Origin of the sequence: Roseomonas sp. CCTCC AB2023176 (genome assembly GCF_042259275.1) — a bacterium.
Classification (GTDB): Bacteria; Pseudomonadota; Alphaproteobacteria; order Acetobacterales; family Acetobacteraceae; genus Roseomonas.
In genome coordinates this window covers 2,905,800-2,963,470 of the sequence record NZ_CP170086.1, presented here as the reverse complement: position 1 = coordinate 2,963,470, position 57,671 = coordinate 2,905,800, and the positions used below count along the sequence as shown (strand labels likewise).

Here is a 57,671-nt window from a genome sequence, read left to right as displayed (position 1 = left end):
GATCGCCTCCCGCGGCCTGACCCGCTACGCCGCCGGCGACCGCGCCCGCCTCGTCCGCCGGGGCCCCGGCGGGTCCGAAGTCATCCCGGTCCGCCTCTCCGCGCTGCTGAAGGACGGGGACATCGCGCAGGACGTCCGGATGCGTCCCGGCGACACGATCGTCATCCCGCAAAGCTGGTTCTGAGGTCCCGCCACGGTGTCCATCCTGCCTGATATCAGGCGCTACGCCGCGGTGGCCTGGCGTCACCGCTGGAAGGCGCTGCTCGTCGCCTGGATCGTCTGCCTCCTCGGCTGGGGGGCGGTGCACATGATCCCCAATTCCTACCGCTCGACCGCACGGATCTACGCGGATGCCGACGTCATCCTCGGGCAGGCGCTGCGCGGCATCGCCGTGGACGGCGCCACGGCGTCGCAGGTCGAGGTGCTACAGCGCACGCTGTTGAGCCGGCCGAACCTGGAGCGCGTCGTCGCGCGCACGGACCTCGACCTTCGCGTCTACGACGAGACTTCGCGGGACGGGCTGATCCAGTCGCTCGCCCGGCAGATCAGGATCACGCCGCAGACCCGGAACCTGTTCCAGATCGAGTACTCCGACCCTGATCCACGGGTCGCGCAGGCGGTCGTGCAGACCCTGCTGAACCTCTTCATCGAGCGGGCGACCGGCAACGACCGCCAGCAGATGGAGAACGCGCGGAACTTCATCGGCCAGCAGATCGCGGCCTACGAGGTGCAGCTGCGCGAGGCGGAGCAGCGCCGGGCCGACTTCCGTACTCGCTATATCGATCTGCTGCCGAACGAGAACGGCGGGGCGTCGCGGCTCGAGGCTGCGCGACAGCGGCTCGCGCAACAGCGCGGCGAGCTGCAGGACGCGCGGACGCGCCGAGCCTTGCTCGCGGAGCAGACGGAGCAGACGCCTGCGACGCTCGCGAACGACGCGGGCGCTTCGGGTGCCCCCACCGGGCGGGTCGCGGACCTGGAACGCCAGTTGCGCGAGGCGCAGGGCCGGTTCACCGAGCGCCATCCCGAGGTCCAGGCCCTGCGGCAGGCGCTGGCCGCGGCCCGTACGGGCGGCGATGGCGGTGGGCGCGCGCGCCCGGCCAGCGTGCCGAACCCGCTACGGGAGCAGCTTCGCCTCCGTGTCCTCGACGTGGATGGGGAAATCGCCTCGCTCGAGCGGCAGGTGCGCGACGAAGGCGCCCAGGTGGAGAGGCTCGAGAACCTCGCGCGCAGCGCGCCGCAGCTCCAGGCGCAGCTGCAGAACCTCGACCGCGACTACAACGTGATCCGGCGCCAGTACGAGGAACTGCTGGGCCGTCGTGAATCGCTCCAGGTCGCAGGCGCGGCGCGCGTCGGCGCCGACCAGGTCCGCCTTGAAGTTGTCGAGCCGCCGACGGTGCCGAGCTCGCCGACCAGCCCGAACCGCCTTCTCTTCGATGCTGGCGTCCTCGTCCTCGGTCTCGGCGCGGGGGCCGCGATTGCGGCGCTCGGTGCACTCCTCGACCGCGGGTTCCACTCGACGCGGGACCTCCGCAACCTCGGCCTGCCGGTGCTCGGGGCCATCACGAACCTGCGGCCGCGGCGGCGGACGGGGCCCGCGCTGGCCTTCGGCGTCGCGACGTTGCTGCTCGTCGCAGCCTTCGGCGCGGTCGTCGCGGGCGGGCCGGTGCTGACCCAGAAGATCCCCGAACTCGTCGGAAGGATGCGCGCGTGACTGCGAACCCGAAGGCCCGCTCCCACCTCGTCGAGCGCGCGGCCGAGGCGATGAGCCGGTCGGCCGGCCTCGTCCTCGACGACACCGTCCTGCCGCCGCCGTCCGCCCTGCCGGCGGCTACGGCGACCACCACCGTGATCGATCACACCCCGGCCCCCGCACCGGCGACGGCGCTGGACGGGGTGGCCGCGGTTCCCCCGGCCATCGCGCGGGAGGCGGCCCGCGATCCCATCACGGACGAGACCCTCGTCCGCGCCGGCCTCGTCGCCACCGGCCGGAACCGGGGTGTCGGAGGAGGTGACCCTCATCGCCAACCAGGTCCTCGCCTCGGCGCGGGGGCCGGCGGAGCGACCGGGGCACGATCCCCGCCTGATCCTCGTCACCAGTGCCCGCCCGGGCGAGGGGAAGAGCTTCACGGCCCTGAACCTCGCCGCCGGTCTTGCCCTCGGTGCGGGCCGGTCGGTCCTCCTCGTGGATGCCGACGGGAAGCGCGGCTGCCTCAGCGACCTGCTCGGCCTTTCGACCATGCCAGGCCTCCGGGACCTCGCGACCGACCCCTCCCGTCGCGCACAGCCCCTTGCGCTGCCGACGGCGCATGCGCGCCTCTCCTTCCTCGCCTACGGCACGCTGGCCGAGGGCCGGACCGTTCCCAGCCAGTCCCTCGCCGTCGCGGTGAGGGGCCTGGGCACGGCGTTTCCGCAACACCTGATCATCATCGATTCGCCACCCTGTCTTTCGGCCAGCGAGGCCTCCATACTGGCCAACGTCGTCGGGCAGGTCCTGATGGTGGTGCAGGCGGAGCAGACCCAGCGCGGTGAGGTCGAGGCTGCCCTGGACCTCGTCCAGGTCTGCCCGAACCTGCAACTCGTGCTGAACGGAACCACCATGTCTCCCAAGGACACGTTCGGCGCTTACGACTACGGAAGCTGATGGCCCGACGCCCCGATCCCCGCCCGCACGGTCCTGCCAGGGGGACGTGCCGGCGGGCCGTGCCGCTGGCACTCGCGATCCTCGCCACCCCGGGACCGGTGCTTGCCCAGGGGGTGGATGACACGGGCGGCGCACCCGTCCCGACCGCGACGGGTTCCGGCCTGCCGCAGGGGATCGTCCCCGGCGGGACCGTCGGCTCGCGCGACCCCTTCGGCCAGGCCCCGGTCCGGACGAGCACCTTCTTCGACCTGCCCTTCGACGCGCCGGTAGCACCCGCGGCCGATACCCAGCCGCGCCGCGCCTATGAGTTCTTCCCGAGCATCGGCGGCCAGATCTACGCGACCGACAACGTCTTCCCCGGCAGCCGCAACAGCCGCGCCGACATCGTGACGAGCATCCAGCCGGAGATCCGGGCCACCGCCGACACGCTCCGGTTGCAGGGCTCCCTCTCCTACGCGCCGAGCCTGCGCTTCTACGCCTCCGGCCAGGACGAGACGCGCGTGGATCATCGCCTGAACACCAATGCCATCGTGAGCGTGATCCCCGGCTCGCTGTTCCTGGACCTGCGCGGCAATGCCCGCGTTGTGCCCGTCAATGGCGGCTTCGCCGAGACGGACTCGACCAACATCCGCCGGAACGACCGCTCGCAGACGGTGTCTTTCGCCGCCTCGCCCTACTACCTCCAGCGCTTCGGGTCGGTCGCCAACGCAATCGTCGGCTATACCTACCAGTATTCGCGCCAGGGCGGCGCTTCGGGGACGCTCGACCCGGACAATGCCACCGTCACGAACTCCACGGCCTTCTTCCGCCCGCAGGACTTCTCATCCCACACCGGCTTCGCCGCGGTCCGCACGGGCGAGGCCTTCGGCCGCGTCGCGCTGGAGGCCCGCGTCTCCGGCACGGAATACGAAGGCACCGGCGTGCTCGACGGCGCCCACCGCGCGATCGGCGTGGTGGAGGGGCGCTACGCCTTCTCCCGCGGCATCATCGGCATCGCCGAGGTCGGCTACGAGGATCAGGAATACGGCGGGACCAACCCGCTCTCGATCTCCGAGCCGGTCTGGGGTGCGGGGGTGCGGCTGGAACCCAATGCGGACTCCTCCATCACCGTCCGGGTACGCCGACGCGACGGCTTCACCGCGCCCCAGGCGGAGTTTCGCTGGGCCTTCGGCGCGAACCTACTGCTGACAGGGACTTACGCGGACCGCCTCGGCACCGTCGGGCAACGCGACGCCGACCTGCTGGCGACCACCGCCGTGGATGCCGACGGCCAGCCCTACGACGTGCGGACCGGCGGTCCCTCCCGCGCCTTCGCCAGCGAATCCCTCCTCGCGCTCCAGAGCGGCCTGTTCCGCAACAGGATCGGGAACGCCACCCTCGCCTATTTCCTGCCGCGCGATACCCTCTCGCTCAGCTTCGGCTACCAGGAACGGATCCCCGTCTCCGCCGTCACGGGCACGACGATCTTCCGGCAGGAGAGCACGTCGATCGCGTTGGGATGGAGCCGCAGCCTTTCGGAGGCGACGAGCCTGCTCTCCTCGATCAGCTACGGACGGATCAATACGGGGGCGCCGCGCTCGCTCACGGGCACCGGATCCCTCAACTCCCTCATCACGTCGCAGAGCAGCAACGCCTACACGTTCCGCGTGACCCTGGCGCACCGCTTCAACCAGAATCTGGCTGGCTCGGTGCAGTACCTCATCACCAACCGGCAGACCGAGTTCTCCGACGTGTTCTCCCGGCGCGGCACGAGCGATTCCGTGCAGAACGCGGTGATCGTGAGCGTCCGCCAAGCGCTCTGACGCTCCGCTCTGACGATCCATTGATCGACCGGAGGGCGAAAAGCGCGGGGCAGGTTATCGGGCAGGCGACGCAGAGCGATTAAATTGGACGCCGAACGTTTCGCGTTCCGCTGCGTTATGGCGGAGCAGACGAGGGCCCTGCACCGATGTACGTGGATTTCTACGGCTTCCGGGAACATCCGTTCCTGATGACTCCCGATGCCCGGCTTTTCTACCCGAGCAGCGGGCACGCGCACGCCTACGCGCACCTGACCTACGGCCTCGCCCAACGCGAGGGCTTCATCGTCATCACCGGCGAGGTCGGGGCGGGCAAGACGACCCTGATCGAGAAGCTCTGCGCGCAGCTCGATCCGGCGACCTACGCCGTCGCGCGGATCGCGACGACGCAGGTGGGCGGCGACGACCTGCTGCGCCTCGTCGCCCACGCCTTCGGCGTGCCGTCGGAGGGCACGAAGGCGGCGCTGCTGCAAGGCATCGGGGCCACGCTGCGCTCCTCCGACGTCGGTGGGCGCCGCCACCTGCTGATCGTGGACGAGGCGCAGGCCCTGCCGCTGCCGGCGATGGAGGAGCTGCGCATGCTCTCCAACATCACCGATGGCGGACGGGCGCTGCTGCAGACGATCCTCATGGGTCAGCCGCAGCTCCGGCGCATCATTGCCTCCCCGGACCTCGATCAGCTGCGGCAGCGCGTCCTCGCCTCCTACCACCTCGGCGGCCTCAGCGCCGAGGAGACGCATGCCTACATCGAGCACCGCATGCGCACCGTGGGTTGGGAGGGCCGCCCGACCTGGGAGGACGGGACCTTCGACGTCATCCACCGTCATTCCGGCGGCATCCCGCGCCGCATCAACCGCCTCTGCTCCCGCGTGCTGCTGAGCGGAGCGCTGGAACAGTCGGACGTCCTGACCCTTCCGATGGTCCAGGCGACCGCGCAGGAGCTGGAGGAGGACCTGTCCAGCGGGGCGGATTCCGCGCCCCCCGCGCCACGCGGCGAAGGCTGGGACGGGCGCTACGGGTCGGGCGGGGGTTCCTCTCCCTACGTGGAGCAGGTGGTACGCGACCTCGCCGCCCGCCTCGACGCGTTGGAGCGCGAGACAGCGCGGCGGGAGCGGGTCTTCAACCGGCTGATGGACCTCTTCTCGGAACGCGCGGGACGCCTCTGATGGAGGCGCGGTCAGCGGCGGCACGACACGCGATGAGCGTGGACGTGGAGGACTGGTTCCAGGTGCAAGCGTTCGCACGGACCATCCGGCGCGACGACTGGGAAGGGCTGGAGCGCCGCGTGGAGGCGAACACCGACCGCATCCTCGAGCGCTTCGCCGCGCGGGGCGTGCGCGCCACCTTCTTCACCCTGGGCTGGGTCGCGGACCGGCATCCCGCGCTAGTGCGGCGCATCGTCGCCGGCGGGCACGAACTGGCGTCGCACGGCTACGGACACCAGCTCGTGCACGAGATCGGCGAGGCCGCCTTCCGCGCGGATATCCGGCGCGCAAAGCGGTCTCTGGAAGACGCGGGCGGGGTGGAGGTGCGCGGCTACCGCGCGCCGACCTTTTCCATCAACCCGCGCACGCCCTGGGCCTATGCCGCGTTGGCGGAGGAAGGCCACGCCTATTCCTCCTCGGTCTTTCCCGTGAAGCACGACCTCTACGGGGCGCCGGATGCTCCACGGACGCCGCACCGTCCGCGTCCCGACGGGGTGGTGGAAATCCCGATGACGACCGCGCGCGTGCCCGGCGTGTCGCGCAACCTGCCCTGCGCCGGTGGCGGCTGGTTCCGCTTGCTGCCCTACGCCGTGTTCCGCGCGGGTCTGCGCCGCGCGTCCTCCGAAGGCCTGCGTGGCGTCTTCTACTTCCACCCGTGGGAGGTGGATCCGGGCCAGCCGCGCGTCGCGGAGGCCGGGCGGTTGTCCCGCTTCCGCCACTACACCGGCCTCGCCTCCATGGAGACGAGGCTGGAGCGGCTGCTGCACCACTTCGCCTGGGGACGCATGGATGAGGTCTTCGCCGCCGATATCGGGGCTGCGCGATGAGCGTTCGGATCCACGCCCTCGACGACTCGCGCGCAGTCGCCTGGGATGGCTTCGTGCGCGCCACGCATGACGCGACCTTCTTCCACCTCGCCCCCTGGGCGCGGGTCATCCGCGAAGCCTTTGGCCACCCGACCTATTACGCGATGGCGGAACAGGACGGCGCCGTCGTCGGCGTCCTGCCGCTCGCGCGCATGCGGACCGTGCTCTTCGGCGACAGCCTCTCCTCGACGCCCTACTGCGTCTATGGCGGGCCTGTCGCGGCGACGCCGGAGGCCGCCTCGGCCCTGGAATCCCATGCGCTCGACCTGCAGAAGAAGCTCGGCTCCCCCGTGCTGGAATACCGCCGCCGCGATGCGGTGGATGAGGGGTGGACGGGTCGCCCGCCGCTCTACTTCACTTTCCGCAAGCCCATCCGCATCACCGGCGACGACGCCAAAGACCAGGCCGCGAACATCCCGCGCAAGCAGCGGGCGGAGGTGCGCAAGGGCATCAAGGCCGGGCTGACCTCGGTCTCCGACTCCGATACGGACCGCCTGCACCGCGTCTATGCCGAAAGCGTGCGCAACCTCGGGTCCCCCGTCTTCCCGCGCCGCTACTTCCGCCTGCTCGCCAAGGCCTTCCCGGGCGAGCACGACGTCACGACCGTCCTGCACGAGGACAAGCCCGTCGCCGCCGTCCTGAACTTCCATTTCCGCGAAGAGGTACTGCCCTATTATGGCGGCGGCACGAAGGACGCGCGCGCCCTCTCAGCCAATGACTTCATGTACTGGGAGGTCATGCGCCGCGCCGGGGCCGAGCGCGGCGCGACGCTGTTCGACTTCGGCCGCAGCAAGGCCGACACCGGCGCGTTCTCCTACAAGAAGAACTGGGGGTTCGAACCGCAGGAGCTGCGCTACTGCTACCGCCTCGCACCCGGCGCACGGATCCCGGAGAACAATCCGAACAACCCGAAGTACCGGTATTTCATCCAGGCCTGGAAGCGACTGCCTCTGCCCGTCGCCAATATCCTGGGCCCGCCGTTGGTGCGGGGCCTCGGATGAACCGGCGGCTGCTCTTCCTCGCCCACCGCATCCCGTATCCGCCGGAGAAGGGCGAGAAGATCCGGTCCTGGCATATGCTCTCGCACCTCGCGCGGGACTGGGAGGTCGAGCTCGGCTGCCTCGTGGACGATCCGGCGGACCTGGACCACCTTCCCTTCCTCCGCACGGTCTGCGCGCGGGTGGAGGCGCCCTTCGTCGGGTCGAAGCGGTCCTCCGCCCTCCGTGCCCTGCTGCGCGCGCGTCCCGGTGCGCCCCTCTCCCTCGGCTGGTTCCACGATACGGGCCTCGCGACCTGGGTGGATGAGGGTCTGGCCGCGCGTCGCTACGGCGCCGCGCTGGCCTATTCCTCCGCCGTCGCGCCCTACGTCATGGGTGATGCCGCCCGCTCCATCCGGCGGCGCGTGCTCGACCTCGTTGACGTGGATTCCGAGAAATGGCGCGCTTATGCCGCCGATGCCCGCCTGCCCATGCGCTACGTCTGGGCGCGGGAAGCCACGACCCTGCTCGCCTTCGAACGCCGTGCCGCCATGGAGTTCGACCGCGCCATATTCGTCTCGGAGGAGGAAGCGCGCTGCTTCGCGCGCCTCGCGCCGGAATGCGCCGATCGCCTGGACCACGTGGACAACGGCGTGGACCTGTCGCGCTTCGCCGCCGCTTCGCGCGGGGAAAGCCCCTTCGGCAATGCCCCCGCCATCGTCTTCACCGGCACGATGGACTACCGCCCGAACGTGGAGGCCGTGACTTGGTTCGCGGACGCCGTCCTGCCGCGCCTGCGGGACCGCGATCCCGCGCCGGATTTCTGGATCGTCGGCCAGAACCCTTCCGCCGCCGTGCGCGCGCTGGCCGATCGGCCGGGCGTCCACGTCACGGGTCCGGTTCCCGACGTGCGCCCCTACATCGGTCATGCCGCGGTCGCGGTCGCGCCGCTGCTGATCGCACGGGGTATCCAGAACAAGGTGCTGGAAGCCATGGCCATGGCACGCCCCGTCGTCGCGACGCCCCAGGCCTACGAGGGCGTCCGCGCGAGCGCCGGCCGCGACCTGCTGGTCGCAGACGGTGCGGAGGAAACGGCCGCGCGCGTGGCCGAGGTCCTGGACGGCCGCCATCCCGGCCTCGGCGACCGCGCCCGCGCCGCCGTCATGTCCGGCCATGACTGGGGCGCGACGCTGCGCCGCCTCGACGCGATCCTGGAGGGGACGGGATGAGCACGACCCACGCGCCCCCTGCCCTCGCCGACAACACCGAGGCGCGCGAGGGCTGGCGCATCGCGCTGCCAATCCTCCTGCTCGGCATGGCCGCGCTCGGCTGGCTGTTCCGCACGGAAGTCGCAGCGGCCGTCCGCACCTGGGAAGCCTCCACCGCCTACAACCACTGCTGGCTCGTCCTGCCGGTCGCCGCCTGGCTCGCATGGCAGCGGCGCGACCGCTTCGCCGTGCTGCGGCCGCAACCGCAACCCCTCGTCGCCCTGCTCGGCCTCGCCCCCGCACTCGCCTGGTTCGCGGCGGAACGCATGGGGATCATGGAGGGTCAGCAATTCGCGGCCCTCGGCCTGCTCTACGTCCTGCTGCTTGCCGTCCTGGGCTGGCGCGTCTGCCGCGCCATGGCGGTACCGCTCGCCTACCTCGTCTTCCTCGTCCCCTTCGGCGCCTTCACCGTGCCTCTCCTGCAATCCATCACGGCCCGTCTCGTGGATTTCGGACTGAACTTCACGGGCATCTCCCACTACGTGGACGAGCTCATCATCGAAGTTCCCGCAGGCGTCTTCTACGTCGCCGAGGCCTGCGCGGGTTTGCGCTTCGTCATCGCGGCGCTCGCCTTCGGCGCGCTCTACGCGGCCGTCATGTTCCGCTCGCCCTGGCGCCGCGCGGCGGTGATGGTCATCGCCGTCGTCGTGCCGATCCTCGCGAACGGCATCCGTGCGCTCGGCCTCGTCGTCATCGGCCAGTACCAGGGCTCCGCGGCTGCGATCGAGGCTGACCACGTCACCTATGGCTGGGTGTTCTTCTCCATCGTGCTGCTGCTGATGATCCTGGCCGGTCTTCCCTTCCGCCAGGACGGCGCGCCGCCCCGCGTCACGCGACCCACCCCGCCCGGGCCGTCGCCGCGGCCGGTAGCCGTCGCGACCGCCGCGGCCCTTGCCATCTCGCTCGCCGCGGTGGGACCGGCGGCGGCCCGCGCCCTCGACCGCGCTGGGGCGGCCCCGCCGCAGCGCTCGCCCTTGGCGCTCCCGGACATCCCGGGATGCGCATCGCGTCCGGACGGCACGCTCGACTGCGGCGGGGTCACCGTCTCCGCCGCTATCCTTGCCTTCCACCCGTCCACGAACTGGCGCGCCGTGGTCGCGGCCCGGCGTGAGGCCGCGGGCGGGGAGGAGGACGAGGACGTCACCTTCTCCGTGTCGATGCTGGGTGGCGCGTGGCGCGGCCGCGTGGCGCATGCCCGCCGCGGTACGCCCGCTTCGGCCTGGGGCGTCGCCACCTGGCTCGATGGTCACCCGGCCGGGGACGGCCTCCGCACGCGGGCAAGGCAGGCGCTGCGACCCTTCCAGGACTCGCCAGGGCGGCCGGTGCTCGCGGTGATCGAGGTGCGCCCAAGGGATCAGGCGGACGCCACGCGGGACGGAAGCGTGCTCCGCAACGTGCTGGAACGGCACGGGCCGGCTCTCGCGGCCGCCGCCGCCGCGGCGTCAGGGGGACGCGGCGGGTCCTGACCGGCCGCGACCACGCGCGCGGCCGACGCGCACGCTGGGGGCCCGCCGCGCGCTCGCAAGCGCGAGCCGTCAGTTCCAGACGAAGTCGGCCGCCGAAAGCTGGGCGAGGCTAATCCCATCCAGGACGACCCGCATATCCGCCGTCCCGTTGCCGTCGGTATCCACGAGGAGTTGGTGCGCCGCTTCCACGTAGCGCGCCTCGGAGCTGCCCTGGCCCGTGAACTCCGCCGCACCACGGAACGCGAAGTCGCCGTGAATCAGGCCCTGGAAGACCAGCAGGTCCGCCCTGCCGTCGAAGTCGGTGATCCGGTCCGGCGCCTCGGCCGTCGAATCCGACACCGCCGTGAACACGAAACGGTCGCCGCGCGCACCGCCGGACATGACGTCGGCGCCAGCGCCGCCGAGGAGCGTGTTCGCGCCGGCACCCCCGATCAGGACGTCGCGACCCGCCCCGCCCTCCACGCGGGTGGCGGCATTGCCCGTCACGACAATCCGGTCGTCCGCAGCCCCGCCGATCACCGTCTCGGTGTTCACGACGGCGATGCTGTTGTCACCGTCCGAGGAGAGCACCAGCCGGTCGGCGCCGCCGCGCAGGTCGAAATGCCCGTGGGTCACCGCCGTGCCGAGGGTGACCTCGTCGGCGCCGCTGCTGCCGACGACGCTCTCGGTGTTGAGGAGGGTGAGCTTGTTGGCGCCGGTGGCCGAGAGGTAGAGCGTGTCTCGCCCGTCGCCGAGGTCGACGGTCCCGCCCGAGAGGGGCGTGCCGAGGATCACCGTGTCCTGCGCGGCGCCCCCGATCACGGTCTCGACGTTCCAGGCCCGGACCAGGTTCATCCCGCCGGACGACAGGACGAGCGTGTCGTGGCCGCCGCCGAGGTCCACGACGGCCCGGACCGTCGGCATGCTGAGCGTGACCGCATCGTCTGCGCTCCCGCCGACGATCCTCTCGACGTTCTGCACGGTGACCGTGTTAGGCCCGGAGGACGAGAGGACCAGCCGGTCCGACCCGCCCGCCAGGTCCACGACACCCCCCGTCAAGGGGGCGGCGACGGTCACCGTATCGGTCCCCGCGCCGCCCGTGATCGCCTCGACGTTGGAGACCGTCACCTTGTTCGCGCCGGTTGCGGATAGCGCGAGGCTGTCCGTGCCGCCCAGGAGGTCCACCGTGTACATCCTCACCGGCTTCGACAGGGTGACGGCGTCATCCCCGGCCGTACCGGTCGCGCTCGTGCCCGTGACGGTGGCGGTGGCGCCGGTTGTCGCGGGCGTCGGACCTGCACTGGGGGCTGTCGCCGCGGCAGGGATCGGGGCGGTGAGTGCGTCGGGAATTGTCGTCTGAGCGGGGGCGGCGCTCGGGGCTGCCGTGATGGTCAGCCCGGTGACGGCCAGCGTGATGCCCGAGCCGAGGAACTTCACGCGCTCGATGTTGAGCAGCGTATCCGTCACGCCGCCCGCGGTGGCCCTGAAGTTCGCCGTCGAGCCCGAGAACACGTAGTCCGCCTGCTTGCCTTCGAGGAGCGCGAGGTCGCTTCCGGCGCCGCCGTCGAGAAGGTCGGCGCCGGCACCGCCGTGCAGCGTGTCGTCGTTGGGTCCGCCCGTGAGCGTGTCGTCCCCGCCCCAGCCCTCGAGGCGCGCGGCCGGGCCCGTCGCGGCGACGCGGTCCGCAGCGGACCCGCCGACGACGAGCTCGACGCTGAAGGTCGTCACGTCGTTCGGGCCGTTCGAGGACAGGACGAGCTTGTCCATGGCGGCGCCGAGGTTGACGGAGCCGCCGGTCAGGGCCGCGCTGAGGGTGATCGTGTCGCCGCTGCCGCCCCCCATGATCGTCTCGGTGTTGAGCACGGTCAGCGTGTTCGGTCCGGCGGACGAGAGCACCAGGCGGTCGTTCCCCCCCAGCAGGTTCACCGTCCCGCCGCTGACCGGCTTCGACAGGGCCACGCTGTCATCCGACCCCGTCGCGGTGATGTCGGAAACGGAGGCGAACGTGGCGGCGGCCGTCGTCGGCGTGCCCGGCGCGTGCCCCGAGGAAGGCGCCGGGTTGGCAACCGCGGTGCCCCAGGCCAGCTTGGCGTAGCTGTCGGCGATGGTGATGGCCTGCTGCGGCTCCCCGCCATAGCCGAGCATGGAGGTGAAGGGCGGGTGGTCCGCGAGCACCGCCTCGTAGGCCTGCTTCGCCGCCGCCGACCCCGTCAGGTTGTAGAGGGAAGCGAGCGTCTGCAGGGCCAGCTTGCCATAGTCGCCCTGGCTTTGCGCCCAGCCCGTGCCGTTGGACCAGCCGGCCTTCACGGTGGCCGCGCCGATCTCCGCCCAGGTCTTGTACACCTCGCCCGTCGCCGCGTTGCCCGTGACGATGTGGTACGCGGCGCCGTCATGCATGGCGAAGCCCTTGTCGGCCGCCTGGAAACGGCCGACGAGGAAGTTCTCCATCCACGTCACCACAGTCAGGGCATCGGCATTGCCGCGCTCCGCCGCCGCGATCGCCGTCGAGGCGAAGTAGTCCTGCTGCCACGGAGCGACGGACTGCGTGCCGTTGATGCTGATCGGCAGCCAGCCATGGGCCTCGCCCTGCATCGCCGTCCAGGCCGGCAGCTGCGCGACAAGCCATTTCCAGTTCGCCTCGGACGCCGACTGCAGCAGGGACTTCTCGGCCGAGCCGTCCGGCGCCGCCCAGGCCGCCTGGTCGATCTCGCGCAGCGACCACGCGGCGGCACGGACCTGAACCTGGTTCACGACGACGTCGTTGTTCGACGTCCGCATCGCCGGCCAGGCGTTCATCACGTTCCAGGCGGCCTGGGCCGTCAGGTTGTCCGCGATCCAGCGCTCGCCGGTCAGGATGTAGGGAACGAAGGAAAGGTTCGGCTGGTGTGCGGAATCCGGCGTCCAGCCCGTATCCGTCGGCACCTGCTGCGTCAGGCCGGTGGATCTGGACACGCCGGCCTTCCCCGTCCCGCCGCGCCCGTCGGTCCAGAGTTTCGGATAGTCGTCGCTGCTCAGCCAGGTGTCGTTCTTCGCGTCCCACATGTTCCAGGGGACGGACCCCGCGGCTTCCGCCTGCCCCATGGCCCGCGCCGCGGCGACGGCGTTCCCGGTGATGAGCCACGCGCTGTTGGCGGCCGTGGTCGCGCCGATATCCTCGCGCGCGCCGGTACCGGGCATGTACTTCGCCACGCCGTTCGAGGAGAGCGGCTCGCCCCAGCCCGGTGCGTTCAGCGCCGTCGCCCAGCTGCTCAGCAGCTCGGGCTTGAGGGCGATCCCCTGATCGTAGTCGAGGATGGCGCCGCTGCGCTCAATGTAGGAGACATCGTGCCGGATGTTGAGCCAGCCCGCGTCCTGCGCGCCAAGGCCCTGGGTGCCGTCCGCCCCGGTCCCGAACTCCCGGTGCCAGTTCTGGTATTGCGCCTGGTTGACCGTTTCGGACAGCACGGTCCGGCCATCGAGCGTGGCGGTGGCCGTGTAGCTCACGCGCCCGCCCGAAGTCCCCATGGCGCCGTCGTTGTTGAACAGCGCGTCGATCGACAGATGGCCGTCGTTGAACGCCGTCACGTCGAAGACCAGCCGCATGGAGCCGCCGACCGGCACATCCACGCGCGCCTGCGTGGCCAGCGGCCCCTGCTGCCAAAAGCTCGCGGAGCCGTCGGCCAGCGCGGCCTTCAACGCGCCGAGAACGTCCACCGAAACGGTGCGTCCGTCCGCGAAGGTAAGGTTCACCGCGGCTGAATGGCCGCCGAGCGCCGAAGCCAGATCCAGCGCCGGGGCGGTCGCCCCTCCGGCTGCGCGCGAAAGGACGACATCCGCAGAGGCTCCGGCCGCGAGCTCCGGCCGCGCGACGGTCAGGACCGCCATCTTCACGGAGCCGTCCGCGTAGGTGGTCTTTACGTCCACCTGAACCGGGACCAGGGCTCCATCTACATGGGCGACGAGGGAGGTCCCTGCCGGCAGGTCACCCGCACCGAACACCTGTCCCATCGTCGTGATGCCGGCCGCGAGCAGCCCCGCACCGGCGTTCTGCATCGCAAAGCCGACGATATCGGCCGGCCCGGTCAGCCCGGGTGAAGCATACGCTTGGCTGGCCATGAGGAACGCGATCCCTTGCCGCACGAAGAGCCCGCCCGCCAACGGACGCCGGCCCGCCGCCCGAGGGCGACTTATCACTCAATTGTGAGCGATTGGGTGTGCGTAAGGTTACGTTTTGCGCGTGGCAAGAACTTTCGACGGAGCGAGACGTCGCTTTTCCTAACCGAATGTCCCGTCTTGAGAGGTTTTAATCGATTCTCATGAACATGCGCATAAATGCCGAGATAGATCTTCTCGGAACGATTTCGAACCAATGCAGGTAATCCAGCCCTGCAGCAAGCGACTTCTTGTATCGCTGATCGCCGGCCAAGAAATCATACACCTCCAATCCAGAAACGATCCCATCACGAATGGCCGCCTCATGGCATGTGAGGCCGGGCTTTGCCGGGCCGTCCTCCCAGTCACGCAGGAAGCCACTCTGGTACGACAGCAGCCGTCGCCCTTGTCGAAAGTTGTAGAGGTAGCCGATGACCTGATCGCCCGCCGCATGCCGCTGCAGGTCGAGCTGGCCGGCGCAACCGGCGCGGATGACGAGATTTTCGTGGAAGCGACGCAGAAAGCCCGTCGCGAAGGCTCCCTCCCGCCCCCGCCGGCGCCAGGTCACGCCGTGCAGTTCGATCAGCGCCCGCAGGAACCGCAGCGCTTCCCCCTCCGTCGCCGGCCGCGTCAGGCTGACCGGCCCGTACCGGCCCTCGTAGAACCGGCGGGAGCGGCGGATCTGCGCACGCGTGTTCGCCGAACGGGTCTCCAGCCAGTCGCCACCCCGGCTTCGTAGGCCCGCAAGGTCTACGAAGGGGGCGGCGCGCACCTGATGACGCCATGCCACGCCGCCCGTGGCGCGCAGCAGATCCGACCGGACGCCGCTGAGCACCAGCCGCGCCGCGCCGCGGACGCGCCAAGCCGCGCTCAGCAACGCGGCTTCCACATCCGCCCGGCCACGCACAACCAGCGGACCGTTGTGCTCGACGAAGGGCGCGTCGAGTGCGGGATCGCCGCTCTCACCGAGCCACAGACGGCCGCGCCGCCGGTTGAGGAGGGCGAGCCCGACCGTCACCCCGCCATCCGAGGCCCGGATCAGGACGGGATCGGGGAAGCGCTCCTCGGCCAGGCAACCCACCCAGGTCCAGGTCTGGAAGAAGGACGGCTCGGCCCGCCGTTCAAGTTCCTGCCATTCCCGCCCCAACTGCACGAAGGACGCCACCGCGCTGATATCCGTTTCGACCGCCAAGAGTTATGTCCCCCGCCGACGGGAGCTTAGCGGAATGGACGGGAGTTTGTTGCAGGGTGGAACCGACGTCGCCGTCGGCGAGCCGTCCCGTCCGCGTCGCGTCCTGCACGTGCTGAAGTACTACCGGCCCGCCTTCTCGGGGGAGGGCGTCTTCCTCGAGCGATCCTCTGCCGTCATGCAGGAACTCGCCCCGACGGTGACGCACGAGTTGCTCGTGACCCATACGCCACGACCAGCTGACCTGGCGGAAGGTGCGGCCTGCTCCTCCCTCGTTCGCGTCTCATATCTGGCGCCTGACGACCCCGGCACACTCATCCGTCACGTTCGTCTCGTCGCGTGGTTCGTGCGCAACCTCTGGCGCTTCGATACGATTCACGTGCGAACACATGCGGACTGGTATTTTTTGACGTATCTCCTTTCGCACTTCGCGCGTCGCCGGCTGGTCCTCTCGGCGACGCTGGACGACAGCCTGCAGGTGCTGACGCAGCGCTACCGGCCCGCCCTGCGACGCATCGCGGCGCGCGGCTTCGCGCTGTTCGACGCCTTCGTCTCGATCTCCCCCAAGCTCGATGCGGAAACGCGCGAGGCAGGAGCCGATCCGGCCCGCTGTCACCTCATCCCCTGCGGCGTGACGGTCCCCCCGACCCCGCCGGGCCAGCGCGAGGAGGTTCGCGCCCGCCTCGGTATCGGCACCGACGACCCGGTCCTGCTCTTCGTCGGCGGGCTCTGCGAGCGGAAGGACCCGCTCTTCCTGGTCCGGGCCCTGCCGCGGCTGCGTCGGCGGCACCCTGCCATGCGCCTCATCCTCGTCGGCCCGCCGCTGGAGGAGGACCACGTCGCCGCGATCCGCCGCACGATCGCGGAGGAACGCCTGGAGACGGCCGTGCTGATGGTGGGGGAGCAGCGCGACCCGCACCCCTTCTTCGCCGCGGCCGACATCCTCGTCTTCGCCTCGAAGCTCGAAGGCTTCGGAACGGTGGTGCCGGAGGGCATGGCGCATGGCCGTCCCGTGGTCGTGCGCAGGCTGCGGGGGGTCAACGACAGCTTCGTGCTGCAGGGGGAAACGGGGTTCCTGTTCGACGACGAGGACGGGCTGGTGGATGGCGTGGACCGTCTCGCGGCCGACCCAGCGCTGCACGCGCGGATGGGCGCCGCGGGCCGTGCGCTTGCGGACCGCGAGTTCGCGATGCGACGCATCGCCGCGCGCTACCTCCGTGTCTACGGAGCCGACGTGCCTGCACCCGAGCCCGGCCCGGGCCGCGAAACCCGGCTGGGCTGCGATGCGTCCGTCCATGACGGTCGCTTCCACGCGCCGGTCGCCCCGCCCGACGGTCCCCCTCTCCTCATCACCATGGTCGACGCCGAGGAAGCCTTCGACTGGTCGCAGCCTTTCTCGCGCCAAACGACCGACGTCTCATCGATGCGCAGCCAGCACCTCGCACACCGCATCTACGAACGCTACGGCGCCGTACCCGTCTACCTGACCGACTATCCCGTCGCGACACAGGACGCGGGACGTGCGCCGCTGCGCGAGTTGGTCGCCGGCGGCCACGCGGAAATCGGCGCGCAGATGCATCCCTGGGTCACGCCGCCCTACCTGGAGACGGTGAACGACCACAACTCCTACGCGGGCAACCTGCCGACGACGCTGGAACTGGAGAAGGCGCGCCGCCTGACGGACGCGCTGGAAGAAGCCTTCGGCGAGCGCCCGCGCATCTACCGCTCCGGCCGCTTCGGCGCGGGGCTGCGCACGGCCGACATCCTGAAGCACCTGGGCTACGAAGCGGACAGCAGCGTCGTCCCCTACTGGCCGCCCGAAGGCAGCGAGGCGCTGCGGCACAACGTCGCGCGCTGCGCGCGCCCGCACTGGATCGACCGGGAGAGGACCCTCCTCGAGATTCCCGTCTCAGCGGGCCTCGTCGGTGCGCTCGCGGGCACGCGGGTGGCGGCGGTCGCGCCGCGCCTGTTCGGGCGTCCTGCCTCCGGCATCGGCCTGCCTGCGATCGCCGCGCGGCTGGCGCTCCTCGAACGCATCCGCCTTTCCCCGGAGGGCATGACGCTGGACGAGGCCAAGCGCCTGACGCGTCAACTGCTGCGCGAGGGGCAGCGGGTCTTCGTCCTCACCTACCACTCGCCGTCGCTGGAGCCGGGCAACACGCCTTATGTCCGCACCGTCGCGGAACGCGATGCGCTGCTGCGCTGGCTCGACGCGTATTTCGCCTTCTTCCACGAAGAGGTCGGCGGCCGCTGCGCGTCCTGGCGCGAGGTGCGGCGCGCCGCCCGGGGCGCGGCCGCCGCCTGACGGCCCGTGTCGCTCCAGGGCATTCTCACGGCGGTCCTGTTGCCGCCGCTCTCGCTGGCACTGCTCGCCCTCCTCGCGCTGGCGGCGGGCGGGCGCGGGCGCGGCGTCGCGATCGCGTCGCTCCTCCTCCTTCTGTTCCTCGCGACCCCGCTGGCCGGAGGGCTGTTGCGGGCTCCGCTGGAGGATGCAGGCGTCGCGCGCCCCTTCCCGCCCGGGGCACCCGCCGCGATCATCGTGCTCGGCGGCGACGTCGCGCGCACGCGGGACGGCACCGCGGTCGGCGCGCTGACGCTGGAACGCCTCCGCGCCGGCGCAGCGCTGCACCGACGCACCGGCCTGCCGCTGCTTGTCAGCGGCGGCCCCCTCTCGCCCGGCGACGTGCCGCTGGCGCAGCTCATGGCGACGACCCTGACGGAGGAGTTCGGCGTGCCCGTCCGCTGGATCGAGCCGCAATCCGCCGACACGCGGGAGAACGCGATCCTCTCCGTTGCCATGCTGCGGGCCGACGGCATCAGCAACGCCTACGCCGTAACCCATGCCTGGCACCTCGCGCGGTCGCGCGAGGCCTTCGCACGCGCCGGGTTCCCCGTGCATCCCGCGCCGGTCCCCCTGGCCGCCCCGCCTGACGCACGCTCCGCCCAATGGATTCCCCGCGCCGACCACCTCGGCACCACCTGGTACGTCGTCCGGGAATGGGTGGGGCGCGCCGTCTATGCGATCCGCGATGGAATCTGATCCCCGCCGTCCCGGCCCCGCGGAGTTGACCGGCGGTGACGTGGACGGCCCGGCCACGGTCTGCGACGCGGGACCCGTCGGATCAGACGGAAGCCGCCGAGGTACCGTGCCCCACACCGCGCTTCGGGACAGTGAATTCCACGACCTTTCGGGCGGTCATCTGCCCTCCTGGTGCGATGCCTGGCTCGCACGGGAGGAAGACGACCTGCAAGCCAGCCGCGGGTGGTACGAGACGACCCTGTCCCACGCGGTGCCACCCGGAGCCAAGCCCGTGCTTCTGCACCTCGGCGCCGCGCTGCTGCCGATGTGGCGCGACAGCGGCAGGCTGCGTGGCATGACGACACCCTACACGCTCCTCTGGCGACCCCTCCCCGCCCACGACGCAGACGCGACGGCGCTTCGCGACGCGGGCCGCCGGCTCGCGCGCCGCGGCCCGCCGGTCGTGCTGGATGCGCTGGACCCGCATTCGCCCGGCCTCCCGGACCTCCTGTCCGGCGTGCGCGCGGGCGGGACGGCGGTGCTGGCGCACGACCATTTCGGTAACTGGCACGAGACGCTGCCCCACGACGCGACGTGGGAATCCTACCTCGCTTCCCGTCCTTCCGCCCTGCGGCATACGGTCGCGCGAAAGATGGCACGGGCGCTGCGCGAGGCACGCCACGTCATCGCCGAAGCACCAGGGCCCGCGCTCGATCAGGCGATCGCGGACTACGTCACCGTACGCGCCGCGAGCTGGAAGCCCGAAGAACCCGCGCCCGATTTCGACCCTGCCCTTGCCCTCCGCCTCGCACCGCTCGGCCTGCTGCGGCTCGGCGTGCTGCGCGGCGCGGACGGCTTGCCGCTCGCCGCGCAGATCTGGGTACTCGACCGCGGCCGGCGGCGCGCGACCGTCCTGAAGCTGTCGCATGTCGAGGCCGCGCGCGCCGCGTCGCCGGGCACGGTCCTGACGGCGTTGATGGTTCGGCACCTGCTGAAGGAGGACGGGGTGCGCGAACTGGATTTCGGGCGCGGCGACGACGCATACAAGCGCATGTGGGTCGCGCATCGCCGCCAGCGCATCGGCGTCACGCTCGCGCACCCCGCGCACCCCGCGGGCGTCGCCGCCATCCTCCGCCACCTGGCCGGACGCGGGCGGCGCGCGCTGCGCGGCATCATCGCGGGGCGGGAGGAAGCGGGCACGTGAGGATCCTCTATTCCCACCGGATCGCTTCGCGCGATGGCCAGGCCGTCCACCTCGAAGCCCTCGTCGCCGCCTTGCGCGGGATGGGGCATGAGGTCCGCGTCGTCGGTCCACCCTCCTTCGAGGCCGCGGAACTCGGCGGGGAGAACCGCCTCGTCTCCCTCGTCCGTTCCCGCCTCCCGGGCGCCGCGGCGGAACTCGCGGAGATGGCCTATTCACTCCCCTCCTACCGCCGTCTCGCGCGCGCCGCGGCGGAGTTCCGCCCCGACGTGATCTACGAACGCTACAACCTGTTCTACGTCTCCGGCGCAGTGCTCGCACGCCGCCTGCGGCTGCCCTTCCTCGTCGAGGTCAACGCCCCGCTCGCCGAGGAACGCTTGCGTTTTGGTGGCTTGCGCCTGCAGCGCCTAGCGCGCGCGACGGAAGCCCATGTCTGGCGGACCGCCGATCGCGTCCTGCCCGTCACGGATGTGCTCGCGGGCCACGTCTCCGCCGCTGGCGTGCAGCGGGACCGGATCACGGTCATCCCGAACGGCATCCATCTCGAGGACTTCCCCGATACGGATACGGGCCCGCCGGGCGACGAGGTCGTGCTCGGCTTCGTCGGCTTCGTGCGGGATTGGCACGGGCTGGACCGCGTCGTCCGCGCCATAGCGACTGCGCCGCCCCTTCCGCGCCTCTCGCTCGTCGTCGCGGGCGAAGGCCCAGCGCGTCCGGGCCTGGAGCGGCTTGCGGCCGAACTCGGCGTCGCCGACCGGGTCCGCTTCACGGGCCTTGTCGGCCGCGACGCCATCCCCGGCGTCGTCGCGGGCTTCGACGTCGCGCTGCAACCGGCCGTCGTGGCCTACGCCTCCCCCTTGAAGGCCTTCGAGTACATGGCCGCAGCCCGGGCGATCGTGGCACCGGACCAGCCGAACATCCGGGAGATCCTGGAGCATGGCCGCACCGCCCTGCTCTTCGACCCTGCCGCCCCCGGGGCGATGTGGGATGCGATCTCGCGCCTCGTGACGGACGCGCCGCTTCGCGCGACGCTCGGCGCGGCGGCGCGCGCGGAGGTGATCTGCCGCGACCTGACCTGGGAAGGCAACGCGCGGCGCGTCACCGCCATCTTCGAGGAAGAACTCGCGCGCCGGAGCGCCTGACGCCAACCTGGGTGACCGTCGCCTGCATCGCCAGCTCTCGAAGTGCGCCGGAAGAACTGTCTCGCCGCGGCCGACCAACTCGCCGAAGGCGACGCGGCCGCCGCGCATCGGCCCGAAACGACGGAGGGGGCCCGAAGGCCCCCTCCTCTGATCCCCGCCGGAAGGCGGAAGCGATCAGGCGTCGATCTTCGCCTTGCGACGACGCGCCAGGCCCAGGCCAAGCAGGCCCGCGCCGAACAGCGCGAGCGACGCCGGCTCGGGCACCGCACCCGGGACCGCCGCCGAGGCGCCGGAGAAGGAGAAGGTGCCGACCGTGTTCTGCCCGTCCGTCTGGCCCGTGAAGGAGAACGTGGCCGACGTGTCGTCGAAGCCGTCCCGCTTCAGCGTGCCCGAGCCGGAGAGCGCGATGAAGGAGATCGTCTGACCGCCCGACGGCAGGTCGAACTTGTTGAAGGTCAGGTTCGCCAGGTCGAAGGACAGGCCGGCGACGGTGAAGAAGTCGGTGACCGGGCCGGTGAACGGATCGAAGATCACGTCCTGGATCGTGCCGACATTGCCCGTCGAGACGCCGAGGTTGTTGGGGCCCGGCGAGGACTGGGTGACGAGGAACGCACCGGTGCCCGGGAAGGTCCCGCCCGAGCCGTCACAGCCCTGGCCGCCCGTGTTGCCGCAGAAGTCGACCGCGGTGGCCGAGCCGAACGGAACGTTCGCGCCGGTGCTGTCCGCGGCGCGGAACTGGCCGATGAAGTCGAAGGAGCCGGTCAGCGGAACGGCCATCGCCGACAGGCTGGTGCCCGCCGCGAGCGCGGTCCCGAGAAGCAGGGTCTTGAGGCTGCGCATGGTGATCTCCTGGTGCCGAGCGACCGGGTCAGGCCGCTCTTCCACCCTGATCAGCAAGGTGCATGCCAGCCATTTTCATGCTTCTTTTCAATATCTTAGTTCGTTCCGGCCATGCCGCGTGTAAACTCAGCCGACGCGACGTTCCCCCCCGCTTCCGGGTGGACCAAAGCCGGCACCGAGAGGGCCCGCACGACCCGCCGCGCGCCGCGCACGAAGACGCCGGACCGATATCGCCAGGTTCCGATGAAGTGCAGCAGCGCCGCGCTGTCATGGTCGACGCCGGGATAGAAGCAGCAGTAGGCCGGCCAGGGCAGGACCAAGCCACCCCGCGAATTGGCGACGAGGTAGTTGGAGGCGACCTGCTCGGTCCCCCATTCCGTCCAGCGCTGGCCCATTCGCTCCGCCATCGCGCCGGAGAAGGCTTCCGCCGCCGCCCGGGATGACCCGCCCCGCGCGAAGCCGGCGAAGCCGGCCGATCCCCGGATGTAGCGACGGCCCATGTCCGCCGGCAGGCCCGGCAGCAGTCGCTCGGCACGGACCTGTGTCAGCCCTTCATGCATCGTCGCGGCGCGGGCCCCCGCTTCGTCCAGGCTCACGACAGCCGTGCCCGCCTCCGAGCCGAGCGTGAAGGCGGTATTGGACTCGATCGCCGCCACGACCTCCGGCACCGGCGCGACCGTCAGGACGTCGCTGTCCATCTGTATCACGTAGCCGTCGCGGCTGAGATCGAGGATGTGCAGCAGCCTTTCCCAGCAGTTCCCCCGCGGGCAGATGCCGGTGTTAACCGAGAGCAGCGGCATGATCTCGATCCCCGGCACGTGGTGCCGCAGCGCCGCGTGATCCGCGGGCGTGAGGGAACCGTCATCCATCACCGTCACCCCGCCCCCGGGCAGGAACCGGTAGAAGGACTTGATTGCGACGAGATACATCCGCAGGTCCTGTGACGACAGCATTGTCACGACGCGAAGCGGTGCAGCCCGTAGCCGCACCGGCGGAGTCGAGAGGACTCCCCGCACGGCCGCATCGAAGACCACGCGATGGAGCGTGCGCCTCAGGCGGTAGAGCATCGAATTCCCTATGTGGTGGCGGCGCGCGGCAGCAGCGCGCGACCGATGAAGCGGGGCATCCGGTGCAGCAGCGCGCTCTCCGCGCCGTCCGGCCGCCCGCGCAGGAGCCAGAGCCCGAGGAGCACGCCCGAATAGGCCGCCGCGCCGAGGCCGACCTTCGCCGCCGCGACGGCGGCCAACGGCAGCCCCGTCGGCAGCGGCAGCGCCCAGAGCAGCGCGGCCATCCCGAGGCCCGCGAGCACCGGCCGCGCGAAGATCGCGACGACCGCGCCGCGGTCGCCGAGCCGGTCGAAGATGATCGCGTAATCCGCGAGCGTCAGCAGGATGGAGATCGCCGCGAACGCCAACGCGACAGCGGTCGGCCCGCCGAGCCAGCCCGCCAGCGGAAGCGTGACCAGCAGCACGACGGCCCGGACCACCCAGAGGATGGCGGACAGGTCGGCCCGGTTCCCCGCCGCGAGGATGCCGCGATGCAGCCCCGCCATCGTCTGTGCTGCCCCACCGACCGCGGCGAGCGCGAGGAAAGGCGCCGCCCCGTCCCAGCCCGGGCCGAGGAGAAGCCCCGTGACCTCGTGCGCCGTCAATGCGACGCCAGCCCCACAGGCGACGGCCGCGATCGCGCCCGCCCCGGCCGCCGCGCGCGCAGCGCGGGCGAAGCGCCGCGGCTCCGCCTGCAACCGCGCCAAGCCGGGCAGCAGTGCCGCCGCCGCGGGCGCCACGAACTCGCTGACGAAGACGCGGGAGAGGTCGCGGCTCGTGTGATAGAGGCCGAAGACCTCCGTCGGCGCGACGCGCCGCACGATGATCTCGTCGATCGTCAGCGCGACGTAGGAAGCGAGGCCCTGGAGGAAGCTCCAGGCCGAGAAGCCGAGGAAGTCGTGCAGCCGGCGCACATGCAGACGCGGCCGGAAGGGATAGAGGAAGTAGGATACGACCGTGAAGACCATCGATCCCGCCAGCATGCCGCCGACCAGGCCCCAGTAGTCCCGTGTCACGAAGGCGCCGATGACCGTGAGCGTCGTGGCCACGACCTTCTGCGAGAAGCGAAGGATGAACTCCCGCCGGAACTCCATGTTCCGCATGAACAGTGACCCGCCGGGCGAGACGAAGGCGTCGATCACCGGCAGGAAGCACATGACGCGGAGGACCTCCTCCAGTCGCGGCTCGTTCAGGAGCTGCGCCGCGAGCGGCGCGGAGACGAACAGCCCGGCCGACACCACCGCGCAGACTGTCAGGTTGATCGTCCAGGCCGTCTCGACGTGCTCGCGATCGATCTCCTTCAGCCGGATCAGCCCTTCCCCCGCGCCGGTGCGGCGCAGGATGTCAAAGAGCCCGATGACGATCGCGGCCGTCCCGATGACGCCGAAGTCGGCAGGCGTCAGCAACCGCGCCGTGAACATGATGGAAACGAGCCCGACGGCCCGCACCGCGAAGCGCAGCGCGAACATCACCATCGCCCCGCGGAACACCGCGCCGGCGAGCGAAGGCGCGCTTCCTCCCGCGCCCGGCGTGCCGCTCACGCTCCCTCCCCCATCCAGATGACGTTGGGATACCGGTCGCGCAGCGAATACTCGTAGATCGCACGGATCTTGTAGTAGTTGTTCGCGTGCAGTAGCACCCGCTTGCCCAGCAGCGCGGCGGAGATGCCGACGTGCAGCCGGTTCGTCCGCACCTCGTCGAAGCGGTCGAGCATTGCCATCAGCGACCGCGCGGAATGGTAGGCCACCGGCTTCGGGCTGACCCCGTACATGAAGATGCGCGACAGATCCGCGTTGTCCGGCGGGATCGCGATCCCCGTCGCCTCCCCGTCCAGGCGGAAGACGTTGATCGTTCCGCTCCGCCGCTCCGCGAGGCCCGGAGGCAGCGCCGGCGGCCGCATCGCTCGCATCAGGTCCTCCGGCGCGGGATACCCGGTCCGGCGCAGCACCTTGTCGGCGGCCGCGCGGGCCAGCGTGACCCAGGGGTTGTACCCTGCCCCGTCCCGCATCAGCGCGGGTACGTCGAGTGAGAAGGCGAGGTCGTGCATCAGCAGCGTGCGGTACCGTCCGCCGCGCCCCGCGACGTAGTCGTAGGATGGCTGCTCCCGGCAAATGACCGTGACGTTCCCGCCGAAAGCGTCGAGCAGGTCGTCCACGTCCTTCACCGTGTGCGGCAGGATCGTCAGGTGCTCCGCCTCCCGGTGCAGTGCGTGCAGCACGCGGTGCGAGTACCGTCCGCGCTCGTAGAGGTTTCCGCCGCCGCCGTAGAGGATGACCTTCCCCTTCGGATCGAACCGGCCGAGATGCGGGACTGTGTAGGGAATTCCGAGCGCCTCCAGCGCCTGGAAAGTCGCGGCCGACATGACGGAATCCCCGGCATTGCCCGGGTTCGGTACATAGTGGACGCGCCGCCCGACGAAGCCGGACAGGTAGGCGCGCAGGTCCTCCATCAGGGCCCCACGACGCTCGATCTGGTTCACCCCATCCGGCACGGCGCGCCTCAGGCCGGCTGGAGGCTGCGGGACGCGTGCGCCGCGTCGGCGTGCTGGCTCAGGAAGCCCTCCAGCACGAGCAACTGCCATAGCGCCTGCGCGTGGTCGAAGTGGCCGGACGCGTGCTCGTCCACCATCCGCGCGAGCGCGTCGCGGTCGAAGACTCCGGAATCAAGCATCGCCTCGCCGGTCAGGCGCAACCGCACCTCCTCGGCTCGCGTCCGGAACTGCCCGCCGATCGAGGCCGCGAACCCACGCTTCTTGCCCCACAGCAAGTGGCTCGGCAGGTGCGGCGCCATCGCCTCCCGCAGGACCCGCTTGCCGACGCCGCCCCGCAACTTCACCTGCGCCGGCAAGGCCATGCCCCAGGCGACGAGGTCGTGGTCCAGCATCGGCGGCCGCAGCTCCAGAGAGACGGCCATGCTCGTCCGGTCCGTCTTCACCAGGATGTCGCCAGGCAAGTAGGTGTGCAGGTCCGCGTATTGCGCCGCCAGCAGCGGCTCGTCCGGATCGCATTCGCCCATCAACGCTGCGATCCGCGCGCCGGGATCATGCCCGTCCAGCGCCGCCCGCCAGTCCCGCGACAGCAGCGCACGCCGGCGCTCGTCCCCGATCTTCGCAACGGTGCCGTAATAACCCGCAGCACTCTCGAGCGAGAGCTCCGTCAGCGTACTCTTGGCCCGCAGCCAGCGCGGCGCCCGGTCCATCTTCGGATAGGCCCGCGCCAGGTTGCCGATCACGCGGCGCCGCACGCCGGGCGGCAGGTAGGACCGCGCGCCCTCCACCAGCACGTGCCAGCGGTAGCGGCGATATCCCGCGAAGACCTCGTCACCCCCGTCGCCTGAGAGCGCGACCGTCGCGTGCTGCCGCGCGAGCCTGCAGACAGCGAGTGTCGGTACCGCCGAATGGTCGCCGAAGGGCTCGCCGAACAGTCGCGCCACATCGCGCGCGGCAGTGAGGTAGTCGGCTTCCCCGCTCTCCGCCCGGTGCAGCGTGCCGTGCCGCTCCGCCACGGCAGCGGCCATCGGCCGCTCGTCGCCGTCACCGGGGAAGCCGATCGTGAAGGTGGCGAGCGGGCCGCCCTTCCCCTCCCGCGCTGCGCCGGCCGCGAAGGCGACGACGGACGCCGAATCCACGCCGCCCGACAGGAAGGCGCCGAGCGGCACGTCCGACATCATCTGCGCGCGCACCGCCGCTTTCAGACGCCGCGCCAGTTCCGCCGGCGCGTCGTCCGGCGCGGCCACGACGGTCCGCGGCGGCTGCCAGTAGCGGCGCGGTTCGGGCAGTTCCGCTTCCCCGCGCCGCAGGAACAGGAAATGCGCCGCAGGCAGGCGCCGCATCCCCGCCCAGATGGTCGCGGGATCGGGCACGTAGCCCAGCGCGAGAAAGTCGCCGACTGCTTCCGCATTGAGCCGACGCGGCATGTCCGGCAGCGCCAGCAATGCCGCCGGCTCCGAGCCGAAGGCGATGGTGCCGTCCGGCAACCGCGCGTAGTGCAAAGGCTTCTCGCCGAGACGGTCTCGCGCAAGCAGCAATTCGCCCCGATCCCGGTCCCACAGTGCGAAGGCGAACATCCCCTTCAGCCGGTCCAGTAGGCCAAGGCCCCATTCGCGCCAGCCGTGCAGGATCGTCTCGGTGTCGGAACGCGTCCGGTAGCGGTGGCCCGCAGCCTCCAGCTCCCGCCGCAGCGCCGCGTGGTTGTAGATCTCGCCGTTGAACGTCAGGACGACCGTCCGGTCCTCCGTCGTCATGGGCTGCGCGCCGCCGGCCAGGTCGACGATGGACAGCCGCCGGTGCCCGAAGCCGAGATGCGGTTCCGCGTGGAAGCCGTCCCCGTCCGGCCCGCGATGCGCGATCGCGCCAGTCATGGCGCGCAGCCGCCCCTCATCGGGAACGAGGGCAACGGTAGGATGGAACAGCCCGACGATGCCGCACATGGCCTAGTCTCCTGACCCGCCGGCATCTGCGGACATGCAGCACCAAGCGATACTCGTTTCGACATCCGAATACGTTCGGCGTTCACGGCATCGGGAGTAGTTCGGCACGTAAAACATTGACTTTGGGGAACTACTCACGCATTGGTGTGGTGTGGTGACGCCAGCGGTTCCGGCCGCCACGACGATGACGGGGGGCAGGGTCCGATGACGAACATCGCGCAAGGCGAAGTCATCCCGACGGTCGCCATGGCCGTGGCGGGCGAGACCACCGGTCCGAGGGGACGCCTACGTTGGGGCGTCGCCCTGCCGATCATCCTCGGCCTCTCCGCCCTGCTCTGGGTCGGCATCTGGTACGGCGCCGAGGCCATCATCGGCTGACGCCGACTTCCTCGCGAACTCGGAGCCCGGGGCGTCCGGCCCGCATCCAGGCGATCACGTCCTCCAGTCCCGCGCGCAACGCCCTTGGTTCCGCCAGTCCGAGCACATCGCGTCCGCGTGCCCTCGATCCAAGGGAACGACGGATCTCGCCGGATCGCGCCACCTCGAACCGGATATCCGCCCGCACGCCGCAGACCTCCGCGATCGTCCCAGCCAGTTCGAGGACGGATGTCGAGCGCCCCGTGCAGACGTTGAAGACCGGCGCGCCGCGGCTCGCCACCCGCTCCCCCGCGAGCAGGGCGGCCACGACGTCACCAACCGCCACGAAGTCTCGCGTCTGCCCGCCATCGCCGAAGATCGTCACGGGTTGGCCATGCGACAGCCGCTCGCAGAAGATCGAGATCACGCCGGAATAGGGGGACCGCGGGTCCTGCCGCGGCCCGAAGACGTTGAAGAAGCGGAAGCCCGCCGTCCGCACGCCATGCGCAACGCCCGCGACGCGCGCGTGCTGCTCGCACCCCAGCTTGTCCGCGCCATAGGCCGAGAGCGGACGCGTCGGCGCATCCTCGACGATCGGCAGCACGTCGAGATCGCCGTAGACCGCGGCGGATGACGCGTAGACCACGGTCACGCCGCGCTCCCGCGCCTCGTCGAACACGCCGACCGTCGCGGACAGGTTCACGCGATGCGTGCCCCGCGGATCCCGCACGCCGCGCTCGACCGACGCGACGGCCGCGAGGTGAAAGCAGACCTCCATTCCCTCCATCGCGCGCGCCAGCGCGTCGGGGTCACCGACGTCGGCGACGATCAGCTCCGCGCCGGGCATCAGGTTCTCCTCGAGCCCGGTCGAGAGGTCGTCCAGCACGCGCACGCGGTCGCCGCGCGAGACGAGGGCCTGGCACAGATGCGAGCCGATGAAGCCGCATCCGCCGGTAACGAGGACTCGGGCCAAGGGAACCTCCGGGAAGCACGCGATGCGCGGACCTGAAAGACGATCCAGCACGCCAATAGTTGCCTCATCGCACAGTCTTTTTTGTGCGCCGTGGCGATCTAGCCGCGACGGGCGGCAGAGCGGATGGCGCAGCCTGCGCCATCCGCTCTCCGCGGCACGATGTTCAGAGTGGGGTCCCGCTGCCGGGCCACCCTACTCGTGAAGGGCGGATCGGCGTCGCGCAACCACGCATGGGCCCGACGCGCGCCATCGTGATTTAGCGCGTCCGCGATGCCTGACAGACTCGCGAGCGCGAGCGCGCCGTAGTCGCCGCGGCTCTTCGTCCAGCCGTCGTCGTTCGACGTACCGGCGGCGCGCATCGCCGCCCCGATCTCGCGCCACGTCCTGTTCGGATCGATCGCCTGCCCGCCGCGTCCCGCCGCGATCTGATAGGCGACGCCGTCACGCCGCAGGAAGCCGCGCGCCTCCACCTCAAACCGGCCGACGAGGAAGTTTGTCATCCAGGCCAGGAAGGCCCGCGCATCCGCCTGCCCGTGCCGGGCCGCCGCGATCACCGACAGCGCGACGTAGTCCTGCTGCCACGGCGCGAGCGACACGCTGCGCGAGCCCAGCTCGTAGGGTACGAGCCAGCCATGCGCCTCTCCCTGCAACTCCGTCCATTCGGGTATGCGCGCGCGCAGCCAGGCGTAGTTCCGCGCGAGCACGTCGCGCAGGTAGGGCGCGTTAGGATCGCCGTCCGGCGCGACATAGGCAGCCTCGTCCAGCGCGCGCAGCGACCAGGCCGCACCGCGCGCCTGCTGCCGATGGACGACGAGGAAGCCCTCCTCCCCCGCGGCCCCTCCGGCCGGGCACGGACGGCGGGCCACTGCCCCACGACGTTCCAGGCGCCGACGGCCATCACCTCGTCCGCAAAGGCGCGACGTCCTGTCAGCAGGTAGGGCACGAAGGCCAGCGTCGGCTGGTGCGCCGTGTCGAGCGTCCAGCCCGTGTCGGACGGGATCTGCTGCGCCAGGCCGCGCGGCGGCCGCCCGCCGCGCCCGTCCGTCCAGAGGTTCGGCCAGCGCACCGCGTCGAGCCAGCCGCCCGATCCTTCCGCACCGCCCGTCGCGTCCCAGAAGTGCCACGGAATGGTGCCGCAGGCCTCCGCCTGCCCGATGCAGAACGCAGCCGCGCGCGGATCGCCGCTGATCAGCCAGGCCGCCTGCCATCCGGTCGTCGGTCCGATGTCGAACCGCCCGCCGCCCGTCGGCATGTAGGGGGTGACGTACCGCGTGCCGAGCGGCGCATTCCAGGCCGCGCCGGCGATGGCGCTTCCCATCCGCGCCAGCACCTCCTCGGCCACGCCCGTCGTCGCATCGTAACGGGCCGTCGCGCCGGATTCCGCGAGGTAGGAGAGGTCGTGCCGGATGTTCGGGGCCGCGCCCGCGACGCGCCCACCGCGCGCGGCCCCGAGCAACCGCCCCCAACCCCGATACTGGTGGTGCGCCGCCAGGTCCTCACGAAGCGCCTCCCGCCCGTCCAGCATCACGCGCGCCCTGTAGGAGGCGGTGCCGCCACCAGGCCGCATCGCCCCGTCGTTCCGGAACCACGCATCCACCCAGAGCGTGCCGTCCGCCCGCAGCGACACGTCGGCCACCAGCCGGAAGGAGGCGACGCCGCCCACCGCCTCGGGCGGCACCGGCAGCGACACGCGCCGGTTCACCACGAGCGGCCCGGATTGCCACGGCCGTCCCGCTGCCGACGCCGCGCTGCGCAGCAGGTCGCCCCGCCAGGGTGCCCCGCCCGGCGGGGCGATCTCCACGAACGCCTCCCGCCCGCTCGCCAGCGCCGCGACGTCCAGCGGACGTTCGCCCTCGCCCGCCTGGGCCAGCACGACGCCCAGCCGCTCCCCCGCCCCAGCGCGGGCAGGTCGAGCGCGACGACGACGTGCCGCGCCGATCCGTCATCGTGACGCACGGTCACGTCCGCCTGCGCGCGGATCGCCGCGCCATCGGCGCGCCGCGCCACCATCGCCGCCCCCGCCGGCAGGTCCCCCGCCCGCAGCGGCTGCCCGAACACGACGACGCCTGCCGCGGACGGTCCTTCCGCGACGATCCCCACGATATCGCCCACCCGCGACGGGCACGGAATGATACCGCCTCCGCCGCGCGATGCCTCCGCCCGCGAGGGGGTGGTACAGCCCGCCAGCCAAGCCGCACCCAGCAGGCCCGTGGCGCGCCGCCCGATCGGCGGGACGTCCGTCATGTCCGTCGCAGCAGACGCCGGAAGAGGTCGAGCTGCCCCTGCGTCGTCGGCCCCCATCCGTGGCGTTCCGCATGGGCCCGGGTCGCTGCCCGCGATGGCGGTTCCGCGAGCAGCGCCCGCACGCCCGCCGCGATGCTCGCCGGCGTCGTCTCGTCCAGCACGATCCCGGCCTCCGGCGCCGACACAGCCTCGCGCGATCCCCAGGCCGGCGAGGCCACGACGGGGGTGCCACAGGCCATGGATTCCAGCAGCACGTTCGCCCATCCCTCGCGCGACGAAGCGAGGACCATTACATCCGCCGCGCCGTAGTAGCGCCGCAGCTCCTCGTGCGGCTTGCCGCCGAGCAGCCGTACGCGGTCCGCGACGCCAAGGCGCGCGGCGAGCGTCTCCAGCTCCCCTCGCAGCGGCCCTTCGCCGAGGACGAGGAGCGTATGGCCCGGCAGGTCTCGTAGCGCCTCGATCGTCAGGTGGTGGCGCTTGCGCTCGATCAGCAGCCCGACCGAGATGATGACCGGCCCGTCCGGAAAGCCGAGCGCCGCGCGCTCCGTCGCCCGGTCCGCGGGCGGGCGGAAAGTCGCCGTGTCCACGCCGTTCCGCAGCACCGTCACCTTCCCTGGCGGCGCCCCGAGCTCGACCAGTCCGTCCTTCAGCGCGGCGGAGACAGCGATCAGCGCGTCGGCCCGGCGGATCGCCTCCTGGATCAGTCGCCGCGGCCGGCGGTACCGCGGCAGGAGCGACGTGTCCGAACCGCGCGCCGTGATCACCACGGGTACACCGAACTCCTGCGCGAGCCAGGTGGCCGCGACCCCGTCGGGGTAGAGGTAATGCGCATCGAGAAGGTCGAACTCCCCGCCCCGCCCTAGCCACGCCGCAATCGCGCGCCGTGAAGCGCGGTACAGCGTGTACGGGTTCGTGTGCAGCCCGATCCGCGGCAGCGCGATGTAGCGCGGATGCAGCACCGTCAGCCCGTACCGCTGCTCCGCCCCGGGCGCGGCTGCGTGGCGCGCCCAGGCGCCGAAGCGCGGGTGCGCGAAGGGAAACCAGGGCACGGGCGCGAGCACCGTCGCCCCGACCTCACCGCCCGTGACGAGGTGGCGCAGCCGATTTTCCACGAACACGCCATGACTGGGCATCGCGGCGTTGGGATACAGCGTGCTGAAGGTGAGCAGCCGGACGGGGCGCCCGCTGAAGCTCGCCTCCGATGCGGGCGCGCCATCCTCGCTCGCCTCGGGCAGGTGGTCGGGCGGCATCGCCTCCCTCGTCAGGATCCCGCATGTCGAAGGGGAACCAGAAGCGGGCACGGATCTCGGCGGGCAAGACGACCCAGGCGCCGAGCCAGACGATGCCGACGAGCATGCAGAGGAAGTAGAGGCTCTGGACCACTTCGCGTCGTCCTCCAGTCTCAAGGGTTTGCCCTCGCCGTACGGGCCCAGGCGGGCGCGGGGGAGGCGAGCCGCGCGCCCCAGCTCCGACCGGCGGGCAGCGTCACCGCAGCCGTGCTGCGCTGCGCGATCGCCAGCGCCGCCGGCGCCACGATCAGCAGCGTCCAGTAGAAGTCCCAATAGGCGAGCGAGAGGAAGGTTCCGGCCGTGCAGTAGGCAACGATGGAGACCTGGATCATCCGCCCGAGGTCTCCCGCCCAGGCCAGTTCGGGTCTTCCCTTCGCCAGGCGGGTCAGCCGGAACGTGTACCAGAGGCCCGCAACCGTCAGCCCGACCCAGGCGAAGAAGGTCGGGAAGCCGTGCTCGCCGAGTGTTTCGAACCAGATCGAGTGCACGGCGCGCGCCGGCCCGCCCGGCTCCACCCGGTCCACCGCGGAACGGGTGTAGGGGCCGCGGAAGCCCGCGCCGACGAGCGGCCGGTCGAGCGCAAGCTTCAGCGAGATGCCCCAAAGCTCCAGCCGCGTCATGGCGGATTCATCGGCCTGGTACGCGCCGATGGTGTTCATCCGATCGGCCCATTTCTGCGGCATGAAACTGATGCCCGCCACGAGCGCGGCCGCCATGATCGCGCCGCCGATCATCTTGTGCCGGCTCCGCAGCCAGAAGACGCAGGCGACCGCCGCGAGCCCGACGAGCGCGCCGCGGGACTGCGTCCCGAGGATGCCGAACAGGGTGCACCCCATCGCGATCGCCAGCCCGATCCGCACGATGCGGTGCTTCGCGTAGACACGCAGCCAGTTCATCAGTGGCAGGACCACGAGCATCGCCGCACCGACGTGGTTGTTGTCGGCTATCATGGTCAGTTCCGGCCCGTGCACCCGGTAGCCGCCGCCGGTTGCCAGCGTGAACAGCCCGCCGCGCACGCCGTAGTACCCAAGCGCGAGGACCATGAGCCAGATCATCGCATGCAGCCGGTGCCGCGTGGTGAGGAGCGAGGCGGTGAGGAGCAGGCCGATGATGACCTTCATCGTCCGGTCCCACTTGTCCCAGGCCCCCGTCTCCGTCCCCAGACCCGTCATCGTCGTGATCGTGAAGAGCACCGCGAGGAGCAGGAACAGCAGCGTCACAGCGTTCGCCGGGAAGCGCTTCGGCTCCCGCGCCACGATGCAGCCGACGAGCGTCGCGCCGAGCACCATCATCGCCCAGGGCAGGTTCATGGCGAAGCCCCAGACCTCCCGGTGGGGATTCATGAAGGAGATCCATGACCACAGCAGGATGCCCAGGAAAGGCTGCGCCAGCGTCGCCAGCAGCAGCGGGCAGGTCGCCGCGATGAAGACGAGGGAGCGCATCTGCCCTCAGCCGCCGGCCCGCAGTTCCGCCAGAAGGCGTTCCGCCTGCGGACGCTCCGCGAAGTTGCCGGCCGTCAAGGCGGCCTCCAGGTAGCGCGGCGCATCCTGCCCGCGTCCCGCGGCGCGCAGCGCCGTCGCGTAGCGCGTCGCGATGCCCGGGCGCGCCCGCGCCGCCTCGGGTGACGCGACGGCCTGCCGCAAGAGCCACACGGCAGTCCGCGGCTCCCCCTGGCGCAGCACCACCGTCGCCAGCGTGTCCGCGATCTCCGGCGTCGGGGAAAGGAAGTAGGCGCGCTCCGCGAGCGCCCGCGCGCGGTCCACCGAGGCCGGATCGCCTTTCTTCTGCAGGAGCCAAGCGAGGTTGTTGAGCGCCGCGGAGTCCGTCGGTGCCGCCTCAACGACTCGGGCCAGGCGTTCCTCCGCCTGCGCCTCCCGCCCGGCCCCGATGTCCAGCGCCGCGCGGGCCGAGAGAGCCCCAGGATCAGTCGGCCGCGTCCGCAGCCATTCGTCGAGCGCCGCCGCAGCCCGGTCCGGTTTCCCTGCGGCGGTCCATGCCGAGGCGAGCCGCGCAGCCAGCAGCGCCGACGGCGCGCGGCCGAACGCCGCAGCATAGGCCTGCGCCGCCTCCTCGGTCCGCCCGTTCACCCGCAACACGTCGCCGCGGAGGGAAGCCGCGGTCGGCATGGCATTCGCCCGCGCCGCGAGGCGGTCCGCCATCGCCAGCGCTCCGTCCACGCCGCCCACGGCCTGGGCGAGGTCCACCGCGGCGGATTGCAGCACGGCGTCGTCCGGCCGGGTCCGCAGGCCGTCCTCGATCAGCGCCTCGGCGCCCCGCGCGTCGCCGCGCCGCTGCAGGATCGTCGCGAGCTGCCGCCGCACGATCGTCGCATCGGGGTTGATCGCCAGCGCCGAACGGGTCGCGGCCTCCGCTCCCTCCCAGTTGCCCTGGCCGGCACGGATCTGCCCGAGCATCATCGGCACGAGCTGCGCGCGCGTGTCCTTCAGGGCGTCCGCCTCCAGCACCGCCGCCGCCCGCGCCGGTTCCCCGACGCTGTTGAGCGCATTGGCCAGCGCAACCGCCAGTTCCGCCGATGGCGGGTTCGCCGCCTGCGCGGCCTGAAGCACGGCGAGCGATTCGGCCGAACGCGGCCCGCGCGCGACTGCGACGGAGGCGATGCGGGTCAGCGCGTCCCGATTCCCGGGTTCGCGCCGCAGCACCTCGCCGAGCAACCGCTCCGCCTCGTCGGGCCGGTCCTCGGCCAGCGCGACGCGGGCCAGGCCGTTGCGGGCAGCGACGGATTCCGGGTTCGCCCGCAGCGCGGCCTCGAAGGCCGTGCGTCCACCGGCCATGTCCAGGTGGATCACCCGGATGGTCCCGATCAGCACCTGCGCCACGTCGTTCGCACGCCCCGCCTCGTCCAGCCGGGACAACTCCGCCTCGGCCAGCGCCACGTCGCCGCGGGCCAGCGCGGCGGCCGCGAGCATCTGCCGCGCGCCCGCCGCCTCCGGCGAGGCACGGAGCGCATTGTCCGCGGCCTCCGTCGTGCCCCGGTTGTCGCCGGCCGCGAGCCGCGCAGCGGCGAGACGGGACAGGATCCCCGAATCCGTCGGTGCCATCGCCGAGGCACGCGCAAAGGCGTCCGCGGCCTGCCGGGGCCGACCCGCGCCGAGATGCGCCCGTCCCAGCAGGTCGTAGGCCTGCGCATCGGCCGCGCCACGGCTGGCGAGCCGCGTCAGCGTCCCCGCCGCCGCGTCGGGGCGCCCCGCCTCCATCTCCATCGCCGCGAGGAAGATGGCGGCACGGACATCCTCCGGCCGGCGTGCCACGTGGCGCCGCGCGAAGTCCTCCGCCTGGGCCGTCTGCCCTAGCGCCCGCTTCGTGACGGCCGCCAGGTAGTAGCCGTCCGGGAACTGCACGAGAGAACCGCCGAGGCGCTGGAAGGCCTCATCCGCCCCGCGCCAGTCCTCGGCCCGCCCGAGGAGCACCGCGCGCAGGTAGGTGGCCTGGGCGGAGGTCGGGGCGGTGCGGAGCGCGGCATCCACCTCGGTCCGCGCGCGGCCGTTGTCGTTCAGCCGCAGGAAGGCCTCGCCGCGGATGAGGCGAACCGGGACGTTCCCCGGCTCCCGCGCGACGAGCGGGTCTGTCAGCGCAATGGCGGCGTTTGCGTCCCCGCGCCGCATGGCCAGCGCGGCCTTGCGCGCGATCGCCTCCGCGTTGTTCGGATCGGCTTGCAGCGCGCGGTCCAGTGCTGCCTCCGCCCCCGCCGCGTCGTCGGAGGCCAGGGCGAGGGATGCGGCGGCAAGCTGCGATCTGACCGCGCTCGGCGCCAGCCGCAGCGCCGTCTCGACGGACTGGCGCGCGCCGTCCCGATCACCGGTCGTGAGCTGGGCAAGGGCACGGCCGGCCGCGACGCGCGCGCCGAGGTTCGGCTCGACATTCTCCGCCGGTGCCGGAAAGTCCCGCAGCAGGTCGCGCTCGCGGTTCAGCAACAGGTAGGCGCGGAGGATCAGCCAGGTCCCGCTCGCCCGGTCGAAGCCACGCTCCAGCGCCGCGCGCGCCTCCTTCTCCGCCGTGTCCCCGTCCCCGACGTCGAGGCTCGCCTGGGCGAGCGCCGCCCGCAACGCCGCATCGTTCGGATCACGGCGCACGGCGTTCCGATATTCGATCTGTGCCGCGCGCAGGTCGCCGCGGGCCTGCGCCCCCCGCGCCGCATCCACGGATGCATAACCCGGGGTGGCCGCAAGGAGCGACATCACCGCCAGGGCGAGATGCTGCTTGCGCATCATGGGGCGTTCTCCCGGTTCCGTTTCATCCAGATCACGTAGCGCCGGCCTGCTCGGCCGTCGGCGCGCCGCCCGCCTTGTCCCCCGCTCGCTGGGGGGAAAGGCCATGCGTCTCCAGCAGGTCGTAGAGGGTCGGGCGGCTGATCCCGAGCAGCCGCGCCGCGGCCGAAAGCGATCCCTCGGTCCGGGCCAGGGCCTTCGTGATCGCGTCCCGTTCCGCCCGGAGCCGGGCCGCGCGCAGGTCGAGGTCCTGCTTCTGCTCCGGCGCCTCCAGCTCCAGGTCGACCGCCGAGATCATGGGGCCGTCCGTCATCAGCGCCGCGCGTCGGACCCGGTTCTCCAGTTCCCGCACGTTCCCGGCCCAGCGATACGCCTCGATCGCTGCGGTCGCGCCCGCATCGAAGCCGCGCAGCCGCCGCCCGAACTCCTTCGCGAAGCGCGTGAGGAAGAAGCGCGCGAGGAGAAGCGCGTCGCCGGCCCGGTCCCGTAGCGGCGGAATGCGGACGGTGACGGAGTTCAGGCGATAGAGCAGGTCCCCGCGGAAGCGCCCGCTCTCGGCCTGCTCCTCCAACGGCTGGTTCGTGGCGGATACGACACGGACATCCACCCGGATCGGGGTGCGCCCGCCGATCCGCTCGACCACCTGATCCTGCAGGAAGCGCAGCAGCTTCGCCTGCAGCGTGATCGGCATCTCCCCGATCTCGTCCAGGAACAGCGTGCCCTTGCTCGCGCCCTCGATCTTGCCGATGACCTGCTTCACCGCGCCGGTGAAGGCGCCCCGCTCGTGCCCGAAGAGCTCGCTCTCGAGCAGCGTTTCCGGGATGGCGGCGCAGTTGATCGCGACGAACGGCCCGGCCGCCCGCGGACCCATGTCGTGCAGGGCGCGCGCCAGCGCCTCCTTGCCCGTCCCGCTCTCGCCGAGGAGCAGCACGGGGACAGAGACCGAGGCCAGCCGCTCGACGGTGCGGCAGACCTTCAGCATTCCTTCGTCGCTCGTGACGATGCCCAAGATCGGGGAGGTCCGCGGCGCCGCCGCCAGCCGCAGGTTCTCGTCCTCGAGCTCCCGCAGCCGCTTCGCGCGGTCCAGCACCGTCCGCAGGATCGCGAGGTCCACCGGCTTCTCGTGGAAGTCCGTCGCGCCGAGCGAAACCGCCCGCAATGCATTCTCGCGTTGCCCTTGCCCCGTCGCGACGACGACGGGCAAGCGCGGCGCGAGGCGGCGGAGCGCTTCCAGCGTCGCGAAGCCCTCCGAGACCCCCTCCGGATCCGGCGGCAGGCCGAGGTCCAGCAGGACGACGGCCGGATCCTCCTTGCGCACCGCTGCCTCCGCAGCCGCACGGTCCCCGGCCAGCACCACCTGCCAGCCCGGGAAGGCCCAGCGGTACTGCGCGGAAAGGCCCGGATCGTCCTCGACGATCAGCAGCTTCGGCTTGGTCGGCTCGCTCATGCGGCAACCGGAACGTGCACGGAGGCGGAAAGTTCCGCGGGGGCGACGGGCAGGACGAGACGCATCGTCGTCCCCACCCCCGGCCGGCTCTGCACCTCAAGGTCGCCCCCGGCGTCGCGCAGCAGCTCCCGCGCCTGCCACGCACCGATCCCGTTGCCACGCGACTTCGTGGTGCGGAGCGGGCGGAACAGCTCGTCGCGGATGAACTCCGGCGTCATGCCGCGGCCGCGATCGGCGATCGCGACGACGACGCGATCGCCTTCCCGGCCGACGGTGATCGTGACCGGGACGCCCGGCGGCGAGGCCTCGACGGCATTGTCCAGGAGGTGCGTCACGGCCTCGTCGAAGCGCTCAGGCAGAATGCCAGCCACGCAGGACGCCGCGTCCCCCTCTGCCTGCACGCGGACCGGATGGGCCCGCCGCGACAGCGCTTCGAGGCGCGGCAGCGGTGCAACGGTCGCGGGGGACGTCGGGGCATCTTGTTTCGGCTCGGCAGCCGCGTCGTCCTGCCGCAGGCGCGCGATCAGCGTATCGATCCGCGTCGCGGCGGCGCGGACGGTCAGCAGCATGTCCCGCTGAAACTCCGGATTGTCGATGTTGTCCTCGGCATTCGCCAGAAGGAGGGAGAGCTGGGACGACACGGTCTTCACGTCATGCGCCACGAAGGCGAAGCGCTTCGCGTACTCCGTGATCCGCCGCCCGTCGGCCAGCCGCTCCGCCGCGCGCCGCTCGGAGAGGAACATCGCAACCTCGCGCCCGATCGTGCCGAGCAGTTCCGCGACCTCCGCATCGACGGGGAAGGGCGCCCTTGGCGAGGCGAGCAGGACGACCCCCACCAGCCCTTCCCGGTGGTGCACCAGCGGCACCGCCAGCCAGAGTTCCCCGTAGGCGCCGCGCAACTCGGCGAAGGCCGGATCGTCGGCGGCCGGTGCGACGCCGCCGCCGAGCGCCCGGACGGCGCCGTGGTCCAGCGGCAGGGAAAGGTTCGAGGCCGGCCGGTTCCAGGAACCGGCCCAGCGCAGCGTTTCCGGCCGCGGCGCGTCCGGTCCGCTCGGACCGTCGCGCAGAAGCAGCACGCCGGCGGGGCTGTCCACCGCGTCGGCCACAGCGCGCACCGCCCGGATCGGTGCCGGCGCGTCGTGCCCATTGGCGGAGAGGATCGCCGCCGTCCGCATCCACTCGCGCCGGTAGTCGTAACGCGCCTGGAAGAAGTGATCGACGAGCAGCCGGCGCAGCCAGGATCGCGCGGAGCGCGACGCGAGCGCGACCGCGAGCGCCATCAGCGCGCCTGCGATGAGCGCGGCCTGCGCCGCCGGGCCCCAGTCGTACCCCGTACGCCGCAGCCCTTCCCCCAGCGCGCCGATCGCCAGCAGGAAGGCACCGGCAACGATGAAGGTGGCGCCGTGGAAGACGACGCTGCGCGACACCGCGGGCTCGGTCCGCCAGCGGCGGTCGCGGACCGCCGACATCACGAGCAGCGGCATCGCGAAGCCGAGCAGCGCCGCACGTGCATCCAGCAGCGAGGCCGAGAAGTCGCCGGAGAGCGCGGCGTTCCCGTAGATCAGGATGTCGAACCCGGCGAGGGTGCCGAGCGCGATGCACGGCAGGTTCGCGTGCCAAAGCCGCGATTCATCGGCGTTGCGCCAGAGGTTCTCGGCGATGAGGATCACGAGGAGCGCGAGCCCGAGCCGCCCCATAAGCACGGGCGAGCCGAGCGTCGGCAGGACCAGCCCGTCGGTCACGCCCGGCAGGCCCGCGACGATCGAGAAGCCGCCGAGGAGCAGCGTCGCGATCGCGAAACGCCGCGTCAGCGGACGCGCGACCTCCCCACCGAGCCGATGACAGAGCACGACGAGGAAGGCGGCACCAAGGGAAGCCCGAAGCACCTCGGCGAAGCCGGCCAATCCACCGACAGGGACGTCGGGCCGCAGCGCCACGGCCGTCGCCCATGCCGCCGAGGCTAGGCAGAGGACGGCCGGAAGCACGGCCCGCTGCCCCCGCCCCGCGACGAGGACGAGGGCCGCGCAGACCAAGCAGACGACCGCGCTCCCGGCGTGGAGCGCGACCGAGGCCGTGACACCGCTCATCGCGCCGACCGTTAGGACAAAACCGTTCCGGAGTGGCGACGGCGAGGCGTCAACTCACCGAGAGCCTTCCTGGAACAGCACGACCCGAACCGTCGCGATGAGGATTAGGAGATCAAGAAAGAGGCTGCGCCGCTCGACATAGTACAGGTCGTAGGACAGCTTCATCCGTGCATCCGCGACCGAGGCGCCGTAGGGGTAGTTCACCTGCGCCCAGCCCGTGATCCCCGGCTTTACGCAGGCGCGCACGTCGTAGTGCGGGATCAGCTCGGACAGCTGCTTGACGAAGGCCGGCCGCTCGGGCCGCGGGCCGATGAAGGCCATGTCACCGCGCAGCACGTTCAGCACCTGCGGAATCTCGTCGATGCGCGTCAGGCGGATGAAGCGGCCGACGCGGGTCACGCGCGGGTCGCCCTTCGTCGCCCATTGCGGCGCGCCGCCGGCTTCTGCGTCCGTGCGCATGGAGCGGAACTTCATCAGCGAGTACACGCGCCCATGACGTCCGACGCGCTCCTGCCGATAGAAGATCGGCCCGCGCGAATCGACCTTGATGGCGATCGCGGTCAGGAGGAGGACGGGCAGCGTCACCAGAATCAGGACGCCCGACACGGCGATGTCGAAGCTCCGCCGCACCGCCTGAACCAGGAGGTTCGACTTCGGGCTGCGCGATGGGCGCCAGTCGGCCGGCAGCCGCGCAAGGTCGATCCGCCCCAGACGGTGTTCCAGGAACTCCGCCTCCCCGAAGACCCGGATGCCCGCGCCCCGGAGTTCCGCGACGCGGTCGGTCGGCAGCGCCGCGGAATCCTCGGCGACGACCGCCCACACGCCGAGCTCGCGCAGGCGTGGGGAAGTCAGGCCCGCGACGGTGTCCTTTTGCGCCGGCGTCGCGAGGACGACGTCGAGATAAGGATCCGTGCTGATCCAGTGCTCGGCGCCCCAGGTCGCGTCAGGCGCGTGCAGCACGGCAACGCGGCGGCGCAGGCGCCCGGTACGGGCATAGGCGACGAGGGCGAGCCGCGTGACCAGAACGACGACGACGAAGCTGGCGAAGATCGCGGCGCTCCAGCGCCACGACGCACGGACCACTTCCGTCGGAAGCCCCGCGTGCACCGCCAGTTGCAGGACCGCGAGCAGCGCGATGCCGCCGAGAAGGGTGCCCGCGACGACGCGCTGGAGACGCAACCAGGTGTCGGGACGGTAAAGCCCGGTGGCGCCGGACGCGACGCCGACGCTGGCCGCGAGGGCGCCGGCCGAGAGGATCTCCCAGGGTGCGACCTCGCCTGCCTCGGGAACGCCGGCCCCGAAGATGACAAGGAACACGGCGAAGCACAGAACGACCTCGCCGACGCATAGGAGGAGCACCTCCGACCGCATGGGGTGGCCGAAGAGGGTTACCATCGCTTCAGCTGCCTCCAGTGACGATGCGTCGGAACCCGGACGCGCTCGGGACGGCCACGTACGGTACCGCGCGGGGGAAACCTAGACTGCTACGGACAAGTGAACGGTGCTGGCATCGTAAGGTTGCGAAGCGCCAACATTGCCTCTGTGACCTCATCCGCCGGACGCAACAAGGCGATTCGGGGAAAGTAGTTGCCCACAGGAGCGTCACGACGCCGTGCTACATGCCAGTTGATCTGTACCGATGTCGTTCCATTCCGTTAGCGGTATCTATGCGCTTCCGTGACGTTCCCTGTTCTTGGCGGGCGTTGACGAATCTTCGAGCCGGCGAGGCGCTCCCGCTGCACCAACCGTGCGGAACCTCGGCCAGGGCCTCAGCCCGCCGGCCGTCCTGACGCGTGTTCCGCCGCGGGCAGCGTCAGTCGGAAGCGCGCACCCCGGTTGCCGTCCAGGAGGGCGAGCGTCCCCCCGCACGTCCCGCGAGCGACCGGGCGATCGCGAGGCCGAGCCCTGTCCCGCCGGCCTCGCGGCGCGTGGTGAAGAAGGGGTCGAAGGCCCGCGCCGCATTCGCCGCTGACAGGCCAGGCCCGTCATCCTCCACCTCCGCCACGATGCCACCCCGACCGAGGCCAAGGCGGACGGTGACGCGGGTCCCCTCGCCCCCGTACACTGCCGCGTTCTCCAGCAGCACCGTAAAGATGCCGGCCGCGGCAGCCGGCGCGATCGCGGCGCCCGCTTCGCCTTCGACCACGACCCGGAGCGACGGAAACTGCCCGGCGGCCGCGACCGCAATCGGGCGCAGCGCCGTCTCCGCCGCCGCGCTCGCCGGTGCCATGTCGGCACGGGCAAGGTCCAGCAGGCCGCGGACCAGCGCTTCCAGCCGCGCAACGCCGGCCGCGACCGCCCCGACGAACCGCGCGCGCTCCTCCGCCGACATCGTATCGGCATGGTCCGCCAGAAGCTCCGCCGCGCCGCGGATGCCAGCGAGCGGCGTCTTGAACTCGTGCGAGACGTGGGCGGCAAGGTCCCGCAGGTAGCCCGCTCGCTGCTCCTGCGTCCGCGCCATCCGCGCGATCGCGTCGGACAGTTCCGCCGCCTCCCGCACCGCGGCACGCGGCAGCGGAGGGAGCTCCGTCGCTTCTCCCGATGCCACGCGCCGCGCTGCCCGCACCACGACGTCCAGCGGCCCGGTCACGAGCCTCGACGCCGCCACGGCGAGCGCCGCAACGACCGCCAGCAGAAGCAACGCCACGCCGCTCAGGTCCGGCAGCTTGCCTGCCACCGTGTATCCGTCACGCTCGCCGGCGTGCGGGAGAGGAGGATGACGGCGTCCACCCGCCCGTCCACCATCACGGGCAGGGCCACGTGGACGCGGAGCCCCGCGGTGCGGCTGAACCCGCCGGGCACCGCCTCCGCCCGGCGCTCCCGTCGGCGCAACACGTTCGTCGGCACGCCGCGACGCGCGCCCGCCACCTCCTCGTGCGCCGCGAGCGACTGCCCCAGGTCGTTCCCCGTCGTCGCCACCACCGTGCCGTCCGCGTCGAGCACCCGCATGGCGGCGAGCGTCACGGGCTGCACGTCCCGCAGCACCGGAGCCAGCCGCTCGCCAGTCGTGACGGCCACGGAAGTCGCGGGCCGCCCCGGCCGCGGGTCGGGCGCCGGCGGCAGGACAGGATCGCGCGCGAGGTCCAGCCCCGCGCGCCGCATCCGGTCGAGCGAGGTCGCCGGCAGGCCCGCGCTGCCATCGGGCGCCACGATCCCGCGCGCCGCGCGCCAGGCCCCGGACAGGACGGCCGCCTGCGCCACGAGTTCGGACTCGGTCTGCCGGATCAGCGCGCTCTCGTAGAGCCGCAGGAACCACAGCCCCGCCAGCGGCAAAGCTAGCACGATGAGATAGGACAGCAGCAGCAGCGTCCGCAGCCGCGGCCGCGCCAGCCGTTCCCGCCATCGCCGCTCAGGCACAGGGTCCCAGGCGGTAGCCGAACCCCGGCATCGTCTCGATCGGGGACGCGCCGACCGCGGCGAACTTCGCGCGCAGCTTGCGGACGTGGCTATCGATCGTGCGGTCGTTCACCACGCGCTCCACGGCGTAGGCACCGTCCATCAGCAGGTCGCGCGAGACGACGCGGCCCGGACGGCGCATCAGCGTGCGCAGCAGCCCGAACTCCGTCGGCGTCAGCGCCACCTCCGCCCCGTCCCAGGTCACCCGCGCCGCGTCCGGGTCGAGCAGCAGCCGGCCGTGGCGCAAGGCGCGCGACGTTTCCGCGGGCGGCGCCTCGGGCGCGGCGCCTCGCCGGAGGATCGCCTTCACCCGCGCCACGAGTTCCCGTGGCGAGAAAGGCTTCGACAGGTAGTCGTCCCCGCCGATCTCCAGCCCGACCACGCGGTCCACCTCGTCGTCGCGGGACGACAGGAACAGCACGGGCACGCGGTCGCCGGCCTCGCGCAGGGCGCGGCAGACCTCCGTCCCCTCCATCTCCGGCAACATCACGTCCAGCACGATCAGGTCGGGCGCGGCATCCCGCGCCCGCGCCAGCCCCGCCGCGCCATCGGCCGCCTCCGCCACCTCGAACCCGGCACGGGACAAGGCGAAGCGCACGACCTCCCGGATCGCGGGGTCGTCATCCACGACGAGGATGCGCGGCACGGCGGCGTTGTCCTCCTCTGCACCGGATCGCACCCCATCCTGCGGTGGCCGGGACGCCACGGCAACGCGTGCACCGGATCTGCACGCCCCCTGCACAATCTTTCCACGGAGCATCCATCCCGGCTGCACCCCACGTCGCGAAAACCCCGTCACCCCAACCGAGGATGACGGGACATGAGCGACACCACGATCGACGAAGCACCGCGCCCCGCCCCGACGCCCGGCCTGTTCAGGACCGGCCCCGGCCTGAAGCTCGTCGCCATCGGCGGCCTGCTGCTTGCGATGCTCATTCCGCAGCTGCTGATCGAGGACGTCATCGCCGACCGGGAACGCTACAGCGAAGCCGCGCGCGCCGGCGTCGCACGCAGCTGGGGTCCGGCGCAGCAGGTCCTCGGCCCCGTCCTGATCGTGCCGACCCGCACCGCCGTCCAGCGCGCACCGGGCGACGCGACCACCCCGCCCTGGCAGCGCGGCACCGTCGCCGTCCTCCCCTCCCGCCTCCGCGCCGAGGCGCAGCTCGCGCCTGAGCGCCGCAAGCGCGGCCTCTTCGAAGCCGTGGTGTACCAGGCCAATCTCACCCTCTCCGGCACCCTCCTGGTCCCGCCGATTGAGGTGGAGGCTGGCACCGAACTCCTGTGGCGTGAGGCCTACCTGCTCTCCGGCGCCACCGACCTGCGCGGTGCAGGCGACGAGGTCCCGCTCTCCCTCGACGGCCGCCGCCTGACCTCCACCGGCGACGCCGGCGCGACCTGCCGCGAGATGGAACTGCTGCGCTGGACGCTGGGCTGGACCGAACCACCCCCGCCGACCGCGCCCTGCCCTTCACTGGCAGTCTCGCCCTCCGCGGCACGGGCAACCTGCACCTTCTGGCGGCCGCCCGCCGCACCGAACTCGAAGCCGCCGCCCCCTGGCCGACGCCGAGCTTCACCGGCACGGGCCTGCCCATCCGCTCCGACGTACGGGAGGACGGCTTCAACGCGACCTGGTCCGAAAGCGGCAGCACGACAGTCCAGCGCCTGTCCTACGACCCCTGCCGCGACGGCACCCTCGCCGCGCGCTCCGTCGGCGTGGACCTGCTGGAAGCCGTGCCGACCTACCGCATGGTCAACCGCGCATCAAAATACGCGGTGATGTTCCTGGCGCTGTCCTTTCTGACCTACGCGCTGTTCGAGATGCTGGCGCGCGTCCGCATCCACCTCGTGCAGTACGGGCTGCTCGGTTGCTCCGTCGTGCTCTTCCCGCTGCTGCTGCTGGCCTTCGGGGAACCGCTCGGCTTCGCCCTGGCCTACGCGATCTCCTCCGCGATGGTCGTCGCCCAGGCCTCCGGCTACACCGCCGCCGTGACGCGGCGCGCAGGTCTCGCAGGCACCTTCGCGGCGATCCTGTCGGGCCTCTTCGGCTTCCTCTACGTCGTGCTGAGCCTGGAGAGCTACGCGCTGCTGACCGGCGCCGTCGCCCTCTTCGCCGCGCTGACGCTGGTGATGGTGGTGACGCGGAGGGTGTCGTGGTCGGGGTAACCGGTCTCGGCGGAACTACTCGAAGATGATGCACGTCGTGCTGGCCGTTGCGCAGGGACGGCCAGCCCCGTCGAGGATACGCCCCTCCGCCACCGCGGACCGCCGCCCCAGATGCACCGCGTTCCCCTCAGCCATCACCTCCCCCGTCGAGAGCCCCACCCCTCGCAGGAAGTTCACCTTGAACTCCAGCGTCGTGTACCCCCGCCCTGCCGGCAGCCGTGAATGCACCGCGCACCCCATCACGCTGTCCAGCAGTGTCGCGAGAATCCCGCCATGCACCGTTCCCAGCGGATTGAACTGGTACTCCGCCGGGACCAGCCGCATGGTGACGCGCCCTTCCTCGATACTCCCCATCCGCGCCCCGATCAGCAACAGGGCCGGCGGCGGCGGCAGCCGTCCTTCGGCCATCGCCGTCAGGAACTCCATCCCCGACATCGTACGCCCCGCCGCCGCGAGGGCCGCCGGATCGGACCAGGCGATGCTGTGCTGCCGCGGCGCGTCGCTCACAGAGCCTCCACGATCGTCACGTTGGCCTGCCCCCCGCCCTCGCACATCGTCTGCAGCCCGTAGCGCCCGCCCCGCGCCCGCAGCGCGTGCACCAGCGTCGCCATCAACTTCGCCCCCGTCGCGCCGAGCGGATGCCCCAGCGTGATCGCGCCCCCGTTCACGTTGAGACGCGCCGGATCGGCATCCAGCACCCGCAGCCAGGCCAGCGGGATCGGCGCGAAGGCCTCGTTCACCTCGTAGAGGTCCATCTCCGCAAGCGTCATCCCCGCGCGGGAAAGCGCGCGCCGCGTCGCGGGGACCGGCTCCTCCAACATGATGACCGGATCGCCGGCCGTCACGGTCATGTGGTGCACCCGCGCGATCGGAGTCAGCCCATGCGCCTTCAGCGCGACCTCGCTCACAACAAGCACGGCAGCGGCGCCGTCACACATCTGGCTCGCATTGCCCGCGGTAATCACTCCGCCCTCCGACAAGGTCTTCAGCCCCGCAAGCCCCTGCATTGATGCCTCGGGCCGGATCCCCTCATCCGTCCGATGGATGCCGACATTCCCCTCCGCGTCCGTCACGGGCAACGCCACGATCTCCCGATCGAATGCCCCAGCCTGCGTCGCAGCCGCCGCGCGCCGGTGGCTCTCCACCGCGTAGGCATCCAGCTCCTCGCGCGAAAAACCGTACTTCTCCGCGATCATCTGCGCCCCGGTGAACTGCGAGAACTCTTCTACCCCGTAGCGCGCCTTGATCCGCGGCGACCACGGCCCCGCCCCGATCCCCGCCTTCGCGTGCAGGGTCCAGTTGCTCCCCATCGGCGCGCGGGTCATGGACTCCACCCCCGCCGCGATCACCACGTCCTGCGTCCCCGACATCACGGCCTGCGCGGCGAAATGCACGGCCTGCTGCGACGACCCGCATTGCCGGTCGATCGTCACCGCCGGCGTCGAATCCGGCAGGCGCGAGGCCAGCACCGCGTTCCGCCCCACATGCCAAGCCTGCTCCCCCGCCTGGGTCACGCAGCCCAGGATCACGTCATCCACCGCCGCGGGATCGAGGCCCGTACGCTCGACCAGCGCGTTCAGCACCTCCCCCGCCATGTCGGCCGGGTGCCATCCCGCCAGCCGCCCGTTGCGTCGCCCGCCCGCGGTCCGCAGCGCCTCGACGATGTACGCCTCCGCCATCCTCAGCCCCCGTAATCCGGTGCGCGCTTCGCCAGAAAGGCCGCGATCCCCTTACGGCTCTCCGCCCCTCGCGCGGAAGCCGTGATCGCCCGCGCCTCCGCCTCCAGCTGCTCTTCCAGCGAGTTCCCGAGCGAGGAGAACAACAGGTTTCGTGTCCGCCCGATCGCGCCCGTCGCCGAGGCCGCCAGACGCCGCGCCACCGCGACCGCCTCGTCCTCCAACGCCGCATCCTCCACCGCCCGCGTCGCCAACCCGAGCGCCACCGCCTCCTCCGCGCCGACGCGCGTGTTCAGCAGCGCCAGTTCCTGCGCCCGCCGCAGCCCGACGAGCCGTGGCAGCAGGAAGGTCGACCCGCCATCCGGCGACAGCCCCAACGCCGTGTAGGCCAGCGACAGGTGGGCCGACCGCGCGATCAGCGCGATATCCCCCAGCACCGCCAGCGAGAATCCAGCCCCCGCCGCCGGCCCCTGGATCGCCGTCACCAGCGGCTTGTCCATCCGCATCAGCCGCGTGATCGCCCCGTGGAACGGCACCAGCAACTCATTCACCAGCAGCGGCAACCCGTCCCCTGCCTCGGCGAAGGACCGCACGTCGCCGCCCCCGCAGAACAGCTTCCCCCGCGCCGTCAGCAGCACGCAGCGCACCGCCCGGTCCTCGTCGCACTCGACCGCGACACGCAGCAGCGCCCGCGCCATCGCCGGGTCCACCGCATTCGCCGAGTCCGGCCGGTTCAGCGTGATCCGAGCGACGGAGCCGTCGCGGGTCAGGGTCAGCGGCTCCTCCGTCATGCCGTGCCGACCTGCCGTCCCATCACGTCCCTCCCCCGCTTTGTCGTTCCGTCATCTTCCGGCGCCCGAATGGGCACGCCAAGCCCCGCCGCCCTCACCTTCCCTCGGCCCAGCCCTTCACAGGCCTGGGTTCCGCCGCATCTTGATCCCACGGCCAGGATCGGGCGACCCTGGACGGGCCCAGACGCGGAACGCGCGGGCCGGAGGACGTCTGGGAGGTTGCATGGACGGGACGGGCGCGCCGCCGCGCGGCACGCTGCCATCGGGGGACGGATCGGCCCCGCCGATCCTGAGCGTGCGCGACCTGTCGCTGCGCTTCGGCGGCCTGCGCGCGCTGACCGACGTGTCCTTCGACGTCGCACCGGGCACCATCACCGCGATCATCGGCCCGAATGGCGCGGGCAAGACGTCCCTCTTCAACTGCATTTCCGGCTTCTACCGCCCCGCCGCCGGCACCATCCTGTTCGAAGGCGAGGACATCGGCCGCCTCTCCCCACCCGAACGCGCGAAGGCCGGCCTGGCCCGAACCTTCCAGAACATCGCGCTGTTCCGCGGCATGTCCGTCCTCGACAACATCAAGCTCGGCCGCCACGCCCACATGCGCACGGGCCTACTCGACGCCCTCCTCTGGTTCGGCCGCGCACGGCGGGAGGAACGGGAGATCCGCGCGGAGATCGAGGAACGCGTCATCGACTTCCTCGAGATCAACCACATCCGCCACCGTCCCGTCGCCGCCCTCGCCTATGGCCTGCGCAAGCGCCTCGAACTGGCCCGCGCGCTCGCCATGAAGCCCCGCATCCTCCTCCTCGACGAACCCGTCGCCGGCATGAACCGGGAGGAGACGGAGGACATGGCCCGTTTCATCCTCGACGTGCGGGAGGAATGGGGCGTCACAATCCTCATGGTCGAGCACGACATGGGCCTGGTGATGGACATCTCCGACCACGTCGTCGTCCTGAACTTCGGCCAGGTCATCGCCGCCGGCCGCCCCGCGGAGGTCTCCGCCCACCCCGAAGTCATCCGCGCCTATCTCGGCTCGGGCGACGCCGGCGCCATCCGCACCCGGATCGGCGGCCGCGCGGAGGTCCCCGCGTGAACGAGGGCTTCGACTGGCTCTTCCTGACGGAAGTTTCGCTCGCCGGCCTCGGCTCCGGCGCGCTGCTCGCGTTGGTCGCCCTCGCCTTCGTCCTGATCTACAAGGCCACCCGTGTCGTGAACCTCGCGGTCGGCGAGATGCTGATGATCGGCGCCTACCTCTTCCTCTCCGCAGTCACCGGCTGGGGCCTCTCGCCCTGGGTCGCCATCCCCCTTGTGCTGGCCGGCGGCGGCGCCCTCGGCCTACTGATCGAGCGCGCCGTCATTGCCCCCATGCTCGGCAAGAGCGCCATCTCCACCTTCATGGTCACCATCGGACTCGGCTCCGTCCTGACCGGCATCGCCGAGATGATCTGGGGCCCTGACCCAACGCAGCTGCCCGACTTCATGGGCACCACGCCCGTCTTCCTCGGTGAGGCCTTCGTCTCCCGCAAGATCGCCATCGGCTTCGTCGTGGCCTCCCTCTCGATCGCCGCCTTCGTCGTAGCCTTCCGCTCCTCCCGCGCGGGCGTGGCGCTGCGCGCGACGGCCTCCGACCAGGGCGCAGCCTTCATGTGCGGCATCAACGTCCCCCGCGTTTTCTCCGCGGCCTGGGTGCTGGCGGGCATGACGGCAGCCGGGGCCGGCATCCTCGTCGGCGCCGTCGGCGGCGTCTCGCCGGTCATGGGCAGCTTCGCCCTCTCCGCCCTCGTCGTCGTCATCGTCGGCGGCCTCGACTCCGTCATCGGCGCCCTGCTCGGCGGCCTCCTCATCGGCCTCGTCGAGGCCTGGGTCGGCGCCTATCTCGGCGGCGAATACAAGCTGCCCGCCACCTTCACGCTGCTCATGCTCGTCCTCGTCGCCCGTCCCTACGGCCTCTTCGGCACGCACGAGATCGAGCGCCTATGAGGATCGGCGCCCTCAAGCAGACCTACGACGCCGATCACGCGCTTCTCGATACGGGCGTCCAGCGAGCCTGGGCCGCCGCCGGCATCGCCGCCCTCATCTTGCTTCCCTTCATCGGCAGCGAATACGTCCTCTACCTCGCCTGCCTCGCCGCCATCCACGTCGTCGCTGCGACGGGCCTGAACATTCTCACGGGCTACACCGGCCTAGTCTCCCTCGGCCATGCCGCCTTCATGGGCGTCGGCGCCTACGCCGCCGCCGTCGCCGATTCCCGCCTTGGCACGTCCGCCTTCCTCAATCTGTTCCTCGGCGGTTGCGCGGCCGCGGTCGTCGGCGTGGTCGTCGGCCTGCCAAGCCTACGCGTGAAGGGCCTCTACCTCGCCATCGCGACGATCGGCGCCTCCGTACTGCTCGACTTCGTCTTCAAGAACTGGACGCCCGTCACCGGCGGCACCCGCGGCCTGAATCTGCCGCCCGCAACGCTCCTCGGCTGGGACCTCGCCCGCCCCTCCGCCTTCTGGTGGCTCGTCATGCCCGTCGCCGTGCTCTCGGTCCTGGCCGCCGCCAATCTGTTCCGCACCCGCATCGGTCGCGCCTTCATCGCCGTGCGCGACCGCGACATCTCCGCCGCCGTCCTCGGCATCCCCCTGCTGCGCACGAAGCTGATGAGCTTCGGCCTCTCCTCCTTCTACGCAGGCGTCGCGGGCGCACTCTTCGCCTACTTCTTCCGCTCGATCACGCCGGAGAGCTTTCCCTTCGTCTATTCGATCTTCTTCCTCGCCGCGATCATCGTCGGCGGCATGGGCACGATCCTCGGCGGCGTCATCGGCGCGATCTTCATGACGCTCGTGCCGGAGGCCCTGAAGCTGATCGTCGCCGTCATCAGCCCGGTCTGGCCCAACGCGGTGGCCGTGCTCTCGCCGGTGCGCACCGTCATCTTCGGCGCCCTGATCGTCGGCTTCCTCATCTTCGAGCCGCACGGGCTCGCGGAAATCTGGCGCCGGATCCGGCGCTTCTTCCACCTCTGGCCGTTCAGGACCTGAGGGGACACACGGGAGGGATGGACACCATGCGACTGACCCGACGCTCGGCCCTGCTCGCCGGCCCCGCGATGCTGGCCGGTATCCGCCGCGCCCGATCCCAGGGCACGGCGAACGAGATCGTCATCGCGGGCTCCATCCCGCTCACTGGCGTCTTCGCCTTCGCCGGCGTCGGCGTGAATGACGGTATTGCGGACTACGTGAAGATGGTGAACGACGCAGGCGGCATCACGGGCCGCCGCGTCCGCTACGTGTTCGAGGACACGGCCTACCGCGTGGACCAGTCCGTCGCCGCCTTCAACCGCCTGACCAGCGCCAACCGCGCGAACTTCTACTACGGCGACAGCACGGGCTTCGCGAAAGCCGTGAACCCGGAACTCCGCCGCCGCGACGACATCCTCATGGCCGGCGCCTCCTTCGCCACCGAGATCAACGACCCCCAGAACTTCCCGCAGCAGTTCATGGCGGGACCCGACTACTCCGAAATGGTCGGCGTCCTTCTGGAATACATCCAGCGCACCCAGCCCGGCGCGCGCATCGCCCTCGTCAACTCCGACACCGAATTCGGCCGCGACCCCGTCCAGCCCACCGAGCAGATGGCCACCCGCCTGGGCCTACGCGTGGTCGAGAAGATCGTGACGCCACCGGGATCCGTGGACGTCTCGACCGAGGTCCTGAAGCTCCGCCGCGCCAATCCCGACTACACGATCATGCACGGCTACGTCCTGGCGCCGCTGCCCGAATTCGTGCAGCAGGCCCGCCAGCTGAACCTCCGCACGAAGTTCATGGGCACCTTCTGGTCCATGGACAACGCGGGCTGGGCGCGGATCGGCCAGCCGGCCGACGGCATGATGGGCGTCATGCCCTATCGCTACTACTACGACGACGCGGCCGACGCGCCGATGCTCCAGCGCATCCGCCAGGTCCGCAGCGAATACCAATCCTCCCCCTACATGCAGGGCTTCCTCACCGCGATGCTCTTCTGCGAAGTCGCGAAGCGCACCATCGAGGCCAACCAGCCGCTGAGCGGCACAAACATGAAGGCCGCCCTGAACTCCATCCGCGACTACGACACGGGCGGCATCATCGGCACGCCGATCTCCATCCCCGGCAATACCATTCCCGTCGGCCGGGTCTACCGCTTCGACGCGTCGCAACGCCGCATGGTCGGTGAGGGCGGCTGGATCCGGCTCTCCCGGACCTCCTGACGTGCCGGAGCCCGGCGGCGACCCCGTCCTCGACGTCCAGAACATCGAGGTGATCTACAACAAGGTCGTGCAGGTGCTGCGCGGCCTCTCGTTGTCGGTCCCGCGCGGGCAGGTCGTGGCGCTGCTGGGCTCCAACGGCGCGGGCAAGTCCACGACCCTCAAGGCCGTCTCCCGCCTGCTCGAGATCGAGGACGGCGAGGTCACCGGCGGCGCCATCCGCTTCGACGGCGCCGACATCGCCCGCCTCCGCCCGCACGAACTGGTGCGCGGCGGCCTCTACCACGTCATGGAAGGACGCCGGATCTTCGAAGACCTGACCGTCCAGGAGAACCTGATCGCCGCCACCTACGCCCTCGCCGGCCGCCGCTCCGCCCCGCGTGACTTCGACCTGGTCTACGAATATTTCCCCCGTTTGCACGAACGCCGCACCGGACTCGCCGGCTATCTCTCGGGCGGCGAGCAACAGATGCTCGCCATCGGTCGCGCCCTCGTCGCCGAGCCCCGCCTCATGCTGCTGGACGAACCCTCCCTCGGCCTCTCCCCCGTCATGGTCGAGGAGATCTTCGGAATCATCGGCCGCATCAACCGCGAACGCGGCACCTCCATGCTGCTCGTCGAGCAGAACGCCGCCGTCGCCTTCGCCGTGGCCGACCGCGCCTACATCATGGAAACCGGCAAGATCGTCGCCAACGGCCCGGTCGAAGTCCTGATGCGCGACCAGGACGTGCGCGAGTTCTATCTCGGCCTCGCCCATTCTGGTTCGGGATCCCACGGCGATGGCCGCAGATCCTTCCGCGACGTCAAGCACTACAAGCGGCGCAAGCGGTGGCTGTCGTGACCTTTCCCCCCCTCACCCTGCCCCAGATGCTGCGGGAACAGGCCCGCACGCGCCCCGATGCCGTCGCGATCCGGCAGAAGGATTTCGGCGTCTGGCGCCCCGTCACCTGGCGCGACTATTTGGACCGCGCCATCGCCGTGGGGTACGGCTTCCGCGCCCTTGGCCTTGCCGAAGGCGGCCACGTCGCCGTCATCGCCGAGAACCGCCTGGAATGGGTCCTGTCCCAGTTGGGCGCCGGCCTCGTCGGCGCCGTCACGATCGGCGTCTACCCGACCTCACCCTCCAACGAGGTCGCCTACGTCCTCGCCCATTCGGAAGCCGAAATCGTCGTCTGCGAAGACCAGGAACAGGTCGACAAGGTCCTGGAACGCCGCGCCGAACTTCCGCGCCTCCGCCACATCGTGGTGATGGAAACCAAGGGCTTCGGCGCCTATCCGCCGGGCGCCGTCACCACCTTTCCCGCTCTGGAAGAAGCGGGCCGCCAGTACCGCGAAGAACACCCCACCCTCGTGGACGACATCCTCGCCCGCCAGGACTTCAGTGACCTCGCGCTGATGATCTACACCTCCGGCTCCACGGGGAAGCCGAAGGGCGCGATGCTCAGCTACCGCAACCTTCGCGGGGAGGCGATCGCGGTCGCATCGCATTACGACTGGAATGCGGGCTCAATCTCGCTCTCCTACCTCCCGCTCTGCCACGTCGCGGAACAGGCCCTCACGTCGATGACGCCGATCTACGCCGGCTCCACCGTGCATTTCGGCGAATCCCTCCGTACCGTGCAGGAAGACCTCCGCGAGGTCGCGCCCACCCACTTCCTCGGCGTCCCCCGCATCTGGGAGAAACTGCACTCCTCCATCCACTTCAAGATGATGGAAGCCGGAGGCTGGCGCCTCCGCCTTTTCGAGCGCGCCGTCGCGGCCTGCGAGCCCTTCGCGGAAATCCCGCCGGCGCGCCGCACCTTCGCCCAACGCGCGACCTTCGCGCTCTCCTACGCCCTCGTCTTCCGCGCGCTCCAGAACTTCATCGGCCTGCGCCGCGCGAGGGTCGTGCTGACCGGCGCCGCGCCGATCCCGCCGAAGATCGTGCACTTCTTCCGCACGATCGGCCTGCCCTTCCTCGAAGCCTACGGCGCCACGGAAACCACCGCCGTCGCCAGTTCCCAACGCCTCGGCGACCTTGTCGCCCTCTGCGTCGGCATTCCCTGCGCAGGGGTCGAGATCCGCCTTGGCGAGGGCGGCGAAGTGCAGGTCCGCGGCGACACGGTCTTCACCGGCTACTACCGCGCGGAGGAGGCGACCCGCGCCGCCTTCACCGAGGACGGCTGGCTCCGCACCGGCGACGTCGGAGAGATGGTGGACGGCCAGCTCCGCATCGTGGACCGCCTGAAGGACATCATCATCACCGCTGGCGGCAAAAACCTCTCGCCCTCCGAAATCGAGAACACCGTGAAAGCCAGCCCCTTCATCAAGGAATGCATCGTCATCGGCGACGGCCGCGCCTACGTCTCCGCCCTCATCCAGATCGACCCCGAGACTGTCGGCCAATGGGCCGAAGGCCAGGGCATCATCTTCACCACCTTCCGCTCCCTCGCCGAGGAACCGCGCGTCCGCGAGCTCGTCGCGCGAGAGGTGGACAAAGCCAATGCCGGCCTCGCTCCGGTTTCCCAGGTCCGCCGCTTCCGCCTGCTTCCAAAGGAACTGGACCACGACGACGACGAGGTGACGGCGACCATGAAGGTCCGCCGCGCCAACATCGCCCAGAAATACGCCGACGAAATCAGGAGCCTCTACGCCCCGGCATGACGGCCGGGCCTGAAGCCCGGCCCGTCATGCTCAGAACGCCGCGTCCTCCAACTCCTTCAACACCGCCCCGCCCGCCATCACAGCGGCGGCATGTGCGGACGTGTGCGGCAGCATCCGGGTCATGAAGAACCGCGCTGTCGTCAGCTTGGCATCGTAGAAGCCGGTCGTGTCGCCCTCCCGCTTCTCCAACGCCACCTCCGCCATCCGCGCCCAGGCATAGCCAAGCGCCGTGAGCGCGAAGAGCCGCAGGTAGTCCGAAGCCGCCGCGCCCGCCTCGAAGGGATCGCCCAGCCCCTTCCGCGCGACTTCCGCCGTGCATTGCTGCAGGCGCCCGAAAGCCTTGGACAGCGGCAGCACGAACTCGCCCATCCGCTCGTCCTCGCCCGCGCGCTCGATGAAGGCCATCACCGGGTGGAAGAAGCGCCGCAGGTAACGCCCGGCATGCGCCCCCAACTTCCGCCCCACCAGGTCCAGCGCCTGGATGCCGTTCGTCCCCTCGTAGATCTGGGCGATCCGCGCGTCGCGCACGTACTGCTCCATCCCCCACTCGCGGATGTAGCCATGACCTCCCAGCACCTGCATGCCGGTGGCAGTCGCATCCCAGCCCACATCGGTCAGGTAGGCCTTGATGATCGGCGTCATCAGCTGGACGTAGTCATCCGCGGCCTGCCGCTCCGCCGCGTCGGGATGCAGCCGCGCCACGTCCTGCTCCAGCGCGACGAGCATCGCGAGGGCCCGGCACCCCTCGACCTGCGCCCGCATGGTCAGCAACATCCGTCGCACGTCCGGATGCACGATGATCGGGTCCGCTGCCTTCTCCGGATGCTTCGCGCCTTCCAGCGCGCGCCCTTGCAGCCGGTCCTTCGCGTAGGCCACGGCGTTCTGGTAGGACACCTCCGCCAGGCCCAGCCCCTGGATGCCGACGGACAGCCGCGCCTCGTTCATCATCGTGAACATGGCCGACAGCCCCTTGTGCGGCCGCCCCACCAGCCACCCCTTCGCGCCGTCGAAGGACATAGCGCAGGTCGCCGAGGCCTTGATCCCCATCTTGTGCTCGATGGACGTGCAGGACACCGCGTTGCGCGGCCCCGGCCTCCCATCCTCCGTCGGCAGGAACTTCGGCACGAGGAACAGCGAAATCCCCCGCGTCCCCGGCGGTGCATCCGGCAGCTTCGCAAGCACCAGATGCAGGATGTTGTCCGCCAGGTCGTGCTCCCCGGCCGAGATGAAGATCTTGTTGCCCGTGACGTCGTAGGACCCGTCCCCGTCCGGCAACGCCTTCGTGCGGATCAGCCCGAGATCGGTGCCGCAATGCGGCTCCGTCAGGCACATCGTCCCCGTCCACTCACCGGACACCAGCTTGGGCAGGTAACGGTCCTTCAGCTCCTGCGTCCCGTGCTTCGACAGCGCGGAATAGGCCCCGTGCGACAGCCCCGGATACATCCCGAAGGACAGGTTCGCGGAGCACATCATCTCCTCGAACATCAGCGCCACCGACTTCGGCAGCCCCTGCCCGCCGTAATCCGGGTCGCAGGCCAGCGCCGCCCAGCCGCCGTCGCGGAAGGCAGCATAGGCCTCCGGGAAGCCCTTGGGCGTGCGCACCACACCGTTCTCCAGCACGCACCCTTCCTCGTCCCCGCTGCGGTTCAGCGGGAACAGCACCTCCTGGCAGAGCTTCGCCGCCTCCTCCAGGATCGGGTCGACGAGGTCGGGCGTCATCTCCTGGCAGCCGGGCAGCGACCGCAGCCGCGCAGGGTCCACGAACTCGGTCATGACGAAGCGCATGTCGCGCAGCGGCGCGTTGTAGGTCGGCATGTCAGCGCCTCCTCAGTTCCTGAGCGGCCGCCCCGTCTCGAGCATGTGCTCGATCCGGGCCAGCGTCGCGTTGGTCTTCAACAGATCCATGAAGGACCGGCGCTCCAGTTTCAGGACCTCGTCCTCCGAGGTCTCCTCGGTGTGGTCACGCTTCCCGCCCGTCAGCGTCTCTGCCAGGTATCGGCACACCACGACGTCGTGCGGCGTCGCCCGCCCCAACGCGACCTGCTGCTGCACCGCCAGCGACAGCGCCGCGCGCCCCGTCGCCCCGGGTAGTCGCAGCGGCTTCGGCTCCGGCGCCTTGTAGCCCTCGACCAGCGCCAGCGCCTTTGCCTTTGCATCGGCCAGCAGCCGGTCGCGGTTCATCGTGATCCCGTCGCCGGGACGCAGCAGCATCATCTCCCGCGCCTCGAAGGCCGACTTCGCGACCTGCGCCGTCGAGATCATCTCGAAGGCCTTCGCCACCGGCGGCATCGGCCCCTTTGGAACCTTCGGCGCCTCCGACCACCGCCGCAGCATCGTCGTGCAGCCGCCCCAGCCCGGGATGACGCCGACGCCCACTTCCACCAGACCCACGTAGGTCTCCGCATGCGCCTGCACCGCGTCGCAGTGCAGCAGCACCTCGCACCCACCGCCGAGCGCCATGCCGGCCGGCGCGCCGACCACGGGGAAGGGCGCGTGGCGCATGGCCCGCATCGCCTTCTGCCCGCCCTCGATCATCCCCTCGATCTCGCCCCAGGCCGCGATGTTCGCCGCGAACAACGCGAGCCCCAGATTGGCCCCGACCGAGAAGTTCTCCGCCTCGTTGTGGATCACCAGCGCCTTGAAGGCGCCCTTGGTCCCCATCGCCGTGGCCTTGCCGATCATGGCGAGAACCTCGGGATCCAACGCATTCATCTTCGTGTGGAACTCGAGGCAGGCCACGCCATCCCCGATATCCCACAGCGACGCCGCCCCGTTCTTGGCGATGGGCTTCGACCGCCGCTTCACGTCGGCCAGCAGCAGCACGCCCTCCGGCCGCACCACGTCAGCGTAGCGCCCGTCCACCCCGAATGCCTGCAGCCGCCCATCCTCGACACAGTAGAAGGTAGACTCCCCCACCGCCTCCAGCAGCGCCGGCACCGCACGCCCTTCCGCGCGCA

Annotated in this window: 45 protein-coding genes and 1 pseudogene (2 of these 46 cut by a window edge); 22 read left to right on the top strand and 24 right to left on the bottom strand. The window is 71.1% G+C overall.

Going from position 1 to position 57,671, the window contains the following annotated elements; translation table 11 throughout:
- The 9 genes from ACE7GA_RS14700 to xrtA all read left to right on the top strand — a co-directional run.
- A protein-coding gene (locus ACE7GA_RS14700; RefSeq protein ID WP_376087663.1) for an XrtA/PEP-CTERM system exopolysaccharide export protein crosses the window boundary here: on the top strand, positions 1–184 show its final stretch. 470 nt of this gene lie to the left of the window's left edge; only the last 184 of its 654 coding nucleotides appear in the window; its start codon lies beyond the left edge, outside the window; its stop codon occupies positions 182–184.
- A 12-nt stretch (positions 185–196) separates the two neighbouring features.
- Entirely contained in the window at positions 197–1,711 is a 1,515-nt protein-coding gene (locus tag ACE7GA_RS14695; protein WP_376087661.1) for an XrtA system polysaccharide chain length determinant, read from the top strand.
- A gap of 297 nt (positions 1,712–2,008) precedes the next feature.
- Positions 2,009–2,641: a hypothetical protein gene (locus tag ACE7GA_RS14690; RefSeq protein ID WP_376087659.1), complete on the top strand. Its 633-nt coding sequence runs from the start codon at positions 2,009–2,011 to the stop codon at positions 2,639–2,641.
- Between the two features lie 59 nt (positions 2,642–2,700).
- Positions 2,701–4,443 carry a TIGR03016 family PEP-CTERM system-associated outer membrane protein gene (locus ACE7GA_RS14685; RefSeq protein ID WP_376087657.1) on the top strand — a complete coding sequence of 581 codons (1,743 nt, stop codon included), beginning with the start codon at positions 2,701–2,703 and terminating at the stop codon, positions 4,441–4,443.
- A 146-nt stretch (positions 4,444–4,589) separates the two neighbouring features.
- On the top strand, positions 4,590–5,606 hold the full coding sequence (locus ACE7GA_RS14680) for an AAA family ATPase (protein ID WP_376087655.1): 1,017 nt from the start codon (positions 4,590–4,592) through the stop codon (positions 5,604–5,606).
- 32 nt (positions 5,607–5,638) lie between these two features.
- On the top strand, positions 5,639–6,472 hold the full coding sequence (locus ACE7GA_RS14675; RefSeq protein WP_376087653.1) for an XrtA system polysaccharide deacetylase: 834 nt from the start codon (positions 5,639–5,641) through the stop codon (positions 6,470–6,472).
- On the top strand, positions 6,469–7,512 hold the full coding sequence (locus tag ACE7GA_RS14670; RefSeq protein WP_376087651.1) for a FemAB family XrtA/PEP-CTERM system-associated protein: 1,044 nt from the start codon (positions 6,469–6,471) through the stop codon (positions 7,510–7,512). Before ACE7GA_RS14675 ends, ACE7GA_RS14670 begins: the two co-directional genes overlap by 4 nt.
- The gene (locus tag ACE7GA_RS14665) at positions 7,509–8,717 is read left to right on the top strand and encodes a TIGR03087 family PEP-CTERM/XrtA system glycosyltransferase (protein WP_376087649.1); all 1,209 of its coding nucleotides are present in this window, start codon (positions 7,509–7,511) and stop codon (positions 8,715–8,717) included. The genes ACE7GA_RS14670 and ACE7GA_RS14665 overlap by 4 nt, the downstream gene beginning before the upstream one ends.
- Positions 8,714–10,222 (top strand): exosortase A, encoded by a 1,509-nt coding sequence (gene xrtA / locus ACE7GA_RS14660; RefSeq protein WP_376087647.1) that lies wholly within the window; start codon positions 8,714–8,716, stop codon positions 10,220–10,222. Before ACE7GA_RS14665 ends, xrtA begins: the two co-directional genes overlap by 4 nt.
- A gap of 69 nt (positions 10,223–10,291) precedes the next feature.
- Here the strand turns inward: xrtA and ACE7GA_RS14655 are convergent, their stop codons facing one another.
- Together ACE7GA_RS14655 and ACE7GA_RS14650 are read right to left on the bottom strand one after the other, a co-directional pair.
- Positions 10,292–14,296: a M10 family metallopeptidase C-terminal domain-containing protein gene (locus ACE7GA_RS14655; RefSeq protein WP_376087645.1), complete on the bottom strand. Its 4,005-nt coding sequence runs from the start codon at positions 14,294–14,296 to the stop codon at positions 10,292–10,294.
- 187 nt (positions 14,297–14,483) lie between these two features.
- A complete protein-coding gene (locus ACE7GA_RS14650) occupies positions 14,484–15,524 on the bottom strand; it encodes a GNAT family N-acetyltransferase (RefSeq protein ID WP_376087643.1) in 1,041 nt (346 codons plus the stop codon).
- 34 nt (positions 15,525–15,558) lie between these two features.
- Between ACE7GA_RS14650 and ACE7GA_RS14645 the strand changes: the two genes are divergently transcribed.
- The 4 genes from ACE7GA_RS14645 to ACE7GA_RS14630 all read left to right on the top strand — a co-directional run bounded on the left by ACE7GA_RS14645 (position 15,559) and on the right by ACE7GA_RS14630 (position 20,883).
- Positions 15,559–17,826, top strand: a complete 2,268-nt coding sequence (locus ACE7GA_RS14645) for a glycosyltransferase (protein WP_376087641.1) — start codon at positions 15,559–15,561, stop codon at positions 17,824–17,826.
- Between the two features lie 39 nt (positions 17,827–17,865).
- Entirely contained in the window at positions 17,866–18,561 is a 696-nt protein-coding gene (locus tag ACE7GA_RS14640; protein WP_376087639.1) for a YdcF family protein, read from the top strand.
- A gap of 106 nt (positions 18,562–18,667) precedes the next feature.
- Entirely contained in the window at positions 18,668–19,744 is a 1,077-nt protein-coding gene (locus ACE7GA_RS14635) for a GNAT family N-acetyltransferase (protein ID WP_376087637.1), read from the top strand.
- Complete coding sequence (locus ACE7GA_RS14630; protein WP_376087635.1) at positions 19,741–20,883, top strand: glycosyltransferase family 4 protein; 1,143 nt, start codon at positions 19,741–19,743, stop codon at positions 20,881–20,883. Before ACE7GA_RS14635 ends, ACE7GA_RS14630 begins: the two co-directional genes overlap by 4 nt.
- Before the next feature lie 174 nt (positions 20,884–21,057).
- On the opposite strand, the gene ACE7GA_RS14625 is transcribed toward ACE7GA_RS14630, so the two are convergent.
- From ACE7GA_RS14625 to asnB, 5 genes are all read right to left on the bottom strand, one after another.
- Positions 21,058–21,723: a PEP-CTERM sorting domain-containing protein gene (locus ACE7GA_RS14625; RefSeq protein WP_376087633.1), complete on the bottom strand. Its 666-nt coding sequence runs from the start codon at positions 21,721–21,723 to the stop codon at positions 21,058–21,060.
- 95 nt (positions 21,724–21,818) lie between these two features.
- Complete coding sequence (locus tag ACE7GA_RS14620; RefSeq protein WP_376087631.1) at positions 21,819–22,790, bottom strand: hypothetical protein; 972 nt, start codon at positions 22,788–22,790, stop codon at positions 21,819–21,821.
- Between the two features lie 8 nt (positions 22,791–22,798).
- Positions 22,799–24,310 carry an oligosaccharide flippase family protein gene (locus tag ACE7GA_RS14615; protein WP_376087629.1) on the bottom strand — a complete coding sequence of 504 codons (1,512 nt, stop codon included), beginning with the start codon at positions 24,308–24,310 and terminating at the stop codon, positions 22,799–22,801.
- Positions 24,307–25,260 carry a polysaccharide pyruvyl transferase family protein gene (locus ACE7GA_RS14610; RefSeq protein WP_376087627.1) on the bottom strand — a complete coding sequence of 318 codons (954 nt, stop codon included), beginning with the start codon at positions 25,258–25,260 and terminating at the stop codon, positions 24,307–24,309. The genes ACE7GA_RS14615 and ACE7GA_RS14610 overlap by 4 nt, the downstream gene beginning before the upstream one ends.
- An 8-nt stretch (positions 25,261–25,268) precedes the next feature.
- Positions 25,269–27,197, bottom strand: coding sequence for an asparagine synthase (glutamine-hydrolyzing) (asnB, locus tag ACE7GA_RS14605; protein WP_376087625.1), 1,929 nt, complete (start codon positions 27,195–27,197; stop codon positions 25,269–25,271).
- Between the two features lie 204 nt (positions 27,198–27,401).
- Here asnB and ACE7GA_RS14600 point away from each other — a divergent pair, with 204 nt between their 5' ends.
- Complete coding sequence (locus ACE7GA_RS14600) at positions 27,402–27,575, top strand: hypothetical protein (protein ID WP_376087623.1); 174 nt, start codon at positions 27,402–27,404, stop codon at positions 27,573–27,575.
- Here ACE7GA_RS14600 and ACE7GA_RS14595 read toward each other — a convergent pair.
- The 12 genes from ACE7GA_RS14595 to ACE7GA_RS14540 all read right to left on the bottom strand — a co-directional run bounded on the left by ACE7GA_RS14595 (position 27,565) and on the right by ACE7GA_RS14540 (position 43,895).
- Positions 27,565–28,527, bottom strand: a complete 963-nt coding sequence (locus ACE7GA_RS14595; protein WP_376087621.1) for an NAD-dependent epimerase/dehydratase family protein — start codon at positions 28,525–28,527, stop codon at positions 27,565–27,567. The two genes, ACE7GA_RS14600 and ACE7GA_RS14595, sit on opposite strands and share 11 nt — an antisense overlap.
- A gap of 98 nt (positions 28,528–28,625) precedes the next feature.
- A complete protein-coding gene (locus ACE7GA_RS14590; RefSeq protein ID WP_376087619.1) occupies positions 28,626–29,123 on the bottom strand; it encodes a hypothetical protein in 498 nt (165 codons plus the stop codon).
- On the bottom strand, positions 29,078–30,400 hold the full coding sequence (locus ACE7GA_RS14585) for a hypothetical protein (protein WP_376087617.1): 1,323 nt from the start codon (positions 30,398–30,400) through the stop codon (positions 29,078–29,080). Before ACE7GA_RS14585 ends, ACE7GA_RS14590 begins: the two co-directional genes overlap by 46 nt.
- A gap of 367 nt (positions 30,401–30,767) precedes the next feature.
- Entirely contained in the window at positions 30,768–32,021 is a 1,254-nt protein-coding gene (locus ACE7GA_RS14580) for a glycosyltransferase (RefSeq protein WP_376087615.1), read from the bottom strand.
- A 152-nt stretch (positions 32,022–32,173) separates the two neighbouring features.
- Positions 32,174–33,502, bottom strand: a complete 1,329-nt coding sequence (locus tag ACE7GA_RS14575; RefSeq protein WP_376087613.1) for a putative O-glycosylation ligase, exosortase A system-associated — start codon at positions 33,500–33,502, stop codon at positions 32,174–32,176.
- 6 nt (positions 33,503–33,508) lie between these two features.
- On the bottom strand, positions 33,509–36,289 hold the full coding sequence (gene prsT / locus ACE7GA_RS14570) for an XrtA/PEP-CTERM system TPR-repeat protein PrsT (protein ID WP_376087611.1): 2,781 nt from the start codon (positions 36,287–36,289) through the stop codon (positions 33,509–33,511).
- A 31-nt stretch (positions 36,290–36,320) separates the two neighbouring features.
- A complete protein-coding gene (gene prsR / locus ACE7GA_RS14565) occupies positions 36,321–37,733 on the bottom strand; it encodes a PEP-CTERM-box response regulator transcription factor (protein WP_376087609.1) in 1,413 nt (470 codons plus the stop codon).
- Complete coding sequence (gene prsK / locus ACE7GA_RS14560) at positions 37,730–39,820, bottom strand: XrtA/PEP-CTERM system histidine kinase PrsK (protein WP_376087607.1); 2,091 nt, start codon at positions 39,818–39,820, stop codon at positions 37,730–37,732. The genes prsR and prsK overlap by 4 nt, the downstream gene beginning before the upstream one ends.
- Positions 39,821–39,874: 54 nt before the next feature.
- The gene (locus ACE7GA_RS14555) at positions 39,875–41,215 is read right to left on the bottom strand and encodes an exopolysaccharide biosynthesis polyprenyl glycosylphosphotransferase (protein ID WP_376087604.1); all 1,341 of its coding nucleotides are present in this window, start codon (positions 41,213–41,215) and stop codon (positions 39,875–39,877) included.
- A gap of 418 nt (positions 41,216–41,633) precedes the next feature.
- On the bottom strand, positions 41,634–42,497 hold the full coding sequence (locus tag ACE7GA_RS14550) for a sensor histidine kinase (protein WP_376087602.1): 864 nt from the start codon (positions 42,495–42,497) through the stop codon (positions 41,634–41,636).
- On the bottom strand, positions 42,473–43,177 hold the full coding sequence (locus tag ACE7GA_RS14545) for a hypothetical protein (protein ID WP_376087600.1): 705 nt from the start codon (positions 43,175–43,177) through the stop codon (positions 42,473–42,475). Before ACE7GA_RS14545 ends, ACE7GA_RS14550 begins: the two co-directional genes overlap by 25 nt.
- Positions 43,170–43,895: a response regulator gene (locus ACE7GA_RS14540; RefSeq protein ID WP_376087598.1), complete on the bottom strand. Its 726-nt coding sequence runs from the start codon at positions 43,893–43,895 to the stop codon at positions 43,170–43,172. Before ACE7GA_RS14540 ends, ACE7GA_RS14545 begins: the two co-directional genes overlap by 8 nt.
- A 141-nt stretch (positions 43,896–44,036) precedes the next feature.
- On the opposite strand from ACE7GA_RS14540, the pseudogene ACE7GA_RS14535 reads away from it, so the two are divergent.
- Both ACE7GA_RS14535 and ACE7GA_RS14530 read left to right on the top strand, forming a co-directional pair.
- Positions 44,037–44,585: pseudogene (locus ACE7GA_RS14535) on the top strand (inner membrane CreD family protein); the annotation flags it as partial.
- A gap of 26 nt (positions 44,586–44,611) precedes the next feature.
- Complete coding sequence (locus tag ACE7GA_RS14530) at positions 44,612–45,379, top strand: inner membrane CreD family protein (RefSeq protein WP_376100285.1); 768 nt, start codon at positions 44,612–44,614, stop codon at positions 45,377–45,379.
- 15 nt (positions 45,380–45,394) lie between these two features.
- Here the strand turns inward: ACE7GA_RS14530 and ACE7GA_RS14525 are convergent, their stop codons facing one another.
- The 3 genes from ACE7GA_RS14525 to ACE7GA_RS14515 are packed head-to-tail and all read right to left on the bottom strand — an operon-like array spanning position 45,395 to position 47,846.
- Positions 45,395–45,886 carry a PaaI family thioesterase gene (locus ACE7GA_RS14525; protein WP_376087596.1) on the bottom strand — a complete coding sequence of 164 codons (492 nt, stop codon included), beginning with the start codon at positions 45,884–45,886 and terminating at the stop codon, positions 45,395–45,397.
- Complete coding sequence (locus ACE7GA_RS14520; protein ID WP_376087594.1) at positions 45,883–47,058, bottom strand: acetyl-CoA C-acetyltransferase; 1,176 nt, start codon at positions 47,056–47,058, stop codon at positions 45,883–45,885. The genes ACE7GA_RS14525 and ACE7GA_RS14520 overlap by 4 nt, the downstream gene beginning before the upstream one ends.
- A 2-nt stretch (positions 47,059–47,060) precedes the next feature.
- Positions 47,061–47,846: an enoyl-CoA hydratase/isomerase family protein gene (locus tag ACE7GA_RS14515; RefSeq protein WP_376087592.1), complete on the bottom strand. Its 786-nt coding sequence runs from the start codon at positions 47,844–47,846 to the stop codon at positions 47,061–47,063.
- 223 nt (positions 47,847–48,069) lie between these two features.
- Between ACE7GA_RS14515 and ACE7GA_RS14510 the strand changes: the two genes are divergently transcribed.
- Genes ACE7GA_RS14510 through ACE7GA_RS14485 form a run of 6 tightly spaced genes read left to right on the top strand, consistent with a single transcriptional unit; the run spans position 48,070 to position 54,714 of the window.
- Positions 48,070–48,942, top strand: coding sequence for an ABC transporter ATP-binding protein (locus ACE7GA_RS14510; RefSeq protein WP_376087590.1), 873 nt, complete (start codon positions 48,070–48,072; stop codon positions 48,940–48,942).
- On the top strand, positions 48,939–49,829 hold the full coding sequence (locus tag ACE7GA_RS14505) for a branched-chain amino acid ABC transporter permease (RefSeq protein WP_376087588.1): 891 nt from the start codon (positions 48,939–48,941) through the stop codon (positions 49,827–49,829). The genes ACE7GA_RS14510 and ACE7GA_RS14505 overlap by 4 nt, the downstream gene beginning before the upstream one ends.
- Entirely contained in the window at positions 49,826–50,869 is a 1,044-nt protein-coding gene (locus ACE7GA_RS14500; protein ID WP_376087586.1) for a branched-chain amino acid ABC transporter permease, read from the top strand. Before ACE7GA_RS14505 ends, ACE7GA_RS14500 begins: the two co-directional genes overlap by 4 nt.
- Positions 50,870–50,895: 26 nt before the next feature.
- Positions 50,896–52,074, top strand: a complete 1,179-nt coding sequence (locus ACE7GA_RS14495) for an ABC transporter substrate-binding protein (protein WP_376087584.1) — start codon at positions 50,896–50,898, stop codon at positions 52,072–52,074.
- Between the two features lies 1 nt (position 52,075).
- Positions 52,076–52,912 (top strand): ABC transporter ATP-binding protein, encoded by an 837-nt coding sequence (locus ACE7GA_RS14490; RefSeq protein ID WP_376087582.1) that lies wholly within the window; start codon positions 52,076–52,078, stop codon positions 52,910–52,912.
- Entirely contained in the window at positions 52,909–54,714 is a 1,806-nt protein-coding gene (locus tag ACE7GA_RS14485) for an AMP-dependent synthetase/ligase (protein WP_376087580.1), read from the top strand. The genes ACE7GA_RS14490 and ACE7GA_RS14485 overlap by 4 nt, the downstream gene beginning before the upstream one ends.
- 30 nt (positions 54,715–54,744) lie before the next feature.
- On the opposite strand, the gene ACE7GA_RS14480 is transcribed toward ACE7GA_RS14485, so the two are convergent.
- On the bottom strand, positions 54,745–56,529 hold the full coding sequence (locus ACE7GA_RS14480) for an acyl-CoA dehydrogenase C-terminal domain-containing protein (RefSeq protein WP_376087578.1): 1,785 nt from the start codon (positions 56,527–56,529) through the stop codon (positions 54,745–54,747).
- Between the two features lie 12 nt (positions 56,530–56,541).
- Positions 56,542–57,671, bottom strand: partial view of a 3-hydroxyacyl-CoA dehydrogenase NAD-binding domain-containing protein gene (locus ACE7GA_RS14475; RefSeq protein ID WP_376100283.1) — the final stretch only. Its footprint extends 1,225 nt past the window's final position; 1,130 of the gene's 2,355 nt are visible here — the last part of the coding sequence; the start codon falls outside the window, past its right edge; the stop codon is at positions 56,542–56,544.

What these genes read in the sequence shown, in the direction of transcription:
- ACE7GA_RS14680 (WP_376087655.1), top strand. Translation starts at nt 4,590, where the DNA reads ATGTACGTGGATTTCTACGGCTTCCGGGAACATCCGTTCCTGATGACT.
- ACE7GA_RS14495 (WP_376087584.1), top strand. Translation starts at nt 50,896, where the DNA reads ATGCGACTGACCCGACGCTCGGCCCTGCTCGCCGGCCCCGCGATGCTG.
- ACE7GA_RS14655 (WP_376087645.1), bottom strand. Translation starts at nt 14,296, where the DNA reads ATGGCCAGCCAAGCGTATGCTTCACCCGGGCTGACCGGGCCGGCCGAT.
- ACE7GA_RS14575 (WP_376087613.1), bottom strand. Translation starts at nt 33,502, where the DNA reads ATGCGCTCCCTCGTCTTCATCGCGGCGACCTGCCCGCTGCTGCTGGCG.
- asnB (WP_376087625.1), bottom strand. Translation starts at nt 27,197, where the DNA reads ATGTGCGGCATCGTCGGGCTGTTCCATCCTACCGTTGCCCTCGTTCCC.
- ACE7GA_RS14555 (WP_376087604.1), bottom strand. Translation starts at nt 41,215, where the DNA reads ATGGTAACCCTCTTCGGCCACCCCATGCGGTCGGAGGTGCTCCTCCTA.
- xrtA (WP_376087647.1), top strand. Translation starts at nt 8,714, where the DNA reads ATGAGCACGACCCACGCGCCCCCTGCCCTCGCCGACAACACCGAGGCG.
- ACE7GA_RS14675 (WP_376087653.1), top strand. Translation starts at nt 5,639, where the DNA reads ATGAGCGTGGACGTGGAGGACTGGTTCCAGGTGCAAGCGTTCGCACGG.
- prsT (WP_376087611.1), bottom strand. Translation starts at nt 36,289, where the DNA reads ATGATGCGCAAGCAGCATCTCGCCCTGGCGGTGATGTCGCTCCTTGCG.
- ACE7GA_RS14515 (WP_376087592.1), bottom strand. Translation starts at nt 47,846, where the DNA reads ATGACGGAGGAGCCGCTGACCCTGACCCGCGACGGCTCCGTCGCTCGG.
- ACE7GA_RS14645 (WP_376087641.1), top strand. Translation starts at nt 15,559, where the DNA reads ATGGACGGGAGTTTGTTGCAGGGTGGAACCGACGTCGCCGTCGGCGAG.
- prsK (WP_376087607.1), bottom strand. Translation starts at nt 39,820, where the DNA reads ATGAGCGGTGTCACGGCCTCGGTCGCGCTCCACGCCGGGAGCGCGGTC.
- ACE7GA_RS14600 (WP_376087623.1), top strand. Translation starts at nt 27,402, where the DNA reads ATGACGAACATCGCGCAAGGCGAAGTCATCCCGACGGTCGCCATGGCC.
- ACE7GA_RS14500 (WP_376087586.1), top strand. Translation starts at nt 49,826, where the DNA reads ATGAGGATCGGCGCCCTCAAGCAGACCTACGACGCCGATCACGCGCTT.
- ACE7GA_RS14620 (WP_376087631.1), bottom strand. Translation starts at nt 22,790, where the DNA reads ATGCTCTACCGCCTGAGGCGCACGCTCCATCGCGTGGTCTTCGATGCG.
- ACE7GA_RS14580 (WP_376087615.1), bottom strand. Translation starts at nt 32,021, where the DNA reads ATGCCGCCCGACCACCTGCCCGAGGCGAGCGAGGATGGCGCGCCCGCA.
- ACE7GA_RS14665 (WP_376087649.1), top strand. Translation starts at nt 7,509, where the DNA reads ATGAACCGGCGGCTGCTCTTCCTCGCCCACCGCATCCCGTATCCGCCG.
- ACE7GA_RS14510 (WP_376087590.1), top strand. Translation starts at nt 48,070, where the DNA reads ATGGACGGGACGGGCGCGCCGCCGCGCGGCACGCTGCCATCGGGGGAC.
- prsR (WP_376087609.1), bottom strand. Translation starts at nt 37,733, where the DNA reads ATGAGCGAGCCGACCAAGCCGAAGCTGCTGATCGTCGAGGACGATCCG.
- ACE7GA_RS14480 (WP_376087578.1), bottom strand. Translation starts at nt 56,529, where the DNA reads ATGCCGACCTACAACGCGCCGCTGCGCGACATGCGCTTCGTCATGACC.
- ACE7GA_RS14520 (WP_376087594.1), bottom strand. Translation starts at nt 47,058, where the DNA reads ATGGCGGAGGCGTACATCGTCGAGGCGCTGCGGACCGCGGGCGGGCGA.
- ACE7GA_RS14670 (WP_376087651.1), top strand. Translation starts at nt 6,469, where the DNA reads ATGAGCGTTCGGATCCACGCCCTCGACGACTCGCGCGCAGTCGCCTGG.
- ACE7GA_RS14625 (WP_376087633.1), bottom strand. Translation starts at nt 21,723, where the DNA reads ATGCGCAGCCTCAAGACCCTGCTTCTCGGGACCGCGCTCGCGGCGGGC.